The following is a 57,671-nucleotide window of genomic DNA, read 5'->3' as shown; positions in this document are numbered from 1 at the left end:
TATCGGCGCTGCCGGTATCATGATGGGTATCGTAGTAGGTCTTTTCGTTGCCATTGTATTCCACATCTATGCAAACCTTCATGTACTGGAAAACAATGATACGCTTCCGGACTTTGTAAGCGACTGGATCAACAATATCATTCCCATTACCATTACTCTGGGACTGGCGATGATCTTTGCAAACGTATTAAAGCTGGATCTTTACAATATTCTGGTAAGCTTCTTTATGCCTCTTCAGAAGGGCGCTCAGACACTTCCCGGCTTTATCCTGATCTGCTTTGTACCGGTTATTTTCTACTCAATGGGTATTTCCAGCTGGGTATTCAATGCAGTTACCACTCCTATCTTTATGGTGGCGATCGCAGAGAATATCGAGGCTGTGGCAAACGGCGGCGTTCCTATGAATATCGCTACCAGCGAGGCCGTATTTACAGCTGCTTTGATCACCATGGGCGGCCGCGGCGGCACACTTCCTTTAAACGTGCTGATGCTGGGTTCCAAGAGCAAGAAGCTTAAAACCATGGGTAAGATCTGTATCGGACCTTCTTTGTTCAATATCAACGAACCGTTAATGTTCGGCGCACCGGTTGTATTTAACCCTCTGTTAATGCTTCCGATCCTGATCAATAGTATCGTTGGTCCTACAGTTGTATGGCTGACCATGCACTATGGCCTGTTAAATATTCCTTCCAAGATGGTTCAGGTAGGACAGATCCCGGCTCCGTTTTCCAGTGTGATGATTACGGGAGACTGGAGAGCCGTTCCGGTGTATATCGTACTGTTTATCCTGTATCTGCTGACCTGGTATCCATTCTACAAAGTATATGAGAGACAGTGCGTAGAGGAAGAAACACAGGCTGCATGCTGATGCAGAGCACTTAAAACATATGGCGGCGTTCCCTGGTTTTGGGGGCGCTGCTTTTCAGAAAGGAGAGAAATAAAAGTGGGAGAAATGATGTTTAAGGATGATGATAAGGTCGTTCAGGTTGCCATGCAGATCGTAATTTCTGCAGGTGATGCCAGAAATGCAGCCGGAAAGGCATTAGATTGTGTAGCAGCATTTGATTTTGCAGGAGCAAAGGAGCATATGGAGGAGGCAAATAACCATATTTGTGCAGCTCACAATGCTCAGACAGAGATGATCCAGTCTGAGATCGCGGGAACAGAAACCATTCAGCCAAGCCTGCTGTTTAACCATGCACAGGATACGCTGATGACCGTTATGTCAGAGATCCACCTGTCAGAGAAAATGATCCAGGTATTTGAAAGTTTCTACAATAAAATGAATGCATAAAGGAGGAACTATGAGCGCAGATATCAGAAAGACGATGCCGGAAGGCTTTTTATGGGGAGCTTCTACAAGTGCTTATCAGGTAGAGGGAGCAGCAGAAGAGGACGGAAAGAAGCTGTCCCAGATGGACATTTTAAACCGCGGAACCGGCTTTGCAGATGCAAGCGTAGCCAGTGATCACTATCACCGCTATAAAGAAGACATCGCGCTGATGAAGGAATGCGGCTTTACTGCATACCGTTTTTCCTTTTCCTGGTCAAGAATTTTCCCGGACGGCGTTGGAGAAGTAAACCCAAAGGGCCTGGAGTTTTATGACAACCTGGTAAATGAGCTGGTAGCAAATGGAATTAAGCCGATCCCTACCATTTACCACTACGATATGCCAATGGCTCTTGTAGACAAATATGACGGCTGGATAAGCCGCCAGAGCGTGGATGATTTTGTGGCTTACGGAGAGTTCCTGATCCGCAGATACGGCGACAGGATCAAAGACTGGCTGATTATCAATGAGCAGAGTATTATTGTGGAATTCTGGAAAAAGAAGAATTATGTGCCTGAGAAATACCATGGGGATCCTCAGGTGAAATTCCAGATCAACCACCATATGAATCTGGGACAGGCAAAGATCAGCAAGCTGATCCATGAGCTGGTAGAAGGCGGACGTTCCGGTGCAGCCATCGGATATTCTCCGGTATACGGACTGGATTCCACTCCGAAAAATATGCTGGCTATGTTAAATGCAGAGGATTTAAAGAACCACTTCTTCCTGGATATTTATTTTAAGGGCAAATATCCCGTAGGTGCATTCCGCTATCTGGAAGAGCATGGAATGGCTCCTGTGATCGAAGAGGGAGATATGGAGATTATCCGTGAGGGAATGCTGGACTTCCTGGGCGTAAACTACTATGCAAGCAAGTGCGTGCGCTTCCCGGATGCTGATAAGAATGAGCTGACAGAGGCTAGGAGCAACTTAAGCGGCAAGAAGGGCGCTATGGGAGCTTATGAGGTAATGCCTGATTTCTATCAGTACATGAAGAATCCGAATGCGGATACAAATGACTGGGATTGGACCATTGACCCAACGGGTATGCAGTACCTGCTGCGTGATATCTATCAGCGCTATGAGATCCCGATGATCATCACAGAGAATGGTCTGGGTGCAAGAGATGTTCTGGAGGACGGAAAGGTACATGATGATTACCGTATCGATTACTGGACGAAGCACCTTCAGGCAATTCACAGAGCTATTGAGCTGGGAGTGGACGTAAGAGGCTTCCTGCCATGGTCCTTTGTGGATGTACTCAGCACCAGTAATGGTTACCAGAAGCGTTATGGTCTGGTGTATGTAAACCGTGATGATGAGGACATCAAGGATCTGGCAAGAATTCCAAAGGATAGCTATTACTGGTATCAGAAGGTGATCGCTACCAATGGGGCACATTGTCTGGAAGAAGAATAAAGATATAAAAAGGCCGTCCAGCCGGAATCGGAAAAGTCGATTCCGGCTGGGCGGTTTTTACATCCTCTTCAAAATACTTCTCGCCACGCTGATACCGTTTGCAGAAGCCTGCTGCAGGCCTCTGGTAACAGAAGCGCCATCGCCGATGGCTCTCAGTCCATGTACGCTGGTTTCAAAGTCTTTATCAACCACTACCTTGTTGGAGTAGAATTTAACTTCTACGCCATAGAGCAGGGTTTCATCGCTGGCAATACCGGGAGTGACCTTGTCCAGGGCCAGGATCATTTCCTTGATATCCGTCATAATGCGGTAGGGGAATACAAGGGACAGATCGCCGGGAACCGCATCCTTTAAGGTTGGGATCAGGTTGTTGCGGCAGAGGCGCTCCTCTGTGGTGCGGCGGCCTCTCTGGAAGTCGCCGAAGGTCTGGACCATGATCCTGCCTCCGCAGAGCATATTGGAGAGCTGGGCAATGTGTTTACCGTACTCGATGGGCTCGTTAAAGGGGCGGGTGAAGTTTTTGCTTACCAGAAGGGCAAAATTGGTATTGTTTGTCTTATATTCCTGTGATTTATATGCATGGCCGTTTACTACTGCAAGGCCGTTTTCATAGTATTCGGTTGCTACTTCACCGGAAGGGTTGCTGCAGAAGGTGCGTACCTTATCGTCAAAGGTAGGGGTGTAGTAGACCAGCTTGGCCTCATAAAGGTTTTCGTTGAGGAATTTCATAACCTCGTCGCGGACTTCAACGCGGACGCCGATATCCACGGTTCCAACCTTTGTCTCAATGTGGTGGTTATCGCAGACATGGGAGAACCAGTCAGAACCCTCGCGGCCAATGGCAGCTACGATCTCCGGTGCGCAGAAGGTTTCATCTTTGTCCGTTACAATACCCTTTACGGTATCGCCGTCGATCAGGATGTCCTTTACCATGGTGTTAAATTTCATCTCAATGCCCTGAGCCAGCAGGTGCTCCTGAAGGCGGGTATAGATTTTGTAGCCTTCCTCTGTACCCAGGTGACGGATGGGGCATTCGATGAGCTTTAAGTTGGCGTTGATGGCTTTGCGGCGGATTTCTTCGATTTCCTTCTGCTTGTCAATGCCGTATACATTTTTGTCTGCCCCGAATTTCAGATAAATGTCATCAGATTCCTTTAAAAGCGCAGCCGTCTCGTCATACCCCAGGATTTCGGGCAGGTTTCCGCCTACATCTGGAGACAGTGAAAGCTTTCCGTCGGAAAATGCTCCGGCGCCTGCAAATCCAGTTGTGATGGAACAGGGCTTGCAGCCTACACAGACCTTGGTAGTGCGCTTGGGGCAGACACGTTTTTCAATGGGCCGGCCCTTTTCGACCATAAGGATCTTAAGTTCCGGTTTCTGACGGATCAGCTCATAGGCGCAGAAGATGCCGGAAGGGCCGGCGCCGATGATGATTACATCATACAGATTATTTTTGCTCATAAGAAATTCTCCTCTCTTTGAGATTCAAAGCCTGATGGTAAATAAGGCCCAGAACGAATATAACTATAGTCTATCATAGTTATGAAAAGGGGTCTACCGTTCTTTTTTCATTACCCGTGTTACCATAAAAATACAGTAAAACATGGCTAAGGCCCATGCAATGGGATTGGCCAGACAGATGCCAAGATATCCCAGCTTTGTTACTGCCAGAAGGCCTCCAAGGCTTCGTCCGATCAGCTCGCCGATGCCGGATATAACAGCCTGCATACTGTATCCAAGGCCCTGAAGGGTATTTCTGAAGATCATTAAGAGGCCGTGGAAGCAGAACAGAAGGCTCATAACGCTTAAGTATTCCAGCGCTCCGGCAGTAACTGCCGGGTCTGCGTCTCCCAGCACCAGCCCGACGGCAAAATCTTTGCACAGGAAAATGGCGGTCCAGGCGGCAGCGCAGTAGCACAGCTGGATTTTGCAGCCGTCCTTTATACCCTGGCGGATGCGGTCGGTGCGCCCTGCACCGTGGTTCTGGCCGGCATAGGTTGCCATAGCCATACCCACGCTTTCCATGGGAAGGGTGAACATCTGGCGGATTTTTTCTCCCGCGGTCTGTGCGGCTACGGCAGTACTTCCCAAGAGGTTGATGGCGTCCTGCATAATAACGGCTCCAATGGCGGAAACGGAGTATTCAAAGCCCATGGGAAGGCCGATGTAGGCCAGCTTTTTGCAGTGGTGGGAGGAAAGGCGCAGCTTATTTTTAGTAAAGCTCAGGCCGTGTCCTTTTGCAGTTTTGGAGAAGAACCACCAGGTACAGAGCAGGCCGCTGAGGGCCTGGCTGATTACAGTAGCGATGGCTGCTCCGTCTACTCCCATTCCGAAAGGAACGATTAAAATCCAGTCAAGGGCAATATTCAGGAGACTGGAGGCCAAAAGGAAATAAAAGGGATGTCTGGAATCTCCCATGGCCCGCAGGACGCTGGAGGAGTAGTTGTACAGAACCGTAGCAGGAATTCCCAGGAAAATGATGCGGATATAAAGAGAGGCATCATCAAAGAGCTCAGGCGGCGTGTGGATGAGCTTTAGGAGCGGAGGGGCCGTCAGGGTGGTGACAACAGTAAAGACAGCGCTGAGCCCAATGCAGAGGGTGGCTCCGTTGATGAGGAAGCGCTCCAGATTTTTATGATCCTTTGCTCCAAAGGATTCGGCTGCCGGGATGCCGAATCCCACACAGGCTCCCTGGATAAAGCCAAGGATCAGAAAGTTCAGGGAGTAGGTGGTTCCTACAGCTCCCAGGGCGTCGGTTCCCAGACAGCGGCCTACAATAATGGTATCTGCAAAGCTGTAGAGCTGCTGAAAAAGTGTACCCAGCACCAGAGGAAGGGCAAAACGAAGGATCTGAGCCAGGGGGCGTCCCACGGTCAGATCCGTTGTACCGGAACGGTTCTTTTTAACTGTTTCCATGATAAAAATTCTCCTTGTGTGTTTTACGGCTCTATTTTAGCATGGATTCCAGATGAATGGGGAATATCTTTAGAAAATATTTCAGAAAGCGTCAGATTTATGTTAGAGTTCTTTAAGGCTTTCTCAAGGACACAAGGGGGAGAATGTGCTAGAATGATATTATAAGAAATAAACGTACGAAAGAGAAAGAAGGTGGACAGATGAGAACCGGTAAAAACTGGAACATATTAAAAAGGGGTCTTAAGTGGACCATTGGCATCATGGCGGCAGCGGTTATTTGTATCTGCGTAAATGTAGGCATGAAGGGCTATGATATGTACAGAGATGCCATCAGCCAGATCAGCCTTAAGGACAAGGTAGAGCAGATCCGTTCCAAGGAAAACTATACGGAATTTGCAGAGCTTCCGGAAACGTATGTAGATGCGGTTCTCTCTGTGGAAGACCACCGCTTTTACGGTCATATCGGTATTGACCCCATCGCCATTACCCGTGCGGTTATCAATGATATAAGGGCAGGCGCTTTTGTGGAAGGCGGAAGCACCATTACCCAGCAGTTGGCAAAGAACCTGTATTTTACACAGGAAAAGAAGATGGAGCGCAAGGCGGCAGAGGTATTTATGGCTTTTGCTCTGGAAAAGGAATACAGTAAAAATGAGATTCTTGAGCTTTATGTGAATACTATTTACTTTGGAAACGGATACTACTGCATTAAGGATGCCAGTGAGGGTTACTTTGGAAAGGCTCCTGAGGATATGGACGATTATGAGAGCACTCTGTTAGCCGGTGTTCCCAATGCTCCTTCCAAATATGCCCCCACAGTAAATCCGGCACTGGCTGCCAAGCGCCAGGAGCAGGTGCTGGAGCGTCTGGTGGAGTGCGGACTCTTTACAGAAAAACGGGCCAGAGAAACTATGGCAGAGACCAGGGAATATCAGGAACCGGATGCGGCGTAAAGGCTGGATGGTCGGATCTGCCGCACTGCATTTACAATCCACTTATAATTTGATAGAATAAAGAAAAGATAAGCGTTAGACACCCCATGTGCGGGAGTCTAGCGCTTATGGGCGTGTCTGTATACGGCGGACATATGGACAGACAATGCAGCACCGCAGGCATTTTTCTGCGGAAGAGGATAAATTTTGAGATAAAGAAAGAGGAAAACAGATATATGTATTTGATCGTTGGTTTGGGAAATCCTGGAAGGGAGTATGATAAGACAAGACACAATGCAGGTTTTGATACCCTGGATGTGCTGGCAGATATGCTCAATACATCGGTGGAGGAGAAGAAGTTTAAGGGGCTTTATGGCAGAGGCCTCATCGGTGGAGAAAAGGTAATCCTTTTAAAGCCCCAGACCTTTATGAATTTAAGCGGTGAAAGTGTCAGGGAGGCGGCGGATTTCTACAAAATCGATCCGGAGCATATCATTGTAATATATGACGATATCAGTCTGGAGCCGGGACAGCTCCGGATCCGCAGAAAGGGCAGCGCCGGAGGACATAATGGAATAAAGAACATCATTGCCCATCTGGGAATCCAGGAATTTCCCCGGATTAAGGTAGGCGTAGGGGCTAAGCCGCCTAGAATGGATCTGGCGGACTATGTGCTTGGCCGTTTTTCTGCTGAGGACAGAAGGGTGATGGAAGAAGCCTTTAAGACAGCGGCGAAAGCAGCTCAGGTGATGATCACAGACGGGGCTGAGGCGGCGATGAATCAGTTTAATGGGCATAAGGAGTGAGTTTCCGCACATTACAGCGCACCCCGCAGTCTGATACCCAGAGCTCCGGTTTCCGACCATAAGAAAACCTAGGAGACTGAGATTTTTCTAAGGTTTACTAATGGTCTCCAAAGTCGCTCTGGGTATCAGACAGCAGGTCACACTGTAATGTACGGAAACTTCAATATTATCAAGGAAAGGCAGAAAGGGAAATCATGGAAAATCCGTTACTGGAATTACAGGAGTATGAAAATCTTCTGGAGGCTTTAAAAAAGGCAAAGGGGCCTCTGCAGGCGGCCGGGACGCTGGAATCCCAGAAGGTTCACCTCATGCATGAGCTGGGGGAGGACGGGGGATTTCCCTGGAAGCTGGTTGTTACCTATGATGAGCAGAGGGCCAAGGAAATCTATGATGATTTCCGCAGCTTTACCCGGCAGGTCTGGCTTTATCCGGCCAAGGATCTGCTTTTTTATGCTGCGGATATTCATGGAAATCTGATGACCCGGCAGAGGATCTCTGTACTGCGCCATCTGATGGAGGATGAGGGCGGTGTAGTTGTAACGACAATCGACGGTCTGATGGATCATCTCATGCCTCTGGCATTTTTAAAGCAGCATGCAGTGACCGTGGAATGCGGACAGGTTATTGAGCTGGATCAGTGGAAGGAGCGGCTTACAGAGCTGGGATATGAGCGTACGGGCCAGGTAGACGGTATGGGCCAGTTTTCCATCCGGGGAGGCATCATAGATATTTTTCCGCTCACCGAGGAAGTTCCGGTGCGCATTGAACTGTGGGATGATGAGGTGGACTCCATCCGTACCTTTGATCCGGAAAGCCAGAGGTCGGTAGAACAGTTAGACCGGGTTGTAATCTATCCTGCATCGGAAACTGTCTTAACGAAAGGACAGCTGGAGAAAGGGATAAAGCGTTTGGAGGAGGAAACGGCCTCTTATGTGAAGGCTTTGGAGGGACAGAAACGCCGTGAGGAAGCCATCCGGATTAAGGGAATCATACGGGAATTGACAGAAGGGATCCGTGAGGGCTGGAAGAGAGGCGGACTGGATGGCTATATCCGGTATTTCTGTCCAGAAACTGTATCATTTTCCGATTATTTTCCTCAAGGGGACTGTGTTGTTTATTTAGACGAGCCGGGACGGCTGAAGGAGCGGGGAGAAACAATCGAGCTGGAATTTCGTGAAAGCATGGTTCACCGGTTGGAAAAGGGATACCTGCTGCCGGGACAGACAGAGCTTCTCTATCCCGCAGGACAGGTTCTCGGAAGGCTTCAGGGGCCGTACAGCATTATGCTCACAGGGCTGGATCAGAAGCTGCCGGGAATGAAGGTGAACCATAAGTTCAGCTTTGATGTGAGAAATGTAAATTCTTACCAGAACAGTTTTGAAATTTTAATTAAGGATCTGACCCGCTGGAAAAAGGAAGGCTACCGGGTGGTGCTTTTATCTGCCTCCCGTACAAGAGCCAGCCGTCTGGCAGGGGATTTACGGGAATATGATCTGCGGGCCTACTGTCCGGACGGAGAGACGGAAGGAGAGGAAAGCCGCGCAGAACGGAAGGTTCTTCCGGGAGAGATCATGGTTACCTACGGAAATCTCCACCGGGGCTTTGAATATCCTCTGCTTAAATTTGTTTTCATTACCGAGGGCGATATGTTCGGGGTGGAAAAGAAGAAAAAGAAACGGAAGAAGCAGAGCTATCAGGGCCGGGCGATCCAGAGCTTTTCCGAGCTGTCCGTGGGAGATTATGTAGTCCATGAGGAGCACGGCCTTGGTATCTACCGGGGAATTGAAAAGGTAGAGCGGGACAAGGTGGTAAAGGATTATATCAAGATTGAATACGGAGATGGAGGCAATCTGTATCTGCCTGCCACCCGGCTGGAGAGTATCCAGAAATATGCGGGCTCAGAGGCGAAAAAGCCAAAGCTCAACCGTCTGGGAGGCTCTGAATGGACAAAAACCAGGGCAAAGGTAAAGGGTGCCGTTCAGGAAATCGCAAAGGATCTGGTAAAGCTTTATGCGGCCCGTCAGGAGCAGAAGGGCTTCCAGTACGGCAGCGATACGGTGTGGCAGAAGGAGTTTGAGGAGCTGTTCCCCTATGATGAAACAGAGGATCAGTTAGACGCCATTGACGCTGTAAAAACGGATATGGAAAGTCCAAAGATCATGGACCGTCTGATCTGCGGCGACGTGGGATACGGAAAAACAGAAATCGCCCTGCGGGCCGCGTTTAAGGCAGTACAGGACAGCAAGCAGGTGGTCTATCTGGTTCCTACTACGATTTTGGCCCAGCAGCATTACAATACCTTTGTTCAGAGGATGAAAGATTTTCCAGTTAGAATCGAGATGATGAGCCGGTTCTGTACCCCGGCCCAGCAGAAGAAAACTCTGGAGGGGCTGCGGAAAGGGCTGGTGGATATCGTAATCGGTACGCACAGGGTTCTTTCAAAAGACCTGCAGTTTAAGGATCTGGGACTTCTCATTATTGATGAGGAGCAGCGCTTTGGCGTGACCCACAAGGAAAAGATCAAGCAGATGAAGGAAAATGTGGACGTAATGACCCTGACCGCTACGCCGATCCCCAGAACCCTTCATATGAGTCTGGCCGGAATCCGGGATATGAGTGTGTTAGAGGAGCCGCCGGTGGACCGTACTCCCATTCAGACCTATGTAATGGAGTATAATGAGGAAATGGTACGGGAGGCCATTAACCGGGAACTGGCCCGGAATGGACAGGTGTATTATGTATACAATCGTGTAACAGATATTGATGAGGTAGCAGGAAAGATCCAGGCTATGGTGCCGGATGCGGTTGTGACCTTTGCCCACGGACAGATGAAAGAACATGAGCTGGAACGGATCATGACGGACTTTATCAACGGGGAAATTGATGTGCTGGTATCCACAACAATTATTGAAACAGGACTGGATATCCCCAATGCCAATACCATGATTATCCACGATGCAGACCATATGGGACTTTCTCAGCTGTACCAGCTCAGGGGCCGTGTGGGACGTTCTAACCGGGTTTCTTATGCGTTTCTCATGTATAAGAGAGATAAGCTTTTAAAGGAAGAAGCAGAAAAGCGCCTTCAGGCGATCCGCGAGTTTACGGAGCTGGGCTCAGGCATCAAGATTGCCATGCGGGATCTGGAAATCCGTGGGGCCGGAAATGTGCTGGGCGCAGAGCAGCATGGCCACATGGAGGCAGTAGGCTATGATCTGTACTGCAAAATGCTTAATCAGGCAGTGCTTGCATTGAAAGGGGAAGAAACAGAGGCAGATCTTTACGAAACTTCGGTAGAATGTGATATTGACGCCTACATTCCTCCGTCTTATATTAAAAATGAATATCAGAAGCTGGATATTTACAAGAGGATTTCCACCATTGAAACGGATGAGGAATATATGGATATGCAGGATGAACTCTTAGACCGATTTGGAGATATCCCAAAGAGCGTAGAGAATCTTTTAAAGATTGCCATGGTGCGGGCTCTGGCACACAGAGCCTATGTGACAGAGGTATTTGTAAACCGCCAGGAAATCCGGCTTACCATGTATCAGAAGGCGAAACTGGATGTGACCAGGATTCCGGATTTTGTGCAGTCTTATAAGGGAGAATTAAAGCTGGTGCCGGGAGAAACGCCGGTATTTCACTATGTGGACCGAAAGAATAAAAACAGCGACAGCTTAATCATGCTGGAAAAGGCCAGAACTATGCTGGAGCAGCTGGGGAAGCTGGGGCAGAAGGAACCGGGCGGAAACGGGGCAGATTAAAAAGCAGGAGACAGGAGGTAGCGGTTATGCCGGATACAGATTATGGATATGCATTGAAAATGGGAAGAAAGCGGTATCAGGATGCTTTAGCAAGAGGCGAGTATCCATACCTTCCCGTGCTGGATAACATTCTGGCGAATACAGATATTGTAGCAACTGTCAATCTGGGGGTAATGGATATTCCTCTGGCAAAAATGGTAGGGACAAAGACGGCAGAGCGTTCCAGCTCCTTTGCCAGTAATTTTATGCCCCTTTTGCCGGAACGGTCCGAATTTGGGGCTAAATGGACATCCCTTTACAAGTATCAGGTAGAGGAGGGAATCCAGGAACCGGTTGTTGCCTACGAATTTATGAATCAGTTTTACGTTCAGGAGGGAAATAAGCGGGTCAGTGTAATGAAATATCTGGGTGCCTACAGCATACCGGGAAGCGTAACGCGCCTGATCCCCAAACGTACAGATGACAAGGAAAACAGGCTGTATTATGAATTTCTGGATTTTTACCGCATTTCTTCAAACTGTGATGTATGGTTCAGCAAGGAAGGCAGCTATAAGAAGCTTTTGGAACTGATGGGAATGGAGCCGGATCAGGTCTGGACTCAGGAGGAACGTTTATTTTTCCGCTCCTCCTACGGGCGTTTTGCAAAGGCCTACAGTATGGCCCATGGGGATCAGCTTCAGCTCACAGAGGGAGATGCGTTTTTAGTCTATATCGAAATCTACGGTTACGACAGCGTAAAAGGACAGACAGAACGGGAAATGTACCGGGCGCTGATGAAAATCTGGGAAGAGATCCAGCTTGCTAACCGGGGACGGAAGGTAGAGCTGATCGAAGAACCGGAGGAAATGGAAACGGAGCATAAACCGTCCATATGGAAATGGCTTCTTCCGGCAGATGATATGCCGGAGCATTTGAAAATCGGATTTGTTTATGCGGATACCATTGAAAATTCCAGCTGGAATTACGGCCATGAGCTGGGGCGGCAGTATCTGGAGGAGGCCTTTGAGGGGCGTATTTCCACGGTAGTTATCGAAGGGGCAGATACAGAAGGGGATATCGCCCGGGCCATAGAAAAACTGGTTCAGGCCGGCTGCACCATGATATTTACAACAAATTCCAAGATGGTAAATCAGAGCGTGAGATCCGCCATTCTGCATCCTGAGGTAAAGATTTACAACTGTTCTGTAAATATGTCCTATTCCTCTATCTGTACGTATTATGCAAGGATGTATGAGGCAAAATTCCTTATGGGAGCTATAGCGGCAGCCGTTTCCAGAGAGGATAAGCTGGGGTATATTGCAGATCAGCCCACCTATGGGATTCTTGCAGATATCAACGCTTTTGCCATGGGCGCGCGGATGATCAACCCTTATGTAAAGGTATATCTGGAATGGCGCAGGATCAACCATGAAAAGACAGCGGCAGAACGGCTGAGAGAACAGGGGATCCGGTACATTTCCGGAAAGGATATGATTATCCCCAGACATCCGTCCAGGGAATACGGCCTTTATGTACAGGAAGATAATGGAGAGGTTTTCAATCTGGCTTCGCCTATCTGGAACTGGGGGAAATTCTACGAGCAGATGATCCAGCTGGCCTTTGAAAGCAATGAGGAGCTGGAAGCCAGAAAGGGCAAAAAAGCGGTTAATTACTGGTGGGGAATGTCGGCAGATGTGATCGACGTAATCTGTTCCGGAAACCTGCCTCACGGTACGCTGCGCCTGATTGAATTTCTGAAAAATTCCGTTCGTTCCGGAAGCTTTCATCCCTTTGACGGTTTCATGTATGACCAGGAGGGAATCATCCGATGCAGGGAGGGAGAACGTCTGCGCTCAGAAGATATTGTAACCATGAACTGGCTGGCTGAAAATGTAGTGGGACGCGTGCCGGATCTAGAAGAATTGAATGACGAGGCAAGAGAACGGATGCAGCTTCAGGGCATCCGTGTAGACGAGAGTGTACAGACGGAGAAATAGCGGTATGAATATAATGATTTTATCAGATCAGGAGTCAAAGCTCCTGTATGAATATTATGATCCTGAGAGGATTAAGGATATTGACCTTTTGATTTCCTGCGGAGATCTTCCGCCGGAATATCTGACTTTTTTTGCCAGCGTGTGTCATGCGCCTTTAGTTTATGTAAGGGGCAACCATGACAATAAATACGCCTATAAGCCGCCGGAGGGCTGTATCTGCGTTGAGGACGATATTTATGTGTATAAGGGAGTCCGGATCCTGGGGCTGGGAGGTTCTATGGAATATATTCCGGGCTCGGCCAACCAGTACACAGAGCGCCAGATGCGGGCCCGCGTCCGAAAGCTGAGATGGAAGCTTCTCTGGCACAGAGGCTTTGATATCCTTGTAACCCATGCGCCGGCCTTCGGCCTGAATGATATGGAGGATCTGCCTCACCGGGGCTTTAAAGCATTTCTTACCCTGATGGATAAATACCACCCGAAATTTTTCTTCCACGGCCATGTCCATGCCAATTACGGAGGAAAATTTAAACGGAAGGATACATATGGAAGTACGACCGTGGTGAACGGATATGAATTTTATGTGGTGGAGTATCCGGAGGGGGAGTGAGAAGTAAATTTCGCGCATAAAATCCCACCATTTACAAATACTACATTTACAACCAGTCTTAAGGATAAATGGAGGTACTTTTTCAATGATTTCAGAAAGAGTACAAAGATGTAAAATGGAGGAAACTGCGAAATGAAAGCTACAGGAATTGTAAGAAGAATCGACGATCTGGGGCGGGTGGTAATACCCAAGGAAATCCGGCGCACCCTTCGGCTGCGTGAAGGAACGCCTCTCGAGATTTTTACAGACCGTGAGGGAGAGATTATTTTAAAGAAGTATTCTCCCATGATGGAGCTCACTGCTTTTGCAGGCCAGTATGCAGATGCCATGGCCCAGTCTACCGGACTGATCGTCTGTATTACAGACCGGGATCAGGTAGTGGCTGTGGCGGGCGGCTCCAGAAAGGAGCTGCTGCAAAAGACTATAAGCCGTTCTCTGGAGCAGGCCATCAACGACCGTATCACCTATCAAGCCGGAAAGGATGAAAAAAATGTGATTCAGCTGGTAGATGAAGAGCTGGAGGGCATTACCGCCCAGGTGATTGCTCCTATTATCTGTGAAGGGGACGCCATTGGTTCTGTATCCCTTATGAGCCGGGAACCAAAGGCACGGTTTGGCGAGATGGAAATGAAGCTGGCAGTCACTGCCGCCGGATTTCTGGGACGGCAGATGGAAAGTTAAGAAATTAAGAAAGGAAAGACGATGAATGTTCGCCTTTCCTTTTTTTATTCCCCTTGATCATTCGGAGAATGAAGCTTGTGTTTTTTCCTGTATTGCAGGGGACTGCAGTCGGAAAGGGCTTTAAAGGTTCTGGAAAATAAGTTTGATATGAACAACCGTTTCAAGGTCATTCTGGCAGGAGGGAGGCAGTATGGAGGCTTCTAAAACGGATGTAAGAAACAAAAAGATGAGAACACATTTTTGAGTAAATTTTTCGGAAAAAAAAGAAAGGGAAAAATGGGAACGAAGCGGATCGTCCGGACAGAAATAGGAGAAGGATGTGCGATGAGGGAAAGAATGTTTCCGAAAGATTGAAAAAACAGGATAAAGAAGGGGAAAATACGGAAAAATTGTATATAATGCACAAAAACGATGTAAAATTATTGTGGAAAAATACGTTTACATTCCCATATATAACAGGTAACATAGAAATTGTAACCCAAAAGTAAACGATAACGAAAACATTTACGTTAACGTTTACTTAACAGTTTTCGCTGGCCAGCAAAGGAACTGAAAAAATGAGCAGATCAACAACCACACTGAAGCAAATTGCAGAAACAGCAGGCGTTTCTATCACAACTGTACACCGGGTGCTGAATGGCAAGGAAGGCTGCGGCGAACAGCTGCGGACACGCATTATGGAAATTGCAAAACAGCAGGGATACGAGATTAATTATGTAGCGTCTTCCCTTCGAAAAAAACCAATCCATATTGCGGTGATTTTTCCAAAAAGCGATGCAGACAGCCATCTGTATGTTCAGGAGATTCTGAATGGATATTTTCAGGAAAGAGAAGAGGTTGAACCCTATAATATTATTTTTCAGGAATATTATTATCCGGCTTATGATTTGGAGAGTATGGTATTTTTATCCTGTCTGAATAATATTTATCAGGAACGGCCATTTCGCTATGATGGAGTAATCGTTTATAAAGAGGATCTGGGAGATGACAGGCGGTATACCGCTATTTTGAACCGTATTATGGGAAAACGGATTCCTGTTGTCATTCTGCAGAAATGCCGGGATGATACGCAATACTCCTGTCTGGTAGGTCCGGATGAAGAGCTTGCAGGTAAAATGGCCGCAGAGCTTATGGACAAGATGACAGTTGGGGAGGGAAACATAAAGATATTCAGTCAGGATCTTCCGTTTGCAGATAAGAATGCAGCTGTATTTGCAGAAGAATTAAAATGCAGACGTCCGGAACTGAGGTGCAGTATAACTGCACTGAAACTGAATGAAGAGCAGTCAGAACGAATCGCCCGGGAGCTGTCAGAAGGAGAGTACCCGTCAGGCATATACTTTACATGTGCCCGTCATACAGCGGCATTTCTCAGAATTGATCCGAAGATACGAAGAAATGCAGGAACGGTGATTGGAAGCGAACTGTTTGAGGAAAGCTGTCAGGCATTGCAGACAGGCGCGCTGGACGCTGTGATTGATAAAAAACCCTTCAGTGTAGGATATCAGGCTCTGAAACTGCTGTTTAATAATATCGTTAAGAATGAAAAGCTTCCTGTAAGGTACAGTGTTCTTCCGCGTATTATTATTCAGTCCAACAGTTATGTCTACTACAGAAGAAGGAAAGAAAAGTATGGAAGCAGCGAAGAAACGGAATATAGCATATATTGAAAATGTGAAAAATGCCCCGGCATTTGGACTGAGAGATAAGATAGGATACCTGTGCGGCGACCTTGGCTTTAACAGCCTGCAGGTTATTGTAAACAGTTATCTGATGTTGTTCTGTGTTAATATTTTAGGAATGAATGCAGTTCATTTTGCAGGCATTGTGTTTATATGCAAGGCGTTGGATGCGTTAAATGACACATTTATCGGGAGAACGGTGGATCGCCGTGCACCTGCTAAAAATGGAAAAATGAAGCCGTATCTGCTGTGGTTTGCAGTTCCGTATGCCATATTTACGCTGATACTATTTATGAATGTTCACGCTATGCCGTATGCAGCAAAAATAGTATGGGTATTGCTCATCTATTTTTTCTGGGGTATTATAGGTACCTTTATCAATGTTCCTTATGGAGCAATGTCCAATATTATTACTACGAATCAGATTGAGAGAACGGAGCTTTCCAATTTCCGAAGCATAGGAAGTTTTGCAGCCAGCATGGGAACGACAACCATTGCGCCTCTCCTGCTGTTTGACCAGAATAATGATCCAATTGCCGGAAGATTTATTCTGCTGTCTGTTATTTTAGGAGTGTTCTGCACAGTATGTCTGTTTTTGGCACATACCCTGATTCATGAACGCGTTCTGGTGGAAGAAGTTAAGGTTAATGAAAATGGTGAGAAGATTAACTATCTTCAGGTAGCAAAATCCTTTCTGCATAATCGGGTTATGATTGCGGTAGTTGCATCATATGTGATCGTTAAATTATTTATACAGCCGGTATCTACTTTAAACCAGTATGTATTTATGACATATTTTCAGGACACATCCAGTCTTGCTATGGCATCTCTTACTACAATGGGGCCAATGCTTTTGGGAATGGTATTTTTGAAGCCTCTTGTAAAACGCTTTGGAAAAAAGGCGCTTGTTACATGGCCGCTTCTGGGATCGGCACTTATGCATGGAGCCAATATGCTTCTTCCTCTTGGACCTAAAGAATGGATTTTCTGTCAGCTTATGGCATCTGCATGTATTACCTGCCTGAATCTTTTATTATGGTCCCTGATTGCAGATGCGGTAGATTATCAGGCGTATCTGACCGGACAGAGAAATGATGGAACGGTCTACGCAACGATTACATTTATTGTATTTTTTGCTGCAAGTGCCAGCACATCGATCATTGCCCTTCTTCTGGAGGCGGTTGGATATGATCCGACTCTGGGTTCCATGGGACAGCTGGCAGGCGTACCAGAAAAAATCAAAATGCTGGGAGGCGCATGGCCGATGATTGGCGCTCTTCTTTCATTTGTCTGCTTTAAATTTATTTACAATGTAAGCGATGCACGAATGAGAGAAATCAGCGAGGAACTTCGCAGAAAAAGCGAGGAGACAGAGGAGAGAATTTTAAATGAAAATGCAGAAAATGAAGCATGAAATAACTGAGATTGCGCCCAATACCTGGTGTCTGAGTGAGTTCAGGCTGGTGAATGCCTTCTTGGCAGAAGGAAAAGAAAAGGCCGCTTTAATTGATACCGGCTGCGGGATTGGAAATCTGGGAGAGACGGTAAAAGAGCTGACGCAGAAGCCGGTTGAAATTTTTCTGACCCATGGTCATGCAGATCACAGCGGAGGGATCTATACCCTTCCCCAAAGCCCGGTATATATGATGAAAGAGGATGAAAAACTGTTTCAGGAAATGCCTGCTACGAATGAGATGCGCCGGTTTTATGTAAAGACCCGGGTGCCGGTCCGTTATCCGGGTGAAGGCAACGTGGAAGCGATAACCGCTCTGATACCTGAGCAGGAACCGGAATATACAGGGGAATATACGGCTGTTAAGGATGGGGATATTTTTGAGCTGGGGGAGAGAACATTAACAGCATTACATACGCCGGGACATTCAGAAGGAAGCGTATGCTATCTGGACAGTCAAAGCCGCGTGTTATTCAGCGGAGATACAGTGAACCACAGCATTATTTTAATGCGTCAGCCTGATAATGACAAACGTCTGATTCGGATTTATCATGAAAGCCTGAAGAAAATCTGGGAACAGCAGGAAAAATTTGACAGACTTGCAATCGGACATGACGGAATCCTTTTAGATAAGGCAATAGTAAAAGATTATCTGGAACTGACGGGAGGACTTCTGGATGGAAGCATTGTGGGAAAATATGAAGAGATAGGATTCAGAAAGGGAGATGTTGCACGTTTGGGACAGGCAGAACTGTGGTATCAGTGTGATGAATAAGAGGGGGTAAACGCAAAAGGGAGCGGTTTAAGGAATCGCTCCCTTTTGACTGCTTCTGTGCTGCCAGAGTATTAATAACTGCGGTGAGGCATTCCAGTTTAAGCCCTCGTTTTTTGGCGAGTTTCAGATCTCTTCTGAATTGGTTGGAGGGAACAATGTTAAGCATCTGCAAGTACCTCATCCATTAAATCCTCAAAAGATGAGTATCTCTTATATTTGTCCGGATGTTTCTTTATCTCACCATACTCTGCAAGTGCCGCTCTGGTTTCAGCATTTGGTGTTATCCGCTTTACTTCAAAAGGTATACCATCGTGGCTGACAGCGCTTTTAAGAAACATAGTAATTGCAGATGACATATTAAGTCCGAGATCCGCAAACAGTGCTTCAGCAGACTGTTTTAGTTCTGTATCAATACGAACATTGATATTAGTTGTAGCCATGAAAATTACCTCCTTTCATTTAACTTTAGTATATGCAATGATGCAAACATTGTCAATAAAATGTTTTACATTGTTTTGCATACATATAATTTACTTCACCAGCCACTTCACAAAATACGTCCGGATTACCCCAAAAGGCGCCGGCCCCATATCCAGAAGAAAGCGGTTAAATTCCAGCTGGGAGTAATTTGCGCCAAGTGTCTGTCTGGCCTCCCGTTCCATGGTGAGGATTTCCAGATAACCTGTATAGTAGGTAAGGTAATTGGCGGGATTCTCCATTATTTCATAATAGATAGAGGATACCACATCAGGGTCTGTGATCTTAAAGTAAAGATCCAGATAATTCTTTACCTGCTCCATATCCCAGCCCTCATAGTGGATGCTGATATCCAGAATGGCGTAAAGAGCCAGAGTAAAGGCCGCATTGTGATGCAGCAGTTCTCCTACGCCTTTCTCCAGACCGTTATTTTCCAGAGTATAGGCATAGTGCTCCACATAGGTAGCCCAGCCCTCGGAATAGCCCTTAAAATCAAGGATACTTCTTAAATTACAGTGCTGATTCTGGTTAAAATACTGGTTCTGATACATATGGCCCGGATGGCCCTCATGGGCAATGGTAGTGTAAAGGCTGGAGCTTCCTGTGGTTCCGTTGTTGATGTAAATGGAATTGTCCTGAGGACGGTCTAAGGGCACAGTGAGATAAAAGGCCGGACTTAAAATACTTTCCAGAGGCTTGGGAACAGACTTAATGGTGTAGGAATAGCCGGTTAATTCGGGAAAATCCTGCTGGCACTGAGTTTTTAAGGCTTCCAGGATCTCTTCGGGCTTTTCGGGAGAAAAGCGGTAGGAAAGGATTTTTTCACTCAGAGAGGGATCTGCTGTGAGCAGCTCATCGACTGCGGTGAGATCATCCGCCATTTGATCCATCACTGCCTTTTTCAGGGAAGGGATATCCTTATAGGACGTGCCGGTCTGGGCGTTTACCAGGTATTCATAGTACCGTTTTCCTTCGGGAAAATGGCACAGGCCGCCGTCATTGGTTCCCTTTCCCTTCAGGGTTTTTAAGCCCTCGATCAGGCTTTCGTAGGCAGGCACGAAATGCTCGTTCAGAGCAGCTTTATTTCGGGAGATATAGTCATTTTTTTCCTGCTCTGTAAGGCCGTCGATCCTATTTAAACGGGAAGCAAAGGTTTCTGCCATAAAGCTGTGATCTGCGTCGATCAGATAGGCGCTGCAGGATGGAATGATCCGGTCGATGACTGCGTCGCACAGTCCCAGTCCGGCCTCGGATTTCTGCTGTTCAAAGGCAATGATGCTGTCGTAGTAGGTTTTTATGGACGATAAAAGAGACAGGTAGTCTTCTACATCCTGACGGGTATAAAACTGGTATTCAGATAAGAGAATGGGAAGCTGGGATTGTATGCCCAGAGTAGCAGAGAGCGGCTGGTCATAGAGTTCCAGTCCCTCCAGAGACAGGCAGGTATTTAAGTATGATGAAAGAATGGTATAGGTAAGAAGCTGGTCCTCGCGCAGCTTCCGGCTGTCCAGCGCAGTCAGGCGGCTGTACAGCTCCCTGACGTCGGTCAGGTCTTTTTTTATGTCCTCAACAGAAACAGTCCCCAGATCTCTGGGATAGTCGGTGATGCCGTATGAGGATGGATCTGCCAGAGTGTAGTGAAGCGTAATCGGGGACTGGGCGACTTCAGAGCAGAAGAGCTGGTCCGTAAAGGCGTCGAAGTCACTTTGGACTTTTAAGGTGTCCTCGTCATACTGTTCATAGGCTGAGGCAGCGGCTTCCGCCTGAGAGGAAGCTTCAGACGGGGCGGGCGCAGCGGGAGCGGCGCAGCCGGTCAGCAGGGAAATGGACAGGAGCAGGGCTAAAAGAGTCTGCAGCCATAAATGTTTTTTTGTATGGGTTGATAGGGTCATGTGTTATATTCCTCCGAAATTTGATAAGGTATGTTTTTGCGGGATATTCATCCGATGTGAACTCAGGTACAAAGGCGGGCTTACAAGCGGGCTTGACGCCCGACTTTGTACCTGAGTTCTCGCCATCCTGAATTGTAGTATATATTATACGAGCGGAAAAAACAACTTATGAGGGGCGCTGTCTTGACGAAAATGTGGGAAACGCTTATACTTAAACCATTAAAACGGGCAGGAGCGCCCTGCGCTTTGAATGACCCGAATCCAGAAAAAAGAGGAAAATAAAATGTGTCAGGACTGTAAAAAACCATATTATATTACAACAGCCATTGCATATGCCTCTGGTAAGCCCCATATCGGCAATACCTATGAGATCGTGCTGGCTGACAGTATCGCAAGATATAAAAGAGCAAAGGGCTATGATGTATTCTTCCAGACCGGTACGGACGAGCATGGACAGAAGATCGAGGAGAAGGCAGAGGCTGCAGGCGTTACGCCTCAGGAGTTTGTAGACCGCTCCGCAGGAGAGATCCGCCGGATCTGGGATCTGATGAATACCTCCTATGACAAGTTTATCCGCACCACAGATAAGGATCACGAGGCTCAGGTTCAGAAGATTTTTAAAAAGCTTTATGATCAGGGCGATATCTACAAGGGCGCTTATGAGGGCCTTTACTGTACTCCCTGCGAGTCCTTCTGGACCCCGTCCCAGCTGGTGGATGGAAAATGTCCCGACTGCGGCCGTGAGGTGCAGCCTGCCAAGGAGGAGGCTTATTTCTTCCGTATGAGCAAATATGCTCCAAGGCTCATTGAATATATCAACGAGCATCCGGAGTTTATCCAGCCGGTATCCCGCAAAAATGAGATGATGAACAACTTCCTGCTTCCGGGCTTACAGGATCTGTGCGTATCCAGAACCACATTTTCATGGGGTATCCCGGTAGACTTTGACCCAAAGCACGTTACCTATGTATGGCTGGACGCTCTTACCAACTATATTACGGGAATCGGTTATGATTGTGACGGAAATCATACAGATCAGTTTAAGAAATACTGGCCTGCAGACCTTCATCTGATCGGTAAGGACATTATCCGTTTCCATACCATTTACTGGCCTATTTTCCTGATGGCTCTGGATCTGCCCCTGCCAAAGCAGGTGTTCGGCCATCCGTGGCTTCTCCAGGGCGACGGCAAGATGAGCAAGTCCAAGGGAAATGTGCTTTATGCAGATACTCTGGTGGATTTCTTCGGCGTAGACGCTGTGCGCTACTTTGTGCTTCATGAGATGCCATTTGAAAATGACGGCGTGATCTCCTGGGAGCTGATGGTGGAGCGCATGAACTCTGACCTTGCAAATATCCTTGGAAATCTGGTAAACCGTACCATTTCCATGACCAATAAGTACTTTGGCGGCGTTGTGGCTGATAAGAGCGTGACTGCTCCTGAGGATGAGGACTTAAAGGCCGTTGTGCTTGAGGCTGTTAAGAAGGCTGACGCCAAGATGGATCAGCTGAGAGTGGCGGATGCGATTACAGAAATCTTCAATATTTTCAGAAGAAGCAATAAATATATTGATGAGACTGCTCCCTGGGTACTGGCAAAGGATGAGGAGAAGAAGGACAGACTTTCCACTGTTCTTTACAACCTCACAGAGGCTATTACCATCGGAGCATCCTTACTGGAGTCCTTTATGCCTGAGACCTCTGCAAAGATCCTGGCTCAGTTAAATACTGCAAAGCGCAGTCTGGATGAGCTGCAGACCTTTGGCCTGTATCCGTCCGGAAACCAGGTAACAGACAAGCCGGAGATCCTGTTTGCCCGTATGGATGTAAAAGAGGTACTTGAGAAGGCAGAGGCTCTGCAGGCAGCTCAGGCGGCAGAGGCTGCAAAGGAAAGCGGCGCTGATGCAGAGAACGCAGAGGAAGAGGACGGGATTGACCTGGAGCCAAAGGCAGAAATCACCTATGATGACTTTGCAAAGCTTCAGTTCCAGGTAGGCGAGATCATTAAGTGCGAGGCTGTTCCCAAGTCCAAGAAGCTGTTATGCTCTCAGGTTAAGATCGGAACGAAGACCCGCCAGATCATCAGCGGAATCAAGGCTCATTACACACCAGAGGAAATGGTAGGAAAGAAGGTCATGGTAGTGACAAACTTAAAGCCTGCCAAGCTTGCGGGAATGCTTTCTGAGGGTATGATTCTCTGTGCAGAGGATGCAGAGGGAAATCTGGCGCTGATGACGCCGGAGAAGAAGATGCCGGCAGGAGCTGAGATCTGCTGATAATGACTTATATAAAATTTGGGATAACATGAGGTCTGTGAGATCAGAACCGGATTAAGTCCCTGCTGCCGCAGGATGCAGGCCGCCGTCAGGAGGTTTGTGTTCTGCGGCAGTTTTTAACTGAACAGAGGAGATGGCAAGATGATTTTTGATACACACGCCCATTATGATGATGAGGCATTTGATGATGACAGAGAGGCACTTTTAGGCAGTCTGGCATCTCAGGGCATACAGGCAGTGACCAATGTGGCTGCCAGCTTAAAAAGCTGCGAAACGACTCTGGCTCTCACGGAGCAGTATCCCTTTATCTATGGAGCCATAGGAGTCCATCCCAGCGAAACAGCAGAGCTGGATGCCTGCGGAATGGACCGGATGAAGGCCTGGTGCGCTTCAGAGAAGATCCGGGCAGTAGGAGAAATCGGTCTGGATTACTACTGGGAGGAACCGGAGCATGAGATTCAGAAGAAATGGTTTGCAGCCCAGCTTGATCTGGCAAAGGAGCTGAAGCTTCCTGTGATCATCCACAGCCGGGATGCGGCAAAAGACACTCTGGATATTATGAAGGCCGAACATGCAGAGGAGCTTGGAGGCGTGATCCACTGCTTTTCCTACACAAAGGAAATGGCCAGAGAATACCTGAATATGGGCTTTTATCTGGGAATCGGCGGCGTCCTCACCTTTAAAAATGCTAAAAAGCTGGTAGAGGTGGCAGAATATGCGCCTTTAAGCTCCATTGTACTGGAAACGGACTGCCCCTATCTGGCTCCGGTGCCATTTCGTGGAACACGCAATTCTTCCCTGAATCTGGGAATTGTAGCGGAGCGTCTGGCACAGATCAAGGGAACCGACCGGGAAACCGTGGAACGGATCACCTGGGAAAATGCAGAACGGTTATACCGGCTGAAGGAGAATTGAATTAATGGATAATAAATTAGTAAACCCGCAAAAGACCATAGAAACCATTCAGAAATACCAGTTTGCATTTCAGAAGCGGTTCGGACAGAACTTCCTGATCGACAGCCATGTACTGGATAAGATCGTAAATGCCGCTGGTATTACACAGGACGACTGCGTTCTGGAAATCGGACCCGGAATCGGAACCATGACCCAGTATCTGGCAGAGCATGCGGGCCGAGTGGTAGCGGTGGAAATTGATACCAACCTGCTTCCGATCCTGGCAGAGACCTTAAAGGACTATTCCAATGTGACTGTGATCAATGAGGATATCCTTAAGGTAGACATGAATCAGCTGGTAAAGGAGTATAATCAGGGAAGGCCAATAAAGGTAGTGGCAAATCTTCCCTACTATATTACTACGCCAATTATCATGGGACTTTTTGAAAGTAATGTTCCGATCGAAAATATCACGGTAATGGTCCAGAAGGAAGTAGCAGACCGGATGCAGGTAGGGCCGGGCTCCAAGGATTACGGCGCTCTGTCCCTGGCGGTGCAGTACTACGCCAGCCCCTATATCGTGGCAAATGTGCCTCCAAATTGCTTTATCCCCCGGCCAAATGTGGGTTCTGCAGTAATTCGTCTGACCCGCTATCAGGAACCGCCGGTTCATGTAAAGGATACGGCGCTTATGTTCCGCCTGATCCGTGCGTCTTTTAATCAAAGAAGAAAGACACTGCAGAACGGATTAAACAACTCTCCGGAGCTGTCATTTTCCAAGGAGGAGATCGTGGCAGTGATCGAAGGACTGGGGCTTCCTGCAGCAGTGCGGGGAGAGGCTCTGACGCTGGAACAGTTTGCAGCCCTGGCAAATGCATTTTCAGACCTGAAAGGAAAATAAAACAGGGTAAAATGGGGAGTTCTGTGATCGGATGAGCAGGTAAAAGAAAGGAAGGGATCGATATGGCTATGAACAGACGGACGGCCCGCATCCTTGGGGCGGCAGCTGCAGGTACAGCGGCGCTCGTTACGTTAAGAGAACTGAAAAAGGTAAGGCACAGAAAGGAAGAGGAGCGGCAGGCAGCAATTGATGCCGCACTGGTGCGAAACCGCGACTACGGCAGCCGCAGGGCGTACCTGATCGGCGGCGGCCTGGCGTCCATGGCTGCAGCCGCTTATCTGATCCGGGATTGTAATTTCCCCGGCTCCCACATTACCATCTATGAGGGAACCCATATCCTGGGGGGAGGAAATGACGGAGCGGGAACACCGGAAAAGGGTTATGTATGCCGCGGCGGCCATATGCTCAATGAAAAGACATATGAGAATTTCTGGGAGCTGTTTGATACCATTCCATCCTTAAAAAAAACAGGGCGCAGCGTTGCAGAGGAAATTCAGGAGTTTGCCCATTCTCATTCCGGACGTACCCATGGACGTCTGGCAGACCAGGAGGGAACGTTTTTAAATGTAAAATCCATGGGCTTTGATCAGGGGGACAGGATGGCTCTTTTCCGGCTTCTGCTGACAGATGAAAAGAAGCTGGACAGCCTGACCATAGAGGACTGGTTTAAGGAAACGCCTCATATATTTGAGACAAGCTTCTGGTATATGTGGCAGACTGCTTTTGCTTTTAAAAAGGGGAGCAGCCTGTCTGAATTCAGACGCCGTGTGAAGAGGATGCTGCTGGAGTTTGGCCGTATTGACACCAGGGAGGGCATGATCGGCCTGCCTCTCAATCCCTATGACAGCCTGATCCGTCCTCTGGAAGTTTATCTGCGTTCCAGAGGTGTGGAGTTTATAGAGGACTGTCAGGTGACAGATATGGAGTTTGCTTCCGGTTCAGGTATTACGGTTAAAACGCTGTACTTAAAACGCAGGCTTCAGGATGAGGATGAGTCAAGGGAGTCCTTTGCTTTTGAGAAAGCAGAACTGAAACCGGGAGATTTCTGCATTATGACAACGGGCTGTATGACGGACAGCTTTTCTTTGGGAGATATGGACACTCCGGCTCCTGCTCCGTCAAAAAAGTCCATGAGCAGCGAGCTATGGTCAAGGATTGCCTGTGTGAAGCCGGGAATGGGAGCACCGGAGCCGTTTTTTGCCTGTCCGGAGAAAAACGGCTGGATGAGCTTTACTGTGACAGCCAGGGGAGATGCGCTTTTAAAGGCGGTTGAGGAATTTTCAGGAAATGCTCCCGGAAGCGGGGCACTTATGACCTTTAAGGATTCCGGCTGGCTTATAAGCAGTACCGTGGCGGTTCAGCCTTATTTTGCAGGTCAGCCTGAGGATGTGACTGTATTCTGGGGCTATGGACTGTATCCGGAGGCAGAGGGGGATTATGTGAAAAAGCCCATGAAGGACTGCACGGGACAGGAGATCCTGAAGGAATATTTAAGCCATCTTCATGTAAATGAAAAGCGTATGGAGGAGCTGATGGATACGGTGATCAATGTGATCCCCTGCCGGATGCCTTATGCAGACGCGGCTCTTGCTCCAAGGAAATATACAGACCGCCCGAAAGTCATTCCGGCAGGTTCCGGAAATTTTGCCATGATCGGACAGTTTGTGGAAATACCGGAGGATACGGCGTTTACAGAGGAATATTCGGTACGGGCCGCCAGAATGGCTGTATACAGCCTGATGGATGTGCGCCGGAAGGTGATTCCTGTGACACCGTACTGGAAGCATCCCAGAGTGCTGCTTAAGGCAGTGCTTAAGGCGTTTCGGTAACTGCGGATATCAGGGAACAGAGGAGATGAAAATGGGAGGATTTTCCAATATTAAAAGTAAGCTTCTGGCAGAGCAGGTTCAGGAGCAGATTTATCACTATATTTTGGAGACGCCTCTTGAACCGGGCTCCAAACTTCCAAATGAGTTTGAGCTGGGAGAAAAATTTGGCGTGGGGCGCAGCACCATCCGGGAAGCGGTAAAGCTTTTGGTTTCCCAGGGGATTTTAGAGGTGCGCCGGGGATCCGGCACTTATGTGGTAAATACAACGCCTTCCGATCTGGATCCTCTGGGTTTAAGCGGAGCAGAGGATAAGATGGCGCTGGCGCTGGATCTGGTCAATGTGCGGCTGATCCTGGAGCCTGGTATTGCAGAAATGGCGGCATTAAATGCCACAGAGAAAGCAATTTTGGAGCTGCGCTGCTGCTGCGAACGGGTAGAGGAACGGATCGCTTCAGGAGATATGTACATTCAGGATGATATTGCTTTTCATACCAGCGTGGCCCGGTGCTCCGGTAATAAGGTGGTGGAGCAGCTGATCCCCATTATTGATACGGCAGTAATGATGTTTGTAAATGTGACCCACCAACGGCTTACAAAGGAAACCGTTATGACGCACAGAGCCATTGTGGACGCCATTTCCGATCGGGATCCCATTGGAGCAAAAACCGCCATGATGATGCATATGACCTACAACCGGAATATGATCCTGAAGCTGATCCGGGAGGAAAAAGAAAAAAATCACAAGGAGTAACAGGGTAAGATATCAGATGATTTTACCGTAAAAATTACATTATATGTTTGACAGGAGCCTGGATAAAGCGAAATATCTGGGCTTTTTGTGTATCATACCTAAAAAAACATCCGAGTTTTTGGCAAAAAGTAGAATAGTAGTCTGATGACTTGTAATTATATTTATGAAATGATATGATTAAAAAAGAAAACATCTGATGATTATGAAACGAAATTGTTATAGAAAGAAGGAGGAACCAACATGAAGGAACTGAACAGTCAGAGAGTAAGAGCACTTGCGCCGGAAAATGATCCCTTAAAGATTGGTATGGGATGGACGGTGGAGGATCTGGATAAGCCCCAGATCCTGGTAGAGAGCACCTTCGGGGACAGCCATCCGGGAAGCGCCCATCTGGATCAGTTTGTAGAGGAAGCCATGAGAGGAATCACCGACGCAGGAGCAAGAGGCGCCAGATATTATACAACGGATATCTGTGACGGCATTGCCCAGGGACATGACGGCATCAACTATTCTCTGGCTCACCGCGATATGATCGCAAATATGATCGAGATCCATGGAAATTCCACCGGCTTTGACGGCGGCGTATTTATTGCCAGCTGCGACAAGTCCGTACCTGCATGCCTGATGGGACTGGCAAGATTGGATATGCCTTCTATCGTGATCACCGGAGGCGTGATGGATGCAGGCCCTGATCTCTTAACACTGGAGCAGATCGGTATGTATTCTGCCATGTGCCAGAGAGGAGAGATTACAGATGAAAAGCTTACCTATTATAAGCACCACGCCTGCCCTTCCTGCGGAGCCTGCTCCTTTATGGGAACCGCTTCCACCATGCAGATCATGGCTGAGGCTCTGGGTCTGATGCTCCCAGGTTCTGCCCTGATGCCCGCTACCTGCGAGGACTTAAAGGAAATGGCCTACAAGGCAGGAAAACAGGTAATGGAGCTTGTAAAGAAGGGAATCAAGGTCAGCGACATTGTAACAGAAAAGGCCTTTGAAAATGCCATTATGGTACATGCTGCCATCTCCGGCTCCACCAATTCCCTGCTCCATATTCCGGCCATGGCCCATGAGCTGGGTATCGAGATTGATGCAGATACCTTTGACCGGATGCATCGGGGGGCTCATTACCTTCTGGATATTCGCCCCGCAGGCAAGTGGCCGGCACAGTTCTTCTACTATGCAGGCGGCGTTCCTGCAGTGATGGAGGAGATCAAGTCCATGCTCCACCTGGATGTGATGACCGTTACAGGAAAGACTCTGGGCGAAAATCTGGAGGACTTAAAGAAAAACGGTTTCTATGACAAGTGCGAGAGCTATTTAAAAAAATGGGGCTTAAAGCGCACCGATGTGATCCGTACCTTTGACGAACCCATCGGCACCGACGGAACGGTGGCGATTTTAAGAGGAAACCTGGCTCCGGAAGGCTCCGTTGTAAAGCATTCTGCAGTGCCGAAGGAAATGTTTAAGGCTGTATTAAAGGCAAGACCATTCGACTGTGAGGAAGATGCCATTGCAGCAGTGCTGTCCCACAAGATCCGGCCGGGTGATGCGGTATTTATCCGCTATGAGGGACCAAAGGGCTCCGGTATGCCTGAGATGTTCTATACCACAGAGGCCATTTCTTCTGATCCGGAGCTTGGAAAGACCATTGCTCTGATTACAGACGGACGCTTCTCCGGCGCTTCCAAGGGACCGGCTATCGGCCATGTGTCTCCTGAGGCCGCAGATGGAGGCCCCATTGCCCTGGTAGAGGAAGGGGATCTGATCCGCATTGATATTCCGGAGCGTGTTCTGGAAATCGTGGGAATCCACGGTCAGGAGATGACGAAGGAAGAGGTAGATAAGGTTCTGGCAGAACGCCGTGCGGCATGGAAGCCCAAGGCTCCGAAGTATACAAAGGGCGTGTTAAAGATTTATTCCGAACACGCGGTGTCTCCTATGAAGGGGGGGTATATGGTTTAAGAGTCGTGTGGGCCTCCCGTTCAGGCTCTCAGGGCTCCGGTTTCCGGCCATAAGAAAATCTAAGAGGATGCAATTTTTCTAAATGCAAAAGCCATATCAAAAACTCGCTGCGCTCAGACAGGTTTGATATGGCTTTTAACGAAAAATTGTATCCTCTAATATTTTCTTATGGCCTCCAAAGTCGCCCTGATAGCCTGAATGGGAGGCGGCGGAAGGGATGGCGGGAGTGAGATTTTGGGGATAGAAATGTATGGGGATTGACGGGAGTGAGGGATGGGGGTATGATGGTAGAGTTGACACAGAGATGTGGGAGGTGGAATTGGTGATATTTATTGGAGGCGTGAGCCAGGGACAGAAGATATTGAGTGAGGGGCTTGTGCGGCTTTGCGGGAGCTGTGGGAGCCATGGGCGGTATCAGGTGATCATGACGTATATGTATTTTAGCTTTTTCTTTATTCCGCTGTTTAAATGGAACCGGCGTTATTATGTGAAGATGGACTGCTGTGAGGCGGTTTATGAACTGGATCCGGTTGTGGGCAAGGCTGTTTTGAGAGGGGAAAACCCTGATATTGCAGAGGCAGACCTGCGTCTGGTGCAGGCGGGACGGTACGCCAAAACCTGGCAGGAGGGCTCTAAAAAGCCTCATAAAAAGTGTATGAGATGCGGGTTTGAAACAGATGAGGATTATAATTACTGTCCGGTCTGCGGAGGACGGATCTGAGAAATGTAGGATGCAGAATGCCTGTGGATGTGACAGGGGTTCTGCATTTTTTGGTGCTGTGGGAAGAAAACTTGTGTTTTGTTGCAGAAACAACGGAATTATTCTTAGAGATGTATTACAATGGCGGTATCATTAGCAGACAGGGAGGTTTGCTGTGAGGGCATATGGAAGAATTAAAAAAGGAGAGCGGATTATGATTAGAAAGATTATTAAGATTGACGAAGAGAAGTGTAATGGCTGCGGAGCCTGTGCGGCTGCCTGCCATGAAGGTGCGATAGAGATGATAGACGGCAAGGCGAAGCTGACCCGTGAGGATTACTGTGACGGACTGGGAGACTGCCTGCCTGCGTGTCCGGCAGATGCCATTGGGTTTGAGGAGAGAGAGGCTCCGGCATATGATGAGGCGGCTGTTTTGGCGGCTAAGAAAAAGACATCCTTTGAGCCGCTTCCCTGTGGCTGTCCGGGAATGCAGTCAAAGAGTATTCAGAGGGAACGTAATGCATGCAGTGAGCCAGTTGTTTCGGTTCACAGCCAGCTGTCACAGTGGCCGGTACAGATTAAGCTGGCTCCGGTGAATGCTCCTTATTTTGAGAATGCGAACCTTCTGGTGGCAGCGGACTGTACGGCTTATGCTTATGGAAATTTTCATAATGAGTTTATCCGAAACCATGTTACGCTGATCGGCTGTCCCAAGCTGGATGCGGGGGATTACAGCGAAAAGCTGACGGAGATTTTGGCAAATAATAACATTAAAAGCGTGACGGTTGTCCGTATGGAGGTGCCTTGCTGCGGAGGAATTGAGCAGGCTGTAAAAAAGGCTTTGCAGATAAGCGGCAGATTTATTCCCTGGCGGGTAGTAACCATTTCCACAGATGGGAGAATATTGGAATAAGCAGGGGGAGTTTTAAAAGAAATGGAAATCGCTTGACATATCCCGTCTTCCAGTGATATGCTGAGATACAACAGGGAGCTTGTGGAGCAGGCTGAGAGGGAGTAATCGAACTTCGACCTATCGTACCTGATTTGGGTAATGCCAACGTAGGGAAATATTTCGGCTGGATGTGAACATTGGTTCATGGGAGTGTATACACGGTCCGTTCCTTATGGGGCGGGCCTTTTGTATTGCAGGGATCCGGAGAAATTGCGGGAAGCAGGTTTTTTAGATTTTGGCATACAGACCCGTCCGGCAGCCTCTTTGGGAAGCGAAAACGTGCTTCAGGCACAGAATACAAGGAGGAAGAAAGATGGAATACACCACACAGATGGATGCCGCCAGAAAGGGCATTGTGACAGAGGAACTGAGAAAGGTGGCAGAGAAGGAGCATTTTGAGGTAAATGAGCTCATGGCTCTGGTAGCAGAGGGAAAGGCGGCAATTCCTGCCAATAAGAATCATCGCTGTCTGGATCCTAATGGAATCGGTTCTATGCTAAGGACTAAGATCAATGTGAACTTGGGAACCTCCAGAGACTGCAAGGATCTGGATATGGAGCTTGAAAAGGTAAACTATGCAGTTGGAATGGGCGCTGAATCTATTATGGATTTAAGCTCCTGGGGCGATACGCAGAAGTTCAGGAGAAAGCTTACAGCAGAGTGCCCGGCGATCATAGGAACAGTGCCGATTTATGACGCAGTGGTTTATTATCATAAGCCATTAAAGGATATTACCACAGAGGAATGGCTGAAGATTGTGGAAATGCACGCTGAGGACGGAGTGGATTTTATGACCATCCATGTAGGAATCAACCGCAGGACCGCACAGCGCTTTAAGGAAAATAAGCGCCTGATGAATATTGTATCCAGGGGCGGTTCCATTATTTTTGCCTGGATGGAGATGACGGGAAAGGAAAATCCGTTTTATGAGCATTATGACCGGATTCTGGAAATCTGTCGGGAGCATGATGTAACCATCAGCCTGGGAGATGCCTGCCGCCCGGGATGCATTGACGATGCCACAGACATTTCACAGATTGAAGAACTGGTAACGCTTGGAGAACTGACCCGCCGGGCCTGGGAAAAGGATGTACAGGTAATCGTTGAGGGGCCGGGCCATATGCCCTTAAACCAGATTGAGGCCAATATGAAGATCCAGCAGACCATCTGCAAGGGCGCTCCCTTCTATGTGCTGGGTCCTCTGGTAACGGATGTGGCTCCCGGATATGACCATATTACTGCGGCCATCGGCGGGGCGATTGCAGCCTCAAGCGGAGCTTCCTTTTTGTGCTATGTGACGCCGGCGGAGCACCTGCGGCTTCCGGATCTGAATGATGTAAAGGAGGGAATCATCGCTTCCAGAATCGCAGCCCATGCGGCGGATATTGCAAAGGGAATCAAAGGCGCTGCGGACTGGGATCGCCAGATGAGTCTTGCCAGAAAGAAGCTGGACTGGGAAAAGACCTTTGAGCTTTCCATTGATCCGGAAAAGGCCAGAAATTACCGGGCGTCTGCAAAGCCGGAAAAAGAGGATACCTGTTCCATGTGTGGCAATTTCTGTGCAGTGAAAAATATGAACCGGATTTTAGACGGAGAAATTGTAAGCATTTTTGATGAGTGATTTAAGAGAGAATGAGGGAAATCAGATATGAAATTTGACAGAAGGCAGCTTATGGTTTACGCAGTGACAGACCGGGCCTGGACCGGGAAAATGAGCTTGTGCGAGCAGGTAGAGGCTGCGTTAAAGGGCGGAGCTACCATGGTGCAGATGAGGGAAAAGGGCCTGACGAATGATACGGTGCAGGATTATCTGGAGGAGGCTCGAAGCCTGCGGGCTCTCACGGAGCGGTACAAGGTCCCTCTGATCATTGATGATAATATAAAGCTGGCTCTTCTGTGCGGTGCTGACGGCGTCCATGTGGGACAGAATGACATGGATGCCGCACAGGCCAGAGCGCTCCTTGGGCCGGATAAGATTCTGGGCGTTACAGCGAAAACAGTGGAGCAGGCCCTGAAAGCTCAGGAGCAGGGAGCAGATTATTTGGGAAGTGGAGCCGTATTCGGCACCTCCACCAAAGCCGACGCCCTTCCTATGACTATGGAGCGGTTGGGAGAGATCTGCAGGTCCGTTTCCATCCCGGTTGTGGCAATCGGGGGGATCTGCCTGGAAAATATTGGAAAGCTTAAAGGCAGCGGGGCAGCCGGAGCGGCTGTAGTGTCCGGGATCTTTGGGGCAGAGGATATTGAAGGAACGGTCAGACAGATGAGAGAGATGGTTGGGGAGTGGGGGAGGCATTGCCCATAAGGACGAATATATAACCTTTGGAGCATCCACTTTGGAGTGGGTGCTTTCTTTATATCTTGATCATAAAGTGACTGGATATGGCTTTTAAGTATTTTTTCCCTGAAAATAAAAATGAACCTATACCACCTCATTCCCCTCTATATAACAGGTGCACCCCAAAAGACAACAAAATGATTCAACAAGAAACAAGGAGGAACGGCCATGGATGAGCAGTGGGCCAAAAGCCTGGCATGCAGGGTTGCGGCGGGAGACCGGGAGGCATTTGACGAGTTGATGAGACATTTTTATCCGGGCCTTCTGCGGGCAGCGTATCTGATCGCAGGAAACAGGGCAGACAGTGAGGACATTGTTCAGGAGACATTTACTGCCTGCTGGATCAACCGGATGCGAATCCGGGATCCGGAGCATATAGGGAAATGGCTTTATCGAACCATGACCAGAGAAGCATGGCGGGTGGGAAGAAGGAATAGGAGAGAACAGCCTGTAGAGGAGGTGCTTTCTGAGGATACCTCCGGAAATGGATCTGTGCTGGATGATGTAGTAAATGCTTCCGGAAGGCAGGAACTGTTTGCAGCTATAGCAGCTCTTCCGGTCAAACAGCGTACTGTTTTAGTGTTGTATTATTATAATGGAATGTCCACACGGGAGATTGCAGCAGTGGCGGGCTGTTTGGAAGGAACTGTAAAATCCCGGCTGTTTACAGCCAGAAAAAATCTGAAGACAGCGCTTACAAAGGAGCGCACCATGGGGAGGGAGGCACTTTTATGAAGCAGCTGACAGGCAGAGAAGATGAAAAAATGGATTCGTTTCTCCGGAATGCATTGAAGGAACAGGCAGAGACGCTGGCGATCGGGCCAGAGCAGACAGAACGGATGTGCAGAGGCGTTTATCAGAGAATAGAGGAGGAAGGTTCAATGAGAAAAACATGGAATATAAGGAAAACAGTCGTTGTGGCAGCAGCAGTATGTTTGGTTGGAGCAATGACCGCAGTGGCGGCAGGGCAGGTAAAAACGGCCATATCCTCCTCCAGCCATGCGGAGGATTTCACGGAATACAGCCAGCTGGCAGAAAAAGAAGAGCAGCTGGGGCTTAAAACAAAGGCGCCAGAGGCATTTTCAAACGGATACCGCTTTGCATATGGTACTCCTGTTTACAGCAGGGGAGAGGATGAGCAGGGAAATGTGGTAAAGGAGCAGCAGGATCTGTCTCTGATGTATTCAAAGGAAAATATGGCGGATCTGAGCCTGAATATCGAACACGGCAATTTATTTGATGAATCCGATGCTCCCGATCAGACCGCCGTGCATGAGGGGATTACCTTAAAGTACAGCCAGGATCATTACCGTATGGTTCCCCCGGATTATGAGCCAAGCGCAGAAGAGAAGGCCCAGGAGGCAGCCGGAGAGCTGGTTATTTCATACGGTACAGACCAGGTGATCGACCAGACAGCCCAGACGCTTACCTGGGAGGACAACGGACAGTTTTATACTCTTCTGGGCTTTGATGTGGAAATGACGCCGGAGGAATTTTACCAGATGGCAGGAGAGATCATAGACGCAGAATGATCTATGAAGCTTTGCAGGTCTCTACAAAAAGCCGGAACAGCCCCATGGCCGCCGGGTCATTCGGCCAGAGATATTCCGGATGCCACTGTACCCCAAGAAAAAAGGGGTAATCCGGCTTTTCTACAGCCTCGATGACTCCATCCGGAGCCCAGCCTACAGGTATAAGGCCCGGAGCAGCATCCTTAATGGCCTGATGATGCTGGCTGTTGACAGAAATACGCTCCAGGCCGCCGGAAGCCTTTGACAAAAGGCTTCCCTTTTTTATATCCACATGATGAGACGGCACGGTATAGTAAAAGGGCTGCTTATGAGCCAGAGGAAAGGTTCGCTCCATCTGGCTTGGGATATCCTGGTAAATGGTTCCGCCAAGAGCCACATTTAAAAGCTGTATGCCCCGGCAGATACCTAAAATGGGCTTTTTCAGCTCCATGGCAGCTTTAAGGAGGCGGATTTCCATGGAATCTCTGACAGGAGATACATTCCCGCAGGCAGAATGTGTTTCATCCCCAAATAAAAAGGGATGAAGATCCGGGCCGCCAGAAAAGAGAAAGCCGTCACACATGGCGGCCAGCTGGCGCCAGTCCTCGTCGGTGCCTTCCAGAGGAAGAAGGATCGTCAGACCGCCGGCTGCCCGGATTGCTCTGGGGTAGGTGGGGCGGAGGCTGGTGTCGTCATTTTCTGTATTGTGTGAAGGTGTGATACCGATGATGGGTTTTACAGGTGTCATAAGAATCCTCCTTAACAAAAAAAGACCACTGCGCGTCTGCCTTTTGGCATATGCAGTGGTCTTTTATGTAGCTGAATTAAGCCTCGATAGCGCCTGTTGGGCAAGCAGCTGCACAAGTTCCGCAGTCGATGCAAGCGTCAGCGTCGATAACGTACTTGCCGTCTCCCTCAGAGATTGCATTTACTGGACATTCGCCAGCACAGGTTCCGCAGCTTACGCAAGCGTCAGTAATTACGTGTGCCATAATGAAAGTACCTCCTTTATTTAATGTATACATTGTTCTTATATTCTATACTAAAACTCTTAATTATTCAAGAGGAAAATGCTGCCGGAAAGGCAGGGGATTGTACAAATTTGAAAGCAATCCCCTATAGTCCCCGGCTTTCCCTCATTCCTTTCAGGATGATCTGGCGGGCTTTTGCAGCTGCTTCTTTTGAAAGAGGAGCAGTGTGTTCAAGGGGATATGGGATTCCCAGATTTTTGTATTTCACCTTTCCCATATCGTGATAGGGCAGTACGTCCAGAGCCTTAATATTGGAACGCATTCCCAGATATTGGCCAAGCCTTAGAAGATATTCCTCCTGGTCTGTGATTCCCGGAACCACTACATGGCGGATCCATACAGGGATTTTCTTTTCCTCAAGATAAGATTCAAAGGCCATCACCGGCTGCTGGGGCTGGCTGCAGAGCTTTTCATGCTCCGTCGGGTCAATGTGCTTGATATCTAAAAGCACCAGATCGGTTACAGCCATCAGGCGGTCAAACTGCTCCAGGACAGCCGGATTTTCCGGATGGAAGGTGATGCCGGAGGTGTCCAGACAGGTGTGGATGCCCCTTTTTTTTGCCTCTGTAAAAAGCTCTGTTACAAAGCGGATCTGCATCAGGGGTTCCCCGCCGCTGACTGTGATTCCGCCTTTGGTATAGAAATGCTTCATTTTATCATACTGGGCTAAAAGCTCCTCCACTGAGGTGAGAGTGCCGCCCTTTGGATCCCAGGTATCGGGATTATGGCAGTAAAGGCAGCGCATGGGACATCCGCTTAAAAATACTACCATGCGGATTCCCGGCCCGTCTACCGTACCGCAGCTTTCAATGGAATGTACCCGTCCTGACATAATGAAAACCTCCGTTTCTTAAAAGCCGCAGGCAGATGCCGGAATGCATCTGCCTGTTCGGTCATCATATGATTAAATAGCGTCGTGGAAGGTTCTGGAAATAACCTCGTCCTGCTGTGCCTTTGTGAGCTTGTTGAAGTTTACGGCATAGCCGGAAACGCGCACAGTGAGCTGAGGATATTTTTCAGGATGAGCCTGAGCGTCCAGAAGAGTCTCTTTGGAAAATACATTTACATTTAAGTGATGTCCTCCCTCAGCGGCATATCCGTCTAACAGGGATACCAGGTTGTCGATCTGTGCCTCGCTTGCTTTTACCATAGTGATTGTCCTCGCTTTCTTAAAAATAAAGTTGGTTAAATGCTGCTTAAGCTTCCTCGCTGTCTGCTTCCGTGTCCAGACCCTCAAAAAGGTTTCCGCCCACTTCACAGCCGGCGCAGCCGTTTAATTCTACTTCCAGGTCGCCCATGAAGACCTGATCGTCCTTTCCAAGTGCTCCCGGAATAATGGAGAATGTGTTGGAAATACCGTCCTGCGCATCACGGAATGGAAGCTTCGCTACAGATGCCAGGGAAGCAACTGCGCCGTGGCTGTCTCTGTGGTGCATAGGGTTGGCGCCTGGTGCAAAGGGCTGTCCGGCCTTTCTTCCGTCAGGAGTAGAGCCGGTATTTTTTCCATAAACTACATTGGAGGTAATGGTTAAAATGGAAGTGGTAGGGATACCGCCTCTGTAGGTGTGATTTCCCTTGATATAGCTCATAAAGGTGTGTACAAGGTCAGAAGCAATCTGATCCACCCGGTCATCATTATTTCCATATTTCGGGAAATCTCCCTCTACAATGTAATCGGTTACAATGCCCTTTTCGTTGCGGACGGTCTTTACCTTTGCATACTTGATGGCAGATAAGGAGTCAGCCACAACGGACAGGCCGGCAATACCGGTTGCAAACCAGCGTGTTACCTTCTTGTCATGAAGAGCCATCTGCAGGCGCTCATAGCAGTAGCGGTCATGGTTGTAGTGGATGATGTTTAAGGCATTTACATAAACGCCTGCCAGCCATTTCATCATATCCTTATACTTGTCCATTACCTCGTCATAATCCAGGTATTCGCTGGTAACGGGGCGGTACTTAGGTCCGATCTGCTTGCCGGAGATCTCGTCTACGCCGCCGTTGATGGCATAGAGCAGACACTTTGCCAGGTTAGCTCTTGCGCCGAAGAACTGCATTTCTTTGCCCACGCGCATACTGGAAACACAGCAGGCGATTGCGTAATCATCACCATGTGTTACACGCATGAGGTCGTCATTTTCATACTGAATGGAGGAAGACTCAATGGAGGTTTTTGCGCAGAAGCGCTTAAATGCCTCAGGCAGCCTTGTGGACCACAGTACGGTCAGATTTGGCTCAGGCGCAGTACCCAGGTTCTTTAAGGTGTGCAGGTAGCGGAAGGACATCTTTGTTACCAGAGGACGTCCGTCCAGGCCGATGCCGCCGATGGACTCAGTTACCCAGGTAGGATCGCCGGAGAACAGTTCATTGTACTCAGGAGTACGGGCGAATTTCACCAGACGCAGCTTCATGATAAAGTGGTCTACAAACTCCTGGATTTCCTGCTCGGTGTACGTTCCTGCCTTTAAGTCGCGCTCGGCATAGATATCTAAGAAGGTTGAGGTGCGTCCCAGGGACATAGCTGCGCCGTTCTGCTCCTTTACGGCTGCCAGATAGCCGAAGTACAGCCACTGGATGGCTTCCTTTACATCCTTTGCAGGCTTTGAAATATCAAAGCCGTAGATGCGTCCCAGCTCCTTTAATTCCTCAAGTGCACGGATCTGCTCGGAAAGCTCCTCCCGCTCACGGATTACATCAGAGTACATAATGGTTCTGGTAGAATCCTTCTCCTCTTTCTTCTCTTCGATCAGAGCATCTACACCGTAAAGCGCTACACGGCGGTAATCGCCGATAATGCGTCCACGTCCGTAGGCATCCGGAAGACCGGTGATGATGTGGCTGGAACGGCAGGCTCTCATCTCCGGGGTGTAGGCGTCAAATACGCCCGCATTGTGGGTTTTTCTGTGCTTTGTGAAAAACTCTACGATTTCAGGGTCTACCTCATAGCCGTTGTCCTGGCAGGCCTTTACTGCCATGCGGATACCGCCGTAAGGCTGCAGCGCCCGCTTAAAGGGTTTGTCTGTCTGGAAGCCCACAATGGTTTCTTTATCTTTATCCAGGTATCCGGGGCCATGAGACGTAATGGTGGAAATGATCTTGGTATCCATATCCAGTACGCCGCCGGCCTCACGCTCTTTGGCAGAGAGCTCCATTACCTGATTCCAGAGAGCCTCTGTATTTTTTGTAGGCCCTTCAAGGAAGGCGTCATCGCCGTCGTAGGGGGTGTAGTTTTTCTGGATGAAGTCGCGGACATTGATTTCATGCTGCCATACACCTGGTGTAAATGTGTTCCATTCTGTTCTCATGGACGTTTCCTCCTGTAAAATGTGATTTGGGGATACTTTTTGGGGTATCTCTTTGAATAAAGTTAGTCTACTATAATTTCATGAAAAAATCTGTTGCAAATGCAACAAATCAATAAAATTGTATACTGTATCCCAAAAAATACATAACTTTAGACAAACAATACTATACCAGAAAAATTGAAAAATGATACAGGAAAATACAGGGCTTGCCAAAAAAAACAAAATGTATTATGCTGATAAAAGCGAATAAAAATGCGCAGAATACTTTTAATATGAAAGTATTACAGATAATAAGGAGGAAAATACAGATGAAGATTGAAAAGACAATGCTCATCGGCGAGCTGATCCAGATGCATGAGTTGATCCCTCAGATGCTGATGGGCGCTGGCATGCACTGCTTAGGCTGCCCGGCTTCTCAGGCTGAGTCTCTGGAAGAGGCCTGCATGGTACATGGGATTGACTGCGATACCCTGGTATCCCAGATGAATGAAATTCTTGCTGATAAGTAAGACAGGTCTGCATATGCGGAGACAGGATAGGGCTGCTTTAAGATGCTTTTGGGGCATTTAAGGCAGTCTTATTTTTACGATAGGAGGTATTTGGAGAAATGGGGCGTTTTAAACCCTTTGCAGCCTGTGTGTTTCCGGCCGTATTTGCCTTTGCGCTCTCCGGGATCTATGCGATCGTAGACGGATTTTTCGTAGGACGCAGCATTGGAGATACGGGACTTTCGGCCATCAATATTGCATATCCGGTCACTGCCCTGATCCAGGCAGCGGGTACAGGGATTGGTATGGGAGGAGCGGTTATGTATTCCGTTCGTCTGGCAGAAAAGAGGGACAGCGAGGCGGAGAATTTTATGAAGGGCGTCTTTTTTTATCTTGCCCTTACAGGCATTCTGCTTACAGTCATTTTATTTCCCTTAACAGACCCTCTGCTGTCCCTTATGGGAGCAGATGGAGAGCTGATGAAGCCCGGACGGGAATATCTGTCCGTTATTGTTCTGGGTTCTGTTTTTCAGGTCTTTGGAACCGGCGTTGTACCGCTGATCCGCAATCAGGGAAAATCGATACAGGCCATGTACTGTATGATCGGCGGTTTTGTGACTAATATTTTTTTAGATTATCTCTTTGTCTGGGTTTTACGGCTTGGAATGGCGGGAGCGGCCTGGGCCTCTGTGGCAGGACAGGCCGTCACCATGGCAGGCGGCCTTTTGTGTATGAGAGGGCAGAAAATCCCGGTGGGGATCCCGCGCCAGGCGCTTTCCGTTTTTTTCAGCATTTGGCGGATCGGGCTGGCTCCCTTTGGAATTACCATGTGCCCGATGATTTCGCTGCTCCTTATGAACCGGGCGTCCCTTCAGTACGGAGGTTCTGAAGGTGTGGCCTGCTATGCCTGTATTGCCTATGTGATCACAATTATGTATCTGATCCTTCAGGGGGTGGGGGATGGGAGTCAGCCTCTGATGAGCCGCTTTTACGGCGAGGATAATAAAAAAGAGGTCCGCATTACGCGGACCATGGCATATGCAGCCGCCGCCGTCATGGGAGTGGCGCTGGCAGTGCTTTTGTATTGGTGCAGAAACGGGATCGGAGTTCTGTTTGGAGCATCCGAAACCGTATCTCTGGCAGTTGGAACGGATCTGTATATATTTCTGGCGGCGGTGCCGTTTCTGGCCTTTCTGCGAGTTACAACTGCCGGCTTTTACGCCACAGAACAGACCCGATTTTCCTATATGATCGTTTATGGAGAACCCATATTTTTAGCCCTTCTGCTTCCTGCGCTCCCGGCCTGGATGGGATTAAAGGGCGTCTGGTGGAGCCAGACCGGAGCCCAGATCCTTACGGCCCTTATGGGCTGGGGGCTTAAGCTCTGGTCAGACCGGGTGCATGGATACACTGCAGATGCGGTTTAATCCAGATCCTTTGGCAGCAACAGATTCAGTGTCACTGCAGTAAGGGTAGCGATTACTACGGGAGAGGTTCCGAAAATGGTTTTCGCCCATTCCGGGAACTGTGCGAAGCAGTCTGCTACCTGGATTACGCCGATGCCCAGGGCAACGGATAAGCCTACAACGGCTGTATTTCTGGTATTAAGTCCTTCTTTTACCACAAGCTTGATGCCGGTCATGGCGATCATGGCAAATACGGATACGGTAGCGCCGCCCAGTACGCAGGAGGGAACAGTAGTCAGCAGGGCAGAAAACTTGGGAATCAGTCCTGCCAGCACGATTATCACTGCAGCCAGTCCCAGAACCACGCGGTTTACGACCTTTGTCATGATGACAATACCTACGTTCTGGCTGAAGGTTGCAGTAGGAAGCCCGCCGAAGAGGGAGTCGATGATACTGATGATACCGTTTCCGATGATGCCTCCGGACATTTCTTCAGATTGAACCGGACGGTTTAATCCGCCGCCTGCGGTTGAAGTAAAGTCGCCCATGATTTCCAGAGAGCCCACCACAAACATGATCGCCATGGAAATGATGGCTGTAATGTCAAATTTCATTCCGAAGTATAAGGGTGGGGTGAACTGGAACCAGCTGGCCTCGCCTATGCTTTCAAAGGAAATCATTCCCAGCGCAAGTGCTGCCAGATAGCCGCAGACAATGCCGATGAGGATAGAGGCCATCTTGCAGATTCCTTTTGTAAAATAGTTAAAAAAGGTTACAATTACCAGTGTAAAGATTGCCAGAGCCCAGTTTTTTACGCTTCCGAAATCCGGCGCTCCGGAGCCTACCGCCATATAGGTAATGGCGGTAGGGTACAGGGAAAATCTGATGGTAAATACCACTGTTCCCGTTACCAGAGGAGTGAAAATTTTACTTAGCTTATTATAAAATAATCCTACAAGGATTGCCACAAAGCCGCCTGCCAGCTGTGCTCCCAATATGGTGGGCATTCCGAACTGTGCTCCCAGGGCAATCAGCAGGGGCACATGGGCAAAGCTGGCGCCCATGATAACGGGAAGCCCTGAGCCGCAGAGCCGGAAGGGTGGAAAGAGCTATATGAGTGTGGCAAGCCCGGAGATCAGCAGAGAGGCCTGAATTAAGCGGACCTGATCGGATGCGCTTAATCCGGTGACTCCGGAAAGAATAATGGCCGGTGTAACGCAGCCCACAATCATGGCGACTACATGCTGGGCGGCCAGAGGAAGGGCCTCTGAAAACCGCGGGATGCCGTTTACTTCTGTTACTTTAGCGTATTGCTTCTGACTCATTTTACCTTTTCCTTTCTGTGGACTGTGGCCTTATGGCTGATTGAGATAGTCAGTCACAAGAGCATTTGCCTCCTCTGTAACTTTCTCTTCATCAATTCCGGTGAGCTTTCCTTCTTTCACCACAACATTTCCATTTACAACCGTATAATCCACGCTGCTCTTTAAACCAACGGTGCAGAGCATGGAGGTTACGTCAAACTGAGCGCCCACCAGCTCCAGCCGGTTTAAGTCAACAAGGAAGAAGTCGGCAGCCATACCGGGAGCAATCCGTCCCAACTTTTCACGGCCTAAAAGGCTGGCGCTGCCTGCAGTTGCCATTTTTAAGATATCATATCCGCCGGGGGCCTGATTGCTGCTGTTTAAGCGGTGGAGAAGGTAGGCCACGCGCATTTCCTCCAGCAGGTTGGAGCCGTCATTGCTGGCGGAGCCGTCTACCGCAAGGCCTACGGGAACACCCAGTTCAAGCATCTGAGGAATCTTCGCAATGCCTGAGGACAGCTTCATGTTTGAAATCGGACAGTGGGCAACTCCGGTTTTGGTTCGGGTCAGATATTTAAGCTCTTCATCAGTAAAATGAATTCCGTGAGCATACCATACGTCATCCCCTGTCCAGCCCAGGCTTTCCATATATTCCAGAGGGCGCATATGAAAATGGCTTAAGGTGAAATTTTCCTCATCCTTCGTCTCTGCCAGATGGGTGTGGAGGCGTACCTTCAGCCTGCGGGCCAGCTTTGCAGATTCGCGCAGCAGCTCTCCGGATACGCTGAAGGGAGAACAGGGAGCCAGAGCTACCTGATGCATGGCATAAGGGTCCGGGTCATGGAACTTCTTTACGGCCTCTTCGCAGTCGGAGAGGATTTCATCCACGGTCTGAACCACGCTGTCAGGAGGAAGCCCTCCATCCTTTACGCTTAAATCCATGCTTCCTCTGGTGGCATGGAAACGGATGCCCAGGGCGTCGGCGGCTGCAAACTGGGCGTCCAGAATTCCCTTATTATGGCCCTTTGGGAATACATAGTGGTGATCCAGACAGGTAGTACAGCCATTTTTAAGCAGTTCGCCCATACCGGTAAGAGAACTGTAGTATGCTACGTTCTCGTTTACATTTTTCCATATTTCGTATAAAGTTTTCAGCCATGGAAACAGCTCCATGTTCTGTACCTGAGGTAAATTCCGACTGAATGTCTGATATAAATGATGGTGTGTATTGATTAAACCGGGATACATCACCATATGGGATGCGTCGATCACATCATCCGCTGTCATGTCCTCCTGCCCGATCCGGACAATGATTCCATCCTGTACCAACACATTTACGCCATTCAGTACGCGGTCATCTGTGTCACATGTTACAAGATGTTTTACATTTTTGATAAGCAGTGTTTTCATATCACTGACCTCCTTAAAATCATCTGTGCATCATTGACTATATGACTGGTATACTGCTGGCGGTAAAAGGGAAACCATAAACCCAGCTATGTTTTAGACAGCTATATAGATATGATCTTGTCAAAGAACGATGCTTCCACGACAGTCTGCCGTGTGTGTTATAATTATAACAATCAAAAATGGGAGATACAATGTCAATAAGTACAGAATAAACCTCAAAAAAATTGGTAATATCTAACAAAAATTGGTCAGAAAAAAGCAGCTCCCTGTGAGGAACTGCTCTTAACGTATGTTTGGCCTGCAAGGGCCTTCGGATCATAGGCTGTTATCGGATGAGCTGCAGCTTTTTAAGCGCATCCTCCCGGATGACGGTTTCATAATGTTCCTTAAAGTAGGCTTCACCTGCAGAATCTCCGGCCAGTTTTTTGCCATATTCTGCCAGTATGTTGCATATTCTTGAGAAACCGTGTTCATCTGAATCCCTGCGATCCAATACCAGATAATACTGGCGTGTTCCGGGCTTTTTATAAAGTGCATTGGCGACTGTGCAGATATCAGCGACAGCGGCTGCGGCTTCTGCTGCACGATCCAGATCCTCAAATAGAAAGATCCTCAGCGGTTTTCCGATCTGTTTTGTGGAAGCGGTTTCACTATCAGCAGGAACCTGAGGGCTGTCCGTCATATCAGCCATATGCTGGGAAAGAAGGCGTCCCAGATCACCGGCTCCCTCTAAAAATTCTCCGGCCGGGTCAGGCAGGATCTCTTCCTGTGTTTCTTCTGCAGCAGGAGAGAACCGGGCAAACCGTGTGTCAAGCTCTTCGGGATCCTCTATCTTAGTGATCACCAGCATAATGCTTTCAGAAGAAAGAGGAATGGCCTCTACCATCAGGGGAATATCCTCTGCTTCAAAACCTACTTCATTGGAAGCGCGCTGAATCATCTCGCGGAACAGCTTTTTTGCTTTTTCCGTACCGTAAGCCAGTTCGACAATATTGATATTACGGGCGCTCAAGTCAAAGCTGGTGAGCGTACACCGTATTTGATTTTCGTTGATTCGTTCTATCTTCATCGGATCACTTCCTGTTCTGTATATATTTAAAAATGGGTAAACTTCTACAACATAAATATACTACATAACAGGGGGAAATATCAACTGTTTTTCGGTGGTTATCCTCTCGACCATAGACAAGTTACAAAAAATAGAGTAACATTTCCACATGAGATGATATTGTAACGAAAGGAGGGGGAGACAGAGAAGGAGATACTGTTTGGTAAGTATGAATTGATCCAAAAAGCAGGCTCAGGATGTACAGGTACAGTCTGGAAGGCCCGCCATCTGGGGCTGAATGAGTACCGGGCGGTTAAATGTGTGCCCAAGTACAAGGTGGATCACGCTGCTTTCTGCGCGGAGGCCATGGTGCTGAAGAATCTCGATCATCCGGGGATTCCGCTGGTTTATGACTTGGAGGAGGATGCAGATTACTTTTATCTCATTGAAGAATATCTGGAAGGCTGTTCTCTATATGCCCTGATAAAAGATCAGGGTACACTTCAGGAAGATTTGGCAGTTCGGTATGGACTGCAGATCTGTTCTCTTGTTGAATATTTACATCATTCTTGCAATCAACCCATTTTACATTTAGATCTACAACCGAATAATCTGATCATCTGGAATGATACGGTGCGCCTCATTGACTTTGATCATGCGGCGGATCGGATCAGTGCCAATGCCGCCAGAGTACGATACGGCACAGAAGGCTGTGCAGCGCCTGAGCAATATACCTCAGACCATCCGTTAGATGAACGGACAGATATCTATGCCATTGGTGCGGTCCTTCGATTTATGGTAAAGGGAACCCTGAAGCCGGACGCTGAAAACGGACTCATGCTGCGGGAACCTTTGGAGGCGGTGATCAGAAAATGCATGGAACCGGATATGGAGCTGCGTTATCAGACTGCGGCGGAGACAGGAAAAGCTCTGGGACAGCTTTTGGCTGCAGAGCAGGCAAAGGGGTGTCTGAAAAGGGATCAGAGGAAAGCAGAAGAAAAGTCGATATCATCTCACAGGATCATCTTGACGGGGAACCGGCCCGGAGCAGGTGTGACCCATCTGGCCCTGGGGCTTTGCATTTATCTAAAAAGCCATGGAGTCCGCGTGCTGTATGAGGAAAGGAATCGTACAGGGGCTGTAAGGAATCTTGCAAAGGCTCTGGGGGGAGTTCGAAGCGGAAGGGACGGGATCCTGAATATGAAGGGGCTTGATATCATGCCCTGGTATGGTCCGGCGGCCTGTTTTGAGGAGCCGAAACGGGACTTTGATATTATACTAAAGGACTTTGGAACAGACTGGAGAAGCGCTGGAGAGGATTTAAAAAGAGAAGGCGGGGTCTGTCTTGGAATTGTCTGTCAGAGCCTGTGGGAGAGGGGATTGACAGACAGGATGGCAGAGGAGCTGATCGGACTGGAACCGGTGCTGCAGAAGCCATATCCCTTGATCCTGATAAAACGCGGGACAAAAAGGAGGGGAGAAAAGCCTGGGAGCCTGTATAGAAGGGCAGCTGTATTTGCCAGTCCATATTATGAAGATCCGTTTCATCCTGATTTGGTGGCGGCAGGTTTTTTTGAGGCTGTCTGGAAGGAAATTTCTCTTTTCCTGCCTGCCGGGAAAATGGAAGGGGGAAGGAGAAAATGCTGGGGAAAAAGTCGCCGGCAGTAAATACGCGCAGTCCAAGGATAACCGGTATCTGCGGGGCGGGAAGGTCTGTGGGAACCACTCATCTGGCAGTTTGGAGCGCTAATTATCTGGCAAGCTGCTGTCAGAAAAAGACAGCGGTGGTGGAGTGGAGTTCCCATAGTGATTTTGTCCACCTGTGTCTGGATGATAAAAATGGACAGACTGCCAGGGCTTTTCGGCTGTTGGAGGTAGATTATTACCCACAGGGAGAAAAGGAAGCTCTGGCATCCTGTATCCGATCCGGATATGAAGAGATACTGATCGATTTTGGCCCCGTGAGACAGGAAATACGCGCAGAATGGTTCCGGTGCCAGATACGGATTCTGACAGCATCCCTGTCAGAATGGAAGCTTGAAGCATTTTTGGAATTTCTTGCAGAGGAAGAAGAACTGGGAAAAGGATGGAATTGTATGGCTGCCTTTGGCAGTAAGGCCATAAGACATGAGATAGAAAAGCAGTTTCGGATTCCGATAGAGAAAATTCCGTTTTCAGAGGATGTATTTCAGGTAGATAAAACAGCCATGGCGTGGTTTGGAAAACGGTTTCCATGATTCGGCCTGTACAGAAGAAAACCGGTTTCCGTTGCAAAAGAGAATATCAGCAGTTGTTTTTTTCTTAAAGGGAGTATATGTCACGTTTTGCCTCCAGACTGTAAGAAAGGAACATCTGCAGGGAGGTTATATAATGTATGGTAAAGAATCTGGAGAAGTCAGGACACAGCAAATGAACTATCTGGATGGTCTCAGGCGATTCAGAGATAAGGGAGTTTCTGTTCTGGTAGATGGGATGGAATGTCTGGAAGAAGAATGGAGCCGCATTTTTGAAACGGGAGAGGACGGAGGTTTCTACATGGGGGATTTTATCTGCTCAGAACAGGGCAGCTTAAAGGAAATCCGTTTTGACCGAGTATACTTGACAGATTCCGGACAAACCAGAAGATAACAAAAGAGGCTGCAATAGCCTGTACATATTCAGATACCGACGGAAGCTGCTGCCGTATGGGACAAGAAGATACCGTCCCGGCCTGCAAGCAGGCAGCAGCTTACCGGCGGTATTTTTGCGTGCACATATTTTTTGCTCCTCTTTCCGGGGATTCTATGATAAAATAGAAACCAGATATACGGACGGGGCCTTTTGGGGCGCACAGACAGGATCGGAGGAAAAAATGAGGAGCAGAAGAAGAAAAAGACGCAGTTTCGGCCCGCTTCTTGCGGTGGTTTTTCTCCTTCTTCTGATTGCGGGAGCAGCGGCAGGCTTTGTGATCGGAAGACGGTATATGCCGGGAAAAGAGATGGCGGATAAGGCAGAGTTATTTCATATAAAGGGCAGCCAGGTGGCGATCCTTTTAAATAATGAGCTTCAGGAAGAAAAAGGAATTTATGAAGACGGACAGGTATATCTGCCCATAAGCTGGGTAAACGAATATGTGAATGAGCGGTTTTACTGGGATGAAACGGAAAAGCTGCTGGTATATGCGCTGCCGGAGGAAATCGTATACGCGGATGAGTCCGATATGGGAGAACAGGGGACTCTTTTGAAGGTAAAAGAAGGGGAAGCATACCTGTCGTTGGGACTGATCATGAATTATTCAGATATCCGTCAACAATCCTTTGATACCAGCCAGATCAAACGTGTATTTATAGACACGGTATGGGGGACTGTAAAAACCGCTCAGGTCCGCAAAAAAAGTATCCTCAGGGTAAAGGGCGGAATCAAGAGCGACATCATTACAGAGCTTTCTGAAAAAAGTACGGTTCAAGTGCTGGAATCTATGGATAAATGGTCTAAAGTGAGAACGGAAGACGGTTATATCGGATATGTGCAGAACCGGCGTCTGGAAAAGGAACAGGAGATCACGCCTCAAAGTCAGTTTGAAGCGCCGGTTTATACAAGCATTTCCATGGGTGAAAAGGTGCGTCTGGGATTCCATCAGGTTACCAGAAAGGAAGCAAACAGCACTCTTAAGGAATATGCACAGACGGCAGAGGGGATGAATGTGATTGTTCCCACCTGGTTTAATGTGATTGGAAATGACGGCACTTACACTTCTCTTGCCAGCAGGGATTATGTGGAACAGGCCCATGATATGGGGCTTAAGGTATGGGCTATGGTGGAAAATGTGAGCACTAAAGAGAGCGTGAAAGAGCTGGATACAAAGAAGCTTATGTCTGTGACCTCTAACCGCAGAAAACTCATTGAAAATCTGATGAAAGAGGCAGATACCTATGGGTTTGACGGTTTCAATCTGGACTTTGAAAGCCTGAAGGCAGAAGCCGGTCCCCATTATGTTCAGTTTATCCGGGAAATGTCTGTGGCCTGCAGAAAAAAAGGGCTGGTGCTTTCGGTGGATAACTATGTGCCATCAGCATATACCGCCTTTTATAACAGGAGAGAGCAGGGGATCGTAGCAGATTATGTGATCGTTATGGGGTATGATGAGCATTATGCCGGCGGCGAGGCAGGTCCCGTGGCATCCCTTCCCTATGTAGAAAAGGGCATTGCAGATACGCTGAAAGAAGTTCCGAAGGAAAAGGTGATCAACAGCGTTCCTTTTTATACAAGGATATGGACGGAAAAGGATGGAAAAACCACATCCAAGGCCTATGGGATCCGGGATGCAAAGAACTGGATTAAAGAAAACAATATAGAACTGGAATGGCAGGATGACCTGGGAGTATATTATGGGGAGAGCTTCAATGAAAACGGAGTACAGTCCGTCTGGATGGAGGAGGAGAAGTCGCTGGGGCTTAAGGTTGATCTGATCAATGAATATGATCTGGCGGGAGCAGCCTGCTGGAAGCTTGGCTTTGAGGATCGCTCCATCTGGGAAATCGTGTCTCAGGTAAAATAGAAACAGTCAATAGTTAAGGCTGTATGACGAGGGGGAAATGTTATGAAGGGAAAGAGATGGATCGCCGTGGCTCTTGTGTGTCTGGCTGGTGTGGGAATCGGGGGATGCAGTATATTTACAGGGGCGCCGGGAGATGTCAGGGAGGAAAGCGAAACTATGGGAGAGGATGGATTAGTGGTCCCGTCTGCTTCCTCACAGGAAACGGAGGAAAGCAGTCAGACAAAGCCCACAAAAACGGAGCCGGAATCCATTCCGCCTTTCCCGGATGCAGAACGGGAAACGAAAGCAGAACCGATGGAGGATGGAGAGAGAATTGTCCTGATGACAGATGTCCATTATCTGGCAAGATCTCTTACAGACCGGGGAAGCTCCTTTCAAAATGAAATTGAACATGGGGATGGAAAGCTGACTCATTATGTATGGGAAATCGTAGATGCGGCTTTTGATGAGATCGAGCTGCTTACGCCGGATGTGCTGATCGTGAGCGGGGATCTGACATTAAATGGAGAAGTAAAGAGCCATGAGGAATTTGCTGCTCTTTTGGATGAGGTAGAGCGCAGAGGCATCAGCGTACTTGTGATACCGGGAAATCATGATATCAACAGCCGATGGGCATCCTCCTATATTGGAAAAAAGAGAGAGCCGGTCCAGACCATAGACGCAGATGGATTTGCCAGTATCTATGCACAGTTTGGCTATAATGAGGCTTCAGAGCGCGATCCTTATTCCTTAAGCTACACCTATGATCTCAGCCCCTCCATGCGCCTTCTGATGCTGGATACCTGCCAGTATTCGCCGGTAAGCAAGATTGGTGGAATGATCGGGACAGAAACGTATGAATGGATTGACAGGCAGCTGGAAAAAGCCAGAGAGGACGGTGTGATCCTGCTTCCTGTAGGGCATCACAATCTTCTGGATCAAAGCCGCGTTTATACAGAAGATTGTACCATTGAGCACAGCGAAGAGCTGATTGAACGGCTTGAGGCGGAAAACATCCCTCTTTTTCTAAGCGGTCACCTTCATGTGCAGCATTTTATGCGTCATGAGGACGGAAGGGGAATTTATGAGATCGTTACCAGCTCCCTGACAACGCCGCCCTGCCAGTATGGGGTGCTGGAATACAGGGATGACGAATCATTTTCCTATTATACCAGACAGGTAGATATGGAAAAATGGGCCCGCAGACATCAGAGTACAGATGAAAATCTGATCAATTTCAATACATACAGTAAAACGGCTCTTAAAAATATCTTTTATAATCAGGCCTATGATGCGATGAAAAACTCCAGACAGGAGGAAAAGGGAGATCTGTTTGTAAAGCTTACAGAGGAGCAGAAGAAGGCCATGGCAGAGGTATATTCCAGGATGAGCACAGCCTGGTATGCCGGAAAAGGCTATGAGGCGGTAAAGGGGGCAGTGGAAGATCCTGGATTTAAAATGTGGCAGGAATTTTGCTATCCTGCTGTACTGTACGAATATCTGGAATATATGACAGCGGATTCTGTCAGGGATTATAATAAGCTGCAGTCAGAGTAAAGCAGTATCCCGCATCTGCGAATAGGTTTTTCTCTGGATGAATATACTGGATCAAAGGCATAAAAATAACTGCCCGGGCAGTTTGGAGCAAATGGTATGAAACATTGGACATGGCAGACCGTGATGGGGCTTTTGATGCTGGGTGCAGTGGCTCTCCTTTCCTGGAAGGCCGGAACCTTCGCAGCTTCTGGAACATTGGCCGTTTCAAGCGGCAAAGGAGGGGTAGGAAGCCTACGGTCGGCAGTCGTGATTGACGCCGGCCACGGAGGACGGGATCCCGGAAAAGTAGGGATAGAGGGTCAGCTGGAAAAAGATATCAATTTAGCCATTGCTCTGCGGCTTAAGGAATACCTGGAAGCCTCAGATGTGGATGTGATCCTCACAAGAGAGGACGATAACGGACTGTACCCGGAAGGAGAACGAAACAAAAAAATGTCCGATATGAAAAAACGCTGTCAGATCATAGAAAAGGCGGCGCCGGATCTGGTAGTCAGCATTCATCAGAACAGCTACCATGAGGAATCCGTTTCCGGGGGTCAGGTATTTTATTACAAAAATTCACAAAAAGGAAAAACGCTGGCGGAAATTCTCCAAAAGCGTTTTAATTATGTTTTGGGAGAGAAGAACAGTCGGCAGGCCAAGGCAAATGGAAATTATTACCTCCTTCTCCATGTAAAACCGCCCATAGCCATTGTAGAGTGCGGTTTCCTCAGCAACCGGGCTGAGGCGGCCAAACTGCAGGATGAAGTGTATCAGGACCGAATGGCGTGGACGGTGCATATGGGAATTATGGAGTTTTTAAATAGAGAGGTTTTGCAGGATAAACAGACAAAAGGATAAGATAACAAGGGAGAAAATTTGAAATGGAACAGAAGAAAAAAGAAACGCTGGGGACTGTAATGGCAGTCTGCGGAGGAATCTGCTGGGGATTTTCCGGCTGCTGCGGACAGTTTTTATTTGAGACAAGGGGAGCCAAAGCGCCATGGCTGGTGGCGCTGCGCCTGCTTTTTGCAGGGCTTATTATGATCGTGATGGGATTTGCCCTTCATGGAAAACGAAATCTGGATGTATTAAAGAAAAAAGCGGATCTGCTTCGCCTGCTGATCTTTGCCTTCTGCGGCATCAGCCTGTGCCAGTTTACGTATTTTATGGCCATTGAGGCATCGAATGCGGGAACGGCTACGGTACTGCAGTATCTGTCCCCCATTCTGATACTGTCTGCAGTCTGCATAAAGGAAAAACGCCGTCCAGTAGGACTGGAACTGGGAGCCATAGGTCTTTCCCTTCTGGGAACCTTTGTCCTTGGGACTCATGGCAATATACATACCTTCTATATTACGGGAAGCGCTCTTTTCTGGGGGCTTGCAGCCGCTGTCAGCGCGGTACTTTACAATATGCTTCCCGGAAGCCTGATCCTGCGTTATGACATATATCAGGTGTTGGGATTCGGAATGTTCTTCGGAGGTGTTCTCATGTGTATGATTTTCCGCCCATGGGAATATGAGCTCATATGGGACGGAGGTACCTGGGGAGCATTAGTCAGCGTGATTGTAATAGGAACAGCCATTGCCTTTGGACTGTATCTTCAGGGCGTGTCCATGATCGGCCCCTTAAAGGGGAGCATCCTGGCAAGCGTAGAACCTTTATCTGCGGTAATCATCTCATTTTTCTGGCTGGGAACTCCTTTTGTAATGCCGGATTTCCTGGGATTTGGAATGATCTTAGGAGCAGTTTTGCTTTTGACGGCGGCGCAGGGGAGAAAGTAAAACATTCTGTTATGCTATAAAGAAAGCTTGTGATAAGGGCAGAGTATATATTATGTATACCCTGTTCTTTTTATATAAACTTACTTATAATGAGCAATTAAATAATTTTTTAAAGTATCCGAGGGGAGTTTTTTAAGAGAGAACAGGTTTGTACCATTGTGATTTTTGACTAATATGCTATAATGAAAATGACATCATACAATATACAATAAATTCACATAAAAGGAGGAAGGGAACGTGAAGGAGATAACCAGGGTGCCCATTGTGCAGCAGGTAGTGAATAATATGAAGGAATATATTATGTCAGGCCAGATAGATGTGGGACAAAAACTTCCTACAGAAAAAGAATGGTGCGAAAAGATGGGAGTGGGAAGAGGAACTGTAAGAGAAGCGTTCAGGATACTTGAGGCAAAGGGATTGATTGAAATCAAACCAGGCAGAGGGGCGTTTGTAGCTGGGACAAAGGAACTTGAAAAAGAGGATATTGTTGAATGGTTTGTAAAGAATGAGATGGAGTTAAAAGATTATATTGAAGTGCGGCAGGCAGTAGAACCGCTGGTAGCCAGATTGGTAGCTGAAAATGGGCTGGATGAAGAATTGAATCAGTTGGAAAAGATACATAGGCGTTTTATCAAAGCAGTTGGTGAAGGTGATTTTTTTGGGATGGCACGATGCGATGAAAAACTCCATCGATATATGGTAGAATGTACGAAAAATAAAATGCTGATTTTTATAAACAGGAAAATTGACGAATGTATTTGGGAGTTCAGATTGAAAACGTTTCAGGTTTCGGGGAATGCCCAGAATGCAATAAAGGCCCATGGGAATATTATAAAAGCGCTTAAGGAACGAGACCCGGAAGTGGCAGAACTTTATGCCAAACGACATATTCAGCTTGTGAATGTGGATATGGATGTAATTGTAAGACAATAAGAATGAAGTGAAAATAAAAGGATTTAGAGCGATTGCCAAGGCAATCGCTTTTGTACATTATAGACACAATAAATTCCATAAAATTACAAGTTTGTACATATAGAGTACAATAAAACTCGGATATTATATATAAAAAAGTACATAATATCCAAAAAGCTCTTTACAAACAGAAGGATATATGCTAAGATTAGGACATCCAATATTGTATGACAACATACAAAATCCTAGGTAAACAATGATGCGTTGTCATACACGGGAAGTACAAATTGACAGTGAATAGTTATATAAGAGGTGGATTATTATGAGGAAAGTAGCAGCGATTTTATTATCAGCAGTAATGGCATTGTCTGTGACAGCTTGCGGGAGTTCTGAAACATCTGGTCAGGGTTCAGCGAAAGCAGAGGGGCAGGTATCTTCTCAAAAAGATTCTGAGGATGGAATTAAGATTGGAGTTTCTGCACCTGATTTAACAAATGTGTTCTTTATTCAAATTAAAGAGGCAATGGAGGCTTCTCTTAAAGGAGAAAATGATGAAATTATTATTCAGGACGCAGCGGGAGATCAGAATAAGCAGATGAATGATGTAGCTGATATGATTAATCAAGGCTGCGATGTAATTTGTATATCTGCTATCAATTCAGAAGGCGTACGTGCAACATTGGAAGCTTGTAAAGAAGCATCGATTCCGGTAATTGCATTTAATACAGCCGTTAAAAATCCCGAATTGGTAGAGTGTACGGTTGTGTCTGATAATAAGGAAGCAGGACGTATGTGCGCAAAAGCATTGGCAGATGCACTTGATGGAAAAGGTAAGGTTGTGGAAATTACTTACAGCGTGACAGAGGTTTGTTATGATCGCCAGATGGGATTTGAGGAAGAATTAAAGAATTATCCTGAAATGGAGATTATTCAGACAAAGGATGTAGAGAAGGCAAGATCAGACTATTCACAGCCTATTATGGTTGATTTTATTAATGCAAACCCTCAGATTGATGGAGTATTTACCATTAACGATCCAACGGCCAGAGGAGCAATCGCGGCTCTTAAGGAAGCTGGACGTTTAGATCAGACAAAGGTAGTTTCTATAGATGGTTCTGATGAAGGAAAGGGTTTCATTCGTGCGGGAGAAATGGTTGCATCTGCTGCCCAGGATCCTGAAAAAATTGGACAGACCTGTATTGAAGCAGCTTATAAGGTACTGGCAGGAGAGGAAGTTGAAGAAAAAATCGTTGTTCCTATGTTCATTATTACAGAAGAGAATGTGGAAGAATCCAATTAGCATAGAAATTGTCTGATTTGGGGAATGCAGAACAGGAGTGGCAGGTGTATGTCAAATGAATATGTTTTTGAGATGAGAGATATAACGAAAGCCTTCAATCGCAATGTTGTGCTGGACGGTGTAAGCATTTCCATAAGGCCCGGAGAAGTCCGGGCCCTTATGGGCGAAAATGGTGCGGGAAAGTCGACATTGATGAAAATTCTTGGGGGTATATACAGTGCGGATTCTGGATCAATCTATATGCAGGGAAAGGAAGTTTCCATACAATGTGTGGAAGATGCCAGAAAGTATGGCGTAAGTTTTATTCATCAGGAAATTACCAATATTCCTGAAATGACGATTGCAGAGAATATATTCCTGGGACGTGAACCTAAAAACCATATGAAAATGGTGGATTACAGGAAGATGAAACAGGAAGCTCAAAAAGCGCTTGACTCTCTGGGATTGGGACTGGATGCAGGTTCTCTTATTCGTGGACTTTCAGTAGCCCAGCAGCAGATGATTGAAATTGCAAGAGCTGTCAATGAAGGGGCAAAAATTCTTATTTTAGACGAACCTACGGCTTCTCTGTCTAAGAGTGAAACAGATAATTTGTTTGCACAAATGAAGCGGCTCAAAGAAGCTGGGGTAGCAATGATTTATATTTCCCATCGTATGGAAGAAACATTTAAGGTTTGTGATACTGTAACGGTATTACGAGATGGAAGTTTCATTGGAACAAGGAATACGGCTGAAACATCGGAAAATGAACTTATTAGTATGATGGTCGGCCGGGAATTCAACAATATGTATGGGAATAAGCGGGTTACTGGAAAAGAAGTAGTATTAGAAGTTAAGAATTTGACAACTGATAAAGTAAAAGATATTAGTTTTACTCTAAAGAAGGGTGAGATACTTGGCTTTTCGGGTTTGGTAGGAGCAGGACGTACTGAATTGGCGTTGGCTCTTTTTGGGATTGATCCGATTCGGTCTGGTGAAATCTGCATGGAGGGCAGGTCGTTAAATATTAAAAAGCCTCAGGATGCAATTCGTGCCGGAATTGCACTGGTTCCAGAGGAGCGGAAGGAGCAGGGATTATTTTTAAGCCATAGCATTGCTACAAACCTGACTTTTCAGGTACTTCCGCAATTTATACATCACTTGAGAGTTGATAAAAAGAAAGAGCGGGGAATTGTGGATGAATTTAAACAAAAGCTTTCAATTAAAATGGCATCCACAGAGCAGGCATCTGGTGAACTTTCGGGAGGAAATCAGCAGAAAATAGTTATTTCCAAATGGTTGGCAGCAGCTCCGAAAGTATTAATTATGGATGAGCCTACTCGCGGAATTGACGTAGGCGCAAAAGCTGAAATTTATAAGCTGATGCACAGCCTGGCAGAGGCTGGGGTATCTATTATTATGATTTCTTCTGAACTTCCGGAGATTATTAACAATTCCAGCAGAATTGTAGTAATGCGTGAGGGAAGGATTACGGGGATTTTAGATCAGGCTGAAGCAGAGGCTTCACAGGAAACGATTATGTCATATGCGGTAGGAGGAGAATGTTCGGTATGTTAAATAAGAAAAAAACGGATATGGAAACAGAGGGAGTTGCTGGTGCAGCAAGTCCGTGGAATACAATTCCCTTTTTAATCTGGATCAAGCGTAATATGGCGGCCATGGTCGCATTGGTATTTCTTTGTATTGTTTTATCAACAGCAACAGAAACATTTCTTGTACATGGAAATCTTGTCAGTGTGCTCAGACAGGTCTGCGTTAACTGTTTAATTGCTTTTGGCATTACCTGTGTTCTTATTTGCGGTGGCATTGATTTATCGGTAGGCTCTGTTGTGGCAGCAGCAGGTGTTTTGGCTGTTCAGTGTGGCAATAGTGGATTTCCTCTGATTTTCTGTATATTGGTTCCATTGTTGTTCGGAGCGGTAATTGGTTTCATCAATGGATACATTATTTCTCACACTACAATTCCTCCTTTTATTGTTACGCTATCTACTCAGATTATTGTACGAGGAATCAGTTATATTCTGACTGGAGGTCAGCCTGCACAGTCCAGTAATGAAGCATTTAATAATCTGGGTGTAGGAAGTATTTTGGGAATTCCCATTCCGGTTATTTTTGTAATTGTGACATTTATTATTTTATATTTTATTATGAATCGTTCATCTTTTGGCCGCCATGTATATGCAACAGGAGGAAACAAAGAGGCTGCTAAATATGCAGGTGTCGATACCAGATGGGTTCAGGTGCGGGTATTTATTATAAGCGGTGTTCTGGCGGCGTTGGCTGGTGTTGTTCTGGCAGCAAGATTATATTCCGGACAGCCATCTGTAGGTGAAGGTTTTGAACGTGATGCGATTGCGGCATCTGTTTTGGGTGGTACCAGTTTTAATGGAGGCATCGGAACTCTTGGAGGAACTGTAATAGGTGTTTTGATTATTGGCGTATTGAATAATGGTATGAATCTGTTAAAGATTAACAGTTATTGGCAGTTTGTAGTAAAAGGCTGTGTAATTCTGGGCGCAGTTTATGTTGATTATTTAAAAAAGAGAGGTTCTTTGAAAAAGTAGGAAAAGGAGAATACATATGGAACAAAAGGAATTAGAACAGGTTTGCAAAAATATCAGGCGAGATATTATCAATATGACAGCGGATGCTTCATCTGGCCATCCGGGAGGTTCCCTGTCGGCAGTAGAAATTATGACAGCGTTGTTTTTTGAAAAAATGAATATAAATCCTCAAGAACCAAAATGGGAAGGTCGCGATCGATTTGTGCTGTCTAAAGGTCATGCAGCACC

The 57,671-nt window shown here is 47.5% G+C and carries 50 protein-coding genes, 1 pseudogene and 1 riboswitch (2 of these 52 running past the window's edge); of the genes and pseudogenes, 39 read left to right on the top strand and 12 right to left on the bottom strand.

Going from position 1 to position 57,671, the window contains the following annotated elements:
* The 3 genes from ACZM6M_RS08575 to ACZM6M_RS08565 form a co-directional block, all read left to right on the top strand.
* Window positions 1-868, top strand: partial view of a PTS transporter subunit EIIC gene (locus ACZM6M_RS08575; protein ID WP_066543276.1) — the 3' portion only. The gene continues 371 nt to the left of window position 1, outside the view; the window shows 868 of its 1,239 coding nt (coding positions 372-1,239); the start codon falls outside the window, past its left edge; the stop codon is at window positions 866-868.
* Between the two features lie 84 nt (window positions 869-952).
* Window positions 953-1,294: a PTS lactose/cellobiose transporter subunit IIA gene (locus ACZM6M_RS08570; RefSeq protein WP_337434512.1), complete on the top strand. Its 342-nt coding sequence runs from the start codon at window positions 953-955 to the stop codon at window positions 1,292-1,294.
* A 10-nt stretch (window positions 1,295-1,304) separates the two neighbouring features.
* Complete coding sequence (locus ACZM6M_RS08565) at window positions 1,305-2,750, top strand: glycoside hydrolase family 1 protein (protein ID WP_337434423.1); 1,446 nt, start codon at window positions 1,305-1,307, stop codon at window positions 2,748-2,750.
* Between the two features lie 57 nt (window positions 2,751-2,807).
* Here ACZM6M_RS08565 and ACZM6M_RS08560 read toward each other — a convergent pair whose 3' ends face one another.
* The gene (locus tag ACZM6M_RS08560; protein WP_337933088.1) at window positions 2,808-4,211 is read right to left on the bottom strand and encodes an NAD(P)/FAD-dependent oxidoreductase; all 1,404 of its coding nucleotides are present in this window, start codon (window positions 4,209-4,211) and stop codon (window positions 2,808-2,810) included.
* A gap of 93 nt (window positions 4,212-4,304) precedes the next feature.
* On the bottom strand, window positions 4,305-5,666 hold the full coding sequence (locus ACZM6M_RS08555) for an MATE family efflux transporter (RefSeq protein ID WP_418762345.1): 1,362 nt from the start codon (window positions 5,664-5,666) through the stop codon (window positions 4,305-4,307).
* 200 nt (window positions 5,667-5,866) lie between these two features.
* On the opposite strand from ACZM6M_RS08555, the gene ACZM6M_RS08550 reads away from it, so the two are divergent.
* From ACZM6M_RS08550 to ACZM6M_RS08505, 10 genes are all read left to right on the top strand, one after another.
* Window positions 5,867-6,619 (top strand): transglycosylase domain-containing protein, encoded by a 753-nt coding sequence (locus tag ACZM6M_RS08550; protein ID WP_066543266.1) that lies wholly within the window; start codon window positions 5,867-5,869, stop codon window positions 6,617-6,619.
* A 215-nt stretch (window positions 6,620-6,834) separates the two neighbouring features.
* The gene (pth, locus tag ACZM6M_RS08545) at window positions 6,835-7,404 is read left to right on the top strand and encodes an aminoacyl-tRNA hydrolase (RefSeq protein WP_418762347.1); all 570 of its coding nucleotides are present in this window, start codon (window positions 6,835-6,837) and stop codon (window positions 7,402-7,404) included.
* Between the two features lie 194 nt (window positions 7,405-7,598).
* Window positions 7,599-11,174, top strand: a complete 3,576-nt coding sequence (gene mfd, locus ACZM6M_RS08540; RefSeq protein WP_337434427.1) for a transcription-repair coupling factor — start codon at window positions 7,599-7,601, stop codon at window positions 11,172-11,174.
* 26 nt (window positions 11,175-11,200) lie between these two features.
* A complete protein-coding gene (locus ACZM6M_RS08535) occupies window positions 11,201-13,150 on the top strand; it encodes a BMP family ABC transporter substrate-binding protein (RefSeq protein ID WP_066543259.1) in 1,950 nt (649 codons plus the stop codon).
* A gap of 4 nt (window positions 13,151-13,154) precedes the next feature.
* Complete coding sequence (locus tag ACZM6M_RS08530) at window positions 13,155-13,760, top strand: metallophosphoesterase family protein (protein WP_317439785.1); 606 nt, start codon at window positions 13,155-13,157, stop codon at window positions 13,758-13,760.
* Window positions 13,761-13,892: 132 nt separating this feature from the next.
* Window positions 13,893-14,441 (top strand): stage V sporulation protein T, encoded by a 549-nt coding sequence (spoVT, locus tag ACZM6M_RS08525; protein ID WP_066543255.1) that lies wholly within the window; start codon window positions 13,893-13,895, stop codon window positions 14,439-14,441.
* 317 nt (window positions 14,442-14,758) lie between these two features.
* A complete protein-coding gene (locus ACZM6M_RS08520; RefSeq protein ID WP_489490123.1) occupies window positions 14,759-14,929 on the top strand; it encodes a hypothetical protein in 171 nt (56 codons plus the stop codon).
* Window positions 14,930-14,998: 69 nt separating this feature from the next.
* Window positions 14,999-16,111 (top strand): substrate-binding domain-containing protein, encoded by a 1,113-nt coding sequence (locus tag ACZM6M_RS08515; RefSeq protein ID WP_418497233.1) that lies wholly within the window; start codon window positions 14,999-15,001, stop codon window positions 16,109-16,111.
* Window positions 16,074-17,537 carry an MFS transporter gene (locus ACZM6M_RS08510; RefSeq protein ID WP_484076493.1) on the top strand — a complete coding sequence of 488 codons (1,464 nt, stop codon included), beginning with the start codon at window positions 16,074-16,076 and terminating at the stop codon, window positions 17,535-17,537. The genes ACZM6M_RS08515 and ACZM6M_RS08510 overlap by 38 nt, the downstream gene beginning before the upstream one ends.
* Window positions 17,512-18,351 (top strand): MBL fold metallo-hydrolase, encoded by an 840-nt coding sequence (locus tag ACZM6M_RS08505; RefSeq protein WP_096807378.1) that lies wholly within the window; start codon window positions 17,512-17,514, stop codon window positions 18,349-18,351. Before ACZM6M_RS08510 ends, ACZM6M_RS08505 begins: the two co-directional genes overlap by 26 nt.
* A 158-nt stretch (window positions 18,352-18,509) precedes the next feature.
* Here ACZM6M_RS08505 and ACZM6M_RS08500 read toward each other — a convergent pair whose 3' ends face one another.
* Window positions 18,510-18,791, bottom strand: a complete 282-nt coding sequence (locus ACZM6M_RS08500) for a type II toxin-antitoxin system RelB/DinJ family antitoxin (RefSeq protein ID WP_484076494.1) — start codon at window positions 18,789-18,791, stop codon at window positions 18,510-18,512.
* Window positions 18,792-18,881: 90 nt separating this feature from the next.
* Window positions 18,882-20,720, bottom strand: a complete 1,839-nt coding sequence (locus tag ACZM6M_RS08495; RefSeq protein ID WP_484076495.1) for a DUF885 domain-containing protein — start codon at window positions 20,718-20,720, stop codon at window positions 18,882-18,884.
* A 283-nt stretch (window positions 20,721-21,003) separates the two neighbouring features.
* Between ACZM6M_RS08495 and metG the strand changes: the two genes are divergently transcribed.
* The 12 genes from metG to ACZM6M_RS08435 all read left to right on the top strand — a co-directional run bounded on the left by metG (window position 21,004) and on the right by ACZM6M_RS08435 (window position 34,857).
* On the top strand, window positions 21,004-22,995 hold the full coding sequence (gene metG, locus ACZM6M_RS08490) for a methionine--tRNA ligase (RefSeq protein ID WP_296034898.1): 1,992 nt from the start codon (window positions 21,004-21,006) through the stop codon (window positions 22,993-22,995).
* Between the two features lie 141 nt (window positions 22,996-23,136).
* Complete coding sequence (locus tag ACZM6M_RS08485) at window positions 23,137-23,910, top strand: TatD family hydrolase (RefSeq protein WP_066543219.1); 774 nt, start codon at window positions 23,137-23,139, stop codon at window positions 23,908-23,910.
* A gap of 4 nt (window positions 23,911-23,914) precedes the next feature.
* Entirely contained in the window at window positions 23,915-24,790 is an 876-nt protein-coding gene (gene rsmA / locus ACZM6M_RS08480) for a 16S rRNA (adenine(1518)-N(6)/adenine(1519)-N(6))-dimethyltransferase RsmA (protein WP_418497239.1), read from the top strand.
* A 68-nt stretch (window positions 24,791-24,858) separates the two neighbouring features.
* A complete protein-coding gene (locus tag ACZM6M_RS08475) occupies window positions 24,859-26,619 on the top strand; it encodes an oleate hydratase (protein WP_489490183.1) in 1,761 nt (586 codons plus the stop codon).
* 31 nt (window positions 26,620-26,650) lie between these two features.
* A complete protein-coding gene (locus ACZM6M_RS08470; protein ID WP_418497241.1) occupies window positions 26,651-27,370 on the top strand; it encodes a FadR/GntR family transcriptional regulator in 720 nt (239 codons plus the stop codon).
* A gap of 240 nt (window positions 27,371-27,610) precedes the next feature.
* Window positions 27,611-29,335 carry a dihydroxy-acid dehydratase gene (ilvD, locus tag ACZM6M_RS08465; RefSeq protein WP_296034700.1) on the top strand — a complete coding sequence of 575 codons (1,725 nt, stop codon included), beginning with the start codon at window positions 27,611-27,613 and terminating at the stop codon, window positions 29,333-29,335.
* A 322-nt stretch (window positions 29,336-29,657) separates the two neighbouring features.
* Window positions 29,658-30,056 (top strand): zinc ribbon domain-containing protein, encoded by a 399-nt coding sequence (locus tag ACZM6M_RS08460; RefSeq protein ID WP_066543521.1) that lies wholly within the window; start codon window positions 29,658-29,660, stop codon window positions 30,054-30,056.
* Between the two features lie 193 nt (window positions 30,057-30,249).
* The gene (locus ACZM6M_RS08455; RefSeq protein WP_066543519.1) at window positions 30,250-30,948 is read left to right on the top strand and encodes an ATP-binding protein; all 699 of its coding nucleotides are present in this window, start codon (window positions 30,250-30,252) and stop codon (window positions 30,946-30,948) included.
* Between the two features lie 61 nt (window positions 30,949-31,009).
* Window positions 31,010-31,119: riboswitch (TPP riboswitch) on the top strand.
* Window positions 31,120-31,300: 181 nt separating this feature from the next.
* Entirely contained in the window at window positions 31,301-32,608 is a 1,308-nt protein-coding gene (thiC, locus tag ACZM6M_RS08450) for a phosphomethylpyrimidine synthase ThiC (RefSeq protein ID WP_066543211.1), read from the top strand.
* A 27-nt stretch (window positions 32,609-32,635) separates the two neighbouring features.
* Window positions 32,636-33,292: a thiamine phosphate synthase gene (thiE, locus tag ACZM6M_RS08445; protein ID WP_066543209.1), complete on the top strand. Its 657-nt coding sequence runs from the start codon at window positions 32,636-32,638 to the stop codon at window positions 33,290-33,292.
* Window positions 33,293-33,493: 201 nt separating this feature from the next.
* Complete coding sequence (locus tag ACZM6M_RS08440) at window positions 33,494-34,060, top strand: RNA polymerase sigma factor (RefSeq protein ID WP_340275940.1); 567 nt, start codon at window positions 33,494-33,496, stop codon at window positions 34,058-34,060.
* Window positions 34,057-34,857: a hypothetical protein gene (locus ACZM6M_RS08435; RefSeq protein WP_418926440.1), complete on the top strand. Its 801-nt coding sequence runs from the start codon at window positions 34,057-34,059 to the stop codon at window positions 34,855-34,857. Before ACZM6M_RS08440 ends, ACZM6M_RS08435 begins: the two co-directional genes overlap by 4 nt.
* A gap of 1 nt (window position 34,858) precedes the next feature.
* On the opposite strand, the gene ACZM6M_RS08430 is transcribed toward ACZM6M_RS08435, so the two are convergent.
* The 5 genes from ACZM6M_RS08430 to pflB form a co-directional block, all read right to left on the bottom strand.
* The gene (locus ACZM6M_RS08430) at window positions 34,859-35,584 is read right to left on the bottom strand and encodes a gamma-glutamyl-gamma-aminobutyrate hydrolase family protein (RefSeq protein ID WP_418926441.1); all 726 of its coding nucleotides are present in this window, start codon (window positions 35,582-35,584) and stop codon (window positions 34,859-34,861) included.
* 76 nt (window positions 35,585-35,660) lie between these two features.
* Window positions 35,661-35,828 (bottom strand): 4Fe-4S ferredoxin, encoded by a 168-nt coding sequence (gene fdxA / locus ACZM6M_RS08425; RefSeq protein WP_066543204.1) that lies wholly within the window; start codon window positions 35,826-35,828, stop codon window positions 35,661-35,663.
* A 124-nt stretch (window positions 35,829-35,952) separates the two neighbouring features.
* Window positions 35,953-36,699, bottom strand: a complete 747-nt coding sequence (gene pflA / locus ACZM6M_RS08420; RefSeq protein WP_066543201.1) for a pyruvate formate-lyase-activating protein — start codon at window positions 36,697-36,699, stop codon at window positions 35,953-35,955.
* A 72-nt stretch (window positions 36,700-36,771) separates the two neighbouring features.
* Complete coding sequence (gene grcA3, locus ACZM6M_RS08415) at window positions 36,772-37,017, bottom strand: autonomous glycyl radical cofactor GrcA3 (protein ID WP_066543199.1); 246 nt, start codon at window positions 37,015-37,017, stop codon at window positions 36,772-36,774.
* Window positions 37,018-37,063: 46 nt separating this feature from the next.
* A complete protein-coding gene (gene pflB / locus ACZM6M_RS08410; RefSeq protein ID WP_066543194.1) occupies window positions 37,064-39,172 on the bottom strand; it encodes a formate C-acetyltransferase in 2,109 nt (702 codons plus the stop codon).
* Window positions 39,173-39,480: 308 nt separating this feature from the next.
* On the opposite strand from pflB, the gene ACZM6M_RS08405 reads away from it, so the two are divergent.
* A complete protein-coding gene (locus ACZM6M_RS08405; RefSeq protein WP_066543193.1) occupies window positions 39,481-39,681 on the top strand; it encodes a DUF1858 domain-containing protein in 201 nt (66 codons plus the stop codon).
* A 98-nt stretch (window positions 39,682-39,779) separates the two neighbouring features.
* Entirely contained in the window at window positions 39,780-41,087 is a 1,308-nt protein-coding gene (locus tag ACZM6M_RS08400; RefSeq protein WP_340275936.1) for an MATE family efflux transporter, read from the top strand.
* Here ACZM6M_RS08400 and ACZM6M_RS08395 read toward each other — a convergent pair.
* The 3 genes and pseudogenes from ACZM6M_RS08395 to ACZM6M_RS08385 all read right to left on the bottom strand — a co-directional run bounded on the left by ACZM6M_RS08395 (window position 41,084) and on the right by ACZM6M_RS08385 (window position 44,849).
* Window positions 41,084-42,391: pseudogene (locus ACZM6M_RS08395) on the bottom strand (uracil-xanthine permease family protein). The gene ACZM6M_RS08400 and the pseudogene ACZM6M_RS08395 overlap by 4 nt on opposite strands.
* A 30-nt stretch (window positions 42,392-42,421) precedes the next feature.
* On the bottom strand, window positions 42,422-43,780 hold the full coding sequence (locus ACZM6M_RS08390; protein ID WP_337434437.1) for an 8-oxoguanine deaminase: 1,359 nt from the start codon (window positions 43,778-43,780) through the stop codon (window positions 42,422-42,424).
* Between the two features lie 325 nt (window positions 43,781-44,105).
* Window positions 44,106-44,849 carry an adaptor protein MecA gene (locus ACZM6M_RS08385; protein WP_337933060.1) on the bottom strand — a complete coding sequence of 248 codons (744 nt, stop codon included), beginning with the start codon at window positions 44,847-44,849 and terminating at the stop codon, window positions 44,106-44,108.
* A gap of 213 nt (window positions 44,850-45,062) precedes the next feature.
* On the opposite strand from ACZM6M_RS08385, the gene ACZM6M_RS08380 reads away from it, so the two are divergent.
* The 12 genes from ACZM6M_RS08380 to ACZM6M_RS08325 form a co-directional block, all read left to right on the top strand.
* Window positions 45,063-46,496 (top strand): serine/threonine-protein kinase, encoded by a 1,434-nt coding sequence (locus ACZM6M_RS08380; RefSeq protein WP_418497248.1) that lies wholly within the window; start codon window positions 45,063-45,065, stop codon window positions 46,494-46,496.
* Window positions 46,469-47,065, top strand: coding sequence for a hypothetical protein (locus ACZM6M_RS08375; RefSeq protein ID WP_337434440.1), 597 nt, complete (start codon window positions 46,469-46,471; stop codon window positions 47,063-47,065). The genes ACZM6M_RS08380 and ACZM6M_RS08375 overlap by 28 nt, the downstream gene beginning before the upstream one ends.
* Window positions 47,066-47,198: 133 nt before the next feature.
* Window positions 47,199-47,456: a hypothetical protein gene (locus ACZM6M_RS08370; RefSeq protein WP_096807380.1), complete on the top strand. Its 258-nt coding sequence runs from the start codon at window positions 47,199-47,201 to the stop codon at window positions 47,454-47,456.
* Between the two features lie 223 nt (window positions 47,457-47,679).
* On the top strand, window positions 47,680-49,365 hold the full coding sequence (locus ACZM6M_RS08365) for a glycosyl hydrolase family 18 protein (protein WP_489490118.1): 1,686 nt from the start codon (window positions 47,680-47,682) through the stop codon (window positions 49,363-49,365).
* A 42-nt stretch (window positions 49,366-49,407) separates the two neighbouring features.
* Entirely contained in the window at window positions 49,408-50,901 is a 1,494-nt protein-coding gene (locus ACZM6M_RS08360; protein WP_489490116.1) for a metallophosphoesterase, read from the top strand.
* 96 nt (window positions 50,902-50,997) lie between these two features.
* On the top strand, window positions 50,998-51,741 hold the full coding sequence (locus tag ACZM6M_RS08355; RefSeq protein WP_418494005.1) for an N-acetylmuramoyl-L-alanine amidase: 744 nt from the start codon (window positions 50,998-51,000) through the stop codon (window positions 51,739-51,741).
* A 59-nt stretch (window positions 51,742-51,800) separates the two neighbouring features.
* Window positions 51,801-52,667 carry a DMT family transporter gene (locus tag ACZM6M_RS08350; protein WP_484073946.1) on the top strand — a complete coding sequence of 289 codons (867 nt, stop codon included), beginning with the start codon at window positions 51,801-51,803 and terminating at the stop codon, window positions 52,665-52,667.
* Window positions 52,668-52,904: 237 nt separating this feature from the next.
* Window positions 52,905-53,600, top strand: coding sequence for a FadR/GntR family transcriptional regulator (locus ACZM6M_RS08345; RefSeq protein ID WP_340275919.1), 696 nt, complete (start codon window positions 52,905-52,907; stop codon window positions 53,598-53,600).
* A 301-nt stretch (window positions 53,601-53,901) separates the two neighbouring features.
* Window positions 53,902-54,879: a sugar ABC transporter substrate-binding protein gene (locus ACZM6M_RS08340; protein ID WP_489490114.1), complete on the top strand. Its 978-nt coding sequence runs from the start codon at window positions 53,902-53,904 to the stop codon at window positions 54,877-54,879.
* Window positions 54,880-54,927: 48 nt separating this feature from the next.
* Window positions 54,928-56,436: a sugar ABC transporter ATP-binding protein gene (locus ACZM6M_RS08335; RefSeq protein WP_417302140.1), complete on the top strand. Its 1,509-nt coding sequence runs from the start codon at window positions 54,928-54,930 to the stop codon at window positions 56,434-56,436.
* On the top strand, window positions 56,430-57,443 hold the full coding sequence (locus tag ACZM6M_RS08330; protein WP_340275915.1) for an ABC transporter permease: 1,014 nt from the start codon (window positions 56,430-56,432) through the stop codon (window positions 57,441-57,443). Before ACZM6M_RS08335 ends, ACZM6M_RS08330 begins: the two co-directional genes overlap by 7 nt.
* Before the next feature lie 16 nt (window positions 57,444-57,459).
* On the top strand, window positions 57,460-57,671 hold the beginning of the coding sequence (locus tag ACZM6M_RS08325) for a transketolase (protein ID WP_484073944.1). It continues 604 nt past the right edge of the window; only the first 212 of its 816 coding nucleotides appear in the window; it begins with the start codon at window positions 57,460-57,462; its stop codon lies beyond the right edge, outside the window.

Source organism: Enterocloster sp. (assembly GCF_057861365.1).
This window is presented reverse-complemented; position numbering and strand designations above follow the sequence as displayed.

Excerpts from the sequence above, each read along its gene's own strand:
- ACZM6M_RS08570 (WP_337434512.1), top strand. The coding sequence starts at position 953 with ATGATGTTTAAGGATGATGATAAGGTCGTTCAGGTTGCCATGCAGATC.
- ACZM6M_RS08565 (WP_337434423.1), top strand. The coding sequence starts at position 1,305 with ATGAGCGCAGATATCAGAAAGACGATGCCGGAAGGCTTTTTATGGGGA.
- ACZM6M_RS08560 (WP_337933088.1), bottom strand. The coding sequence starts at position 4,211 with ATGAGCAAAAATAATCTGTATGATGTAATCATCATCGGCGCCGGCCCT.
- ACZM6M_RS08555 (WP_418762345.1), bottom strand. The coding sequence starts at position 5,666 with ATGGAAACAGTTAAAAAGAACCGTTCCGGTACAACGGATCTGACCGTG.
- ACZM6M_RS08550 (WP_066543266.1), top strand. The coding sequence starts at position 5,867 with ATGAGAACCGGTAAAAACTGGAACATATTAAAAAGGGGTCTTAAGTGG.
- pth (WP_418762347.1), top strand. The coding sequence starts at position 6,835 with ATGTATTTGATCGTTGGTTTGGGAAATCCTGGAAGGGAGTATGATAAG.
- mfd (WP_337434427.1), top strand. The coding sequence starts at position 7,599 with ATGGAAAATCCGTTACTGGAATTACAGGAGTATGAAAATCTTCTGGAG.
- ACZM6M_RS08535 (WP_066543259.1), top strand. The coding sequence starts at position 11,201 with ATGCCGGATACAGATTATGGATATGCATTGAAAATGGGAAGAAAGCGG.
- ACZM6M_RS08530 (WP_317439785.1), top strand. The coding sequence starts at position 13,155 with ATGAATATAATGATTTTATCAGATCAGGAGTCAAAGCTCCTGTATGAA.
- spoVT (WP_066543255.1), top strand. The coding sequence starts at position 13,893 with ATGAAAGCTACAGGAATTGTAAGAAGAATCGACGATCTGGGGCGGGTG.
- ACZM6M_RS08520 (WP_489490123.1), top strand. The coding sequence starts at position 14,759 with ATGTGCGATGAGGGAAAGAATGTTTCCGAAAGATTGAAAAAACAGGAT.
- ACZM6M_RS08515 (WP_418497233.1), top strand. The coding sequence starts at position 14,999 with ATGAGCAGATCAACAACCACACTGAAGCAAATTGCAGAAACAGCAGGC.
- ACZM6M_RS08510 (WP_484076493.1), top strand. The coding sequence starts at position 16,074 with ATGGAAGCAGCGAAGAAACGGAATATAGCATATATTGAAAATGTGAAA.
- ACZM6M_RS08505 (WP_096807378.1), top strand. The coding sequence starts at position 17,512 with ATGAAAATGCAGAAAATGAAGCATGAAATAACTGAGATTGCGCCCAAT.
- ACZM6M_RS08500 (WP_484076494.1), bottom strand. The coding sequence starts at position 18,791 with ATGGCTACAACTAATATCAATGTTCGTATTGATACAGAACTAAAACAG.
- ACZM6M_RS08495 (WP_484076495.1), bottom strand. The coding sequence starts at position 20,720 with ATGACCCTATCAACCCATACAAAAAAACATTTATGGCTGCAGACTCTT.
- metG (WP_296034898.1), top strand. The coding sequence starts at position 21,004 with ATGTGTCAGGACTGTAAAAAACCATATTATATTACAACAGCCATTGCA.
- ACZM6M_RS08485 (WP_066543219.1), top strand. The coding sequence starts at position 23,137 with ATGATTTTTGATACACACGCCCATTATGATGATGAGGCATTTGATGAT.
- rsmA (WP_418497239.1), top strand. The coding sequence starts at position 23,915 with ATGGATAATAAATTAGTAAACCCGCAAAAGACCATAGAAACCATTCAG.
- ACZM6M_RS08475 (WP_489490183.1), top strand. The coding sequence starts at position 24,859 with ATGAACAGACGGACGGCCCGCATCCTTGGGGCGGCAGCTGCAGGTACA.
- ACZM6M_RS08470 (WP_418497241.1), top strand. The coding sequence starts at position 26,651 with ATGGGAGGATTTTCCAATATTAAAAGTAAGCTTCTGGCAGAGCAGGTT.
- ilvD (WP_296034700.1), top strand. The coding sequence starts at position 27,611 with ATGAAGGAACTGAACAGTCAGAGAGTAAGAGCACTTGCGCCGGAAAAT.
- ACZM6M_RS08455 (WP_066543519.1), top strand. The coding sequence starts at position 30,250 with ATGATTAGAAAGATTATTAAGATTGACGAAGAGAAGTGTAATGGCTGC.
- thiC (WP_066543211.1), top strand. The coding sequence starts at position 31,301 with ATGGAATACACCACACAGATGGATGCCGCCAGAAAGGGCATTGTGACA.
- thiE (WP_066543209.1), top strand. The coding sequence starts at position 32,636 with ATGAAATTTGACAGAAGGCAGCTTATGGTTTACGCAGTGACAGACCGG.
- ACZM6M_RS08440 (WP_340275940.1), top strand. The coding sequence starts at position 33,494 with ATGGATGAGCAGTGGGCCAAAAGCCTGGCATGCAGGGTTGCGGCGGGA.
- ACZM6M_RS08435 (WP_418926440.1), top strand. The coding sequence starts at position 34,057 with ATGAAGCAGCTGACAGGCAGAGAAGATGAAAAAATGGATTCGTTTCTC.
- ACZM6M_RS08430 (WP_418926441.1), bottom strand. The coding sequence starts at position 35,584 with ATGACACCTGTAAAACCCATCATCGGTATCACACCTTCACACAATACA.
- fdxA (WP_066543204.1), bottom strand. The coding sequence starts at position 35,828 with ATGGCACACGTAATTACTGACGCTTGCGTAAGCTGCGGAACCTGTGCT.
- pflA (WP_066543201.1), bottom strand. The coding sequence starts at position 36,699 with ATGTCAGGACGGGTACATTCCATTGAAAGCTGCGGTACGGTAGACGGG.
- grcA3 (WP_066543199.1), bottom strand. The coding sequence starts at position 37,017 with ATGGTAAAAGCAAGCGAGGCACAGATCGACAACCTGGTATCCCTGTTA.
- pflB (WP_066543194.1), bottom strand. The coding sequence starts at position 39,172 with ATGAGAACAGAATGGAACACATTTACACCAGGTGTATGGCAGCATGAA.
- ACZM6M_RS08405 (WP_066543193.1), top strand. The coding sequence starts at position 39,481 with ATGAAGATTGAAAAGACAATGCTCATCGGCGAGCTGATCCAGATGCAT.
- ACZM6M_RS08400 (WP_340275936.1), top strand. The coding sequence starts at position 39,780 with ATGGGGCGTTTTAAACCCTTTGCAGCCTGTGTGTTTCCGGCCGTATTT.
- ACZM6M_RS08390 (WP_337434437.1), bottom strand. The coding sequence starts at position 43,780 with ATGAAAACACTGCTTATCAAAAATGTAAAACATCTTGTAACATGTGAC.
- ACZM6M_RS08385 (WP_337933060.1), bottom strand. The coding sequence starts at position 44,849 with ATGAAGATAGAACGAATCAACGAAAATCAAATACGGTGTACGCTCACC.
- ACZM6M_RS08375 (WP_337434440.1), top strand. The coding sequence starts at position 46,469 with ATGCTGGGGAAAAAGTCGCCGGCAGTAAATACGCGCAGTCCAAGGATA.
- ACZM6M_RS08370 (WP_096807380.1), top strand. The coding sequence starts at position 47,199 with ATGTATGGTAAAGAATCTGGAGAAGTCAGGACACAGCAAATGAACTAT.
- ACZM6M_RS08365 (WP_489490118.1), top strand. The coding sequence starts at position 47,680 with ATGAGGAGCAGAAGAAGAAAAAGACGCAGTTTCGGCCCGCTTCTTGCG.
- ACZM6M_RS08360 (WP_489490116.1), top strand. The coding sequence starts at position 49,408 with ATGAAGGGAAAGAGATGGATCGCCGTGGCTCTTGTGTGTCTGGCTGGT.
- ACZM6M_RS08355 (WP_418494005.1), top strand. The coding sequence starts at position 50,998 with ATGAAACATTGGACATGGCAGACCGTGATGGGGCTTTTGATGCTGGGT.
- ACZM6M_RS08350 (WP_484073946.1), top strand. The coding sequence starts at position 51,801 with ATGGCAGTCTGCGGAGGAATCTGCTGGGGATTTTCCGGCTGCTGCGGA.
- ACZM6M_RS08340 (WP_489490114.1), top strand. The coding sequence starts at position 53,902 with ATGAGGAAAGTAGCAGCGATTTTATTATCAGCAGTAATGGCATTGTCT.
- ACZM6M_RS08335 (WP_417302140.1), top strand. The coding sequence starts at position 54,928 with ATGTCAAATGAATATGTTTTTGAGATGAGAGATATAACGAAAGCCTTC.
- ACZM6M_RS08330 (WP_340275915.1), top strand. The coding sequence starts at position 56,430 with ATGTTAAATAAGAAAAAAACGGATATGGAAACAGAGGGAGTTGCTGGT.